Origin of the sequence: Paenibacillus andongensis (genome assembly GCF_025369935.1) — a bacterium.
Classification (GTDB): Bacteria; Bacillota; Bacilli; order Paenibacillales; family NBRC-103111; genus Paenibacillus_E; species Paenibacillus_E andongensis.
The window spans coordinates 6,337,598-6,395,268 of sequence record NZ_CP104467.1 but is presented as its reverse complement, the minus strand read 5'-3'; the positions used below and the strand labels follow the sequence as shown (position 1 = coordinate 6,395,268).

General features: G+C 45.8%; 40 protein-coding genes and 2 riboswitches (2 of these 42 running past the window's edge). Of the genes, 31 read left to right on the top strand and 9 right to left on the bottom strand.

The features are described 5' to 3' along the window. The 3 genes in view from gcvPB to gcvT are tightly spaced (at most 34 nt apart) and all read right to left on the bottom strand, a layout consistent with a single transcriptional unit that may run on beyond the window. Positions 1-215: the 5' portion of an aminomethyl-transferring glycine dehydrogenase subunit GcvPB gene (gene gcvPB, locus NYR53_RS28550; protein WP_290428967.1), read on the bottom strand. It extends 1,267 nt beyond the left edge of the window; only the first 215 of its 1,482 coding nucleotides appear in the window; its start codon is at positions 213-215; the stop codon falls past the left edge of the window. Continuing rightward, the gene (gene gcvPA / locus NYR53_RS28545; RefSeq protein WP_261302448.1) at positions 212-1,567 is read right to left on the bottom strand and encodes an aminomethyl-transferring glycine dehydrogenase subunit GcvPA; all 1,356 of its coding nucleotides are present in this window, start codon (positions 1,565-1,567) and stop codon (positions 212-214) included. The genes gcvPB and gcvPA overlap by 4 nt, the downstream gene beginning before the upstream one ends. 34 nt (positions 1,568-1,601) lie before the next feature. Continuing rightward, positions 1,602-2,696 (bottom strand): glycine cleavage system aminomethyltransferase GcvT, encoded by a 1,095-nt coding sequence (gene gcvT, locus NYR53_RS28540; protein WP_261302447.1) that lies wholly within the window; start codon positions 2,694-2,696, stop codon positions 1,602-1,604. 104 nt (positions 2,697-2,800) lie between these two features. After that, positions 2,801-2,907: riboswitch (glycine riboswitch) on the bottom strand. A 3-nt stretch (positions 2,908-2,910) separates the two neighbouring features. Beyond that, a riboswitch (glycine riboswitch) is annotated at positions 2,911-3,007 on the bottom strand. A 196-nt stretch (positions 3,008-3,203) separates the two neighbouring features. Here gcvT and gcvH point away from each other — a divergent pair. Beyond that, entirely contained in the window at positions 3,204-3,593 is a 390-nt protein-coding gene (gene gcvH, locus NYR53_RS28535; RefSeq protein ID WP_029199263.1) for a glycine cleavage system protein GcvH, read from the top strand. A gap of 93 nt (positions 3,594-3,686) precedes the next feature. Beyond that, positions 3,687-4,280: a sulfite oxidase-like oxidoreductase gene (locus NYR53_RS28530; RefSeq protein ID WP_261302446.1), complete on the top strand. Its 594-nt coding sequence runs from the start codon at positions 3,687-3,689 to the stop codon at positions 4,278-4,280. A gap of 154 nt (positions 4,281-4,434) precedes the next feature. Here the strand turns inward: NYR53_RS28530 and NYR53_RS28525 are convergent, their stop codons facing one another. After that, on the bottom strand, positions 4,435-4,521 hold the full coding sequence (locus NYR53_RS28525; protein WP_171646552.1) for a putative holin-like toxin: 87 nt from the start codon (positions 4,519-4,521) through the stop codon (positions 4,435-4,437). Between the two features lie 117 nt (positions 4,522-4,638). Here NYR53_RS28525 and NYR53_RS28520 point away from each other — a divergent pair, with 117 nt between their 5' ends. The 7 genes from NYR53_RS28520 to NYR53_RS28495 all read left to right on the top strand — a co-directional run bounded on the left by NYR53_RS28520 (position 4,639) and on the right by NYR53_RS28495 (position 8,191). Next, a complete protein-coding gene (locus NYR53_RS28520; RefSeq protein WP_261302445.1) occupies positions 4,639-4,809 on the top strand; it encodes a response regulator in 171 nt (56 codons plus the stop codon). A gap of 99 nt (positions 4,810-4,908) precedes the next feature. Further along, a complete protein-coding gene (locus NYR53_RS28515; protein WP_261302444.1) occupies positions 4,909-5,265 on the top strand; it encodes a YmaF family protein in 357 nt (118 codons plus the stop codon). Positions 5,266-5,637: 372 nt separating this feature from the next. Next, positions 5,638-6,186 (top strand): CBO0543 family protein, encoded by a 549-nt coding sequence (locus NYR53_RS34550; RefSeq protein WP_367618587.1) that lies wholly within the window; start codon positions 5,638-5,640, stop codon positions 6,184-6,186. Positions 6,187-6,302: 116 nt separating this feature from the next. Next, positions 6,303-6,830 (top strand): TetR/AcrR family transcriptional regulator, encoded by a 528-nt coding sequence (locus NYR53_RS28510; protein ID WP_261306554.1) that lies wholly within the window; start codon positions 6,303-6,305, stop codon positions 6,828-6,830. A gap of 151 nt (positions 6,831-6,981) precedes the next feature. Continuing rightward, positions 6,982-7,209, top strand: coding sequence for a spore germination protein (locus NYR53_RS28505; protein ID WP_261302443.1), 228 nt, complete (start codon positions 6,982-6,984; stop codon positions 7,207-7,209). Between the two features lie 129 nt (positions 7,210-7,338). Further along, positions 7,339-7,548: a hypothetical protein gene (locus tag NYR53_RS28500; RefSeq protein WP_261302442.1), complete on the top strand. Its 210-nt coding sequence runs from the start codon at positions 7,339-7,341 to the stop codon at positions 7,546-7,548. Between the two features lie 142 nt (positions 7,549-7,690). Beyond that, entirely contained in the window at positions 7,691-8,191 is a 501-nt protein-coding gene (locus NYR53_RS28495; RefSeq protein ID WP_261302441.1) for a DinB family protein, read from the top strand. Positions 8,192-8,246: 55 nt separating this feature from the next. Here the strand turns inward: NYR53_RS28495 and NYR53_RS28490 are convergent, their stop codons facing one another. After that, entirely contained in the window at positions 8,247-8,678 is a 432-nt protein-coding gene (locus tag NYR53_RS28490; protein ID WP_261302440.1) for a VOC family protein, read from the bottom strand. A gap of 157 nt (positions 8,679-8,835) precedes the next feature. Between NYR53_RS28490 and NYR53_RS28485 the strand changes: the two genes are divergently transcribed. The 18 genes from NYR53_RS28485 to NYR53_RS28400 all read left to right on the top strand — a co-directional run bounded on the left by NYR53_RS28485 (position 8,836) and on the right by NYR53_RS28400 (position 49,732). After that, entirely contained in the window at positions 8,836-10,743 is a 1,908-nt protein-coding gene (locus NYR53_RS28485) for a cache domain-containing sensor histidine kinase (protein WP_261302439.1), read from the top strand. Further along, complete coding sequence (locus NYR53_RS28480; protein ID WP_261302438.1) at positions 10,721-12,352, top strand: response regulator; 1,632 nt, start codon at positions 10,721-10,723, stop codon at positions 12,350-12,352. The genes NYR53_RS28485 and NYR53_RS28480 overlap by 23 nt, the downstream gene beginning before the upstream one ends. Positions 12,353-12,551: 199 nt before the next feature. Continuing rightward, complete coding sequence (locus NYR53_RS28475) at positions 12,552-13,943, top strand: ABC transporter substrate-binding protein (RefSeq protein WP_261302437.1); 1,392 nt, start codon at positions 12,552-12,554, stop codon at positions 13,941-13,943. Between the two features lie 75 nt (positions 13,944-14,018). Then, positions 14,019-14,915 carry a carbohydrate ABC transporter permease gene (locus NYR53_RS28470; RefSeq protein WP_261302436.1) on the top strand — a complete coding sequence of 299 codons (897 nt, stop codon included), beginning with the start codon at positions 14,019-14,021 and terminating at the stop codon, positions 14,913-14,915. A gap of 17 nt (positions 14,916-14,932) precedes the next feature. After that, positions 14,933-15,823, top strand: a complete 891-nt coding sequence (locus NYR53_RS28465) for a carbohydrate ABC transporter permease (RefSeq protein WP_261302435.1) — start codon at positions 14,933-14,935, stop codon at positions 15,821-15,823. A 30-nt stretch (positions 15,824-15,853) separates the two neighbouring features. Then, complete coding sequence (locus NYR53_RS28460) at positions 15,854-16,855, top strand: glycoside hydrolase family 130 protein (RefSeq protein WP_261302434.1); 1,002 nt, start codon at positions 15,854-15,856, stop codon at positions 16,853-16,855. A gap of 10 nt (positions 16,856-16,865) precedes the next feature. Then, the gene (locus tag NYR53_RS28455; RefSeq protein ID WP_261302433.1) at positions 16,866-19,916 is read left to right on the top strand and encodes a glycosyl hydrolase; all 3,051 of its coding nucleotides are present in this window, start codon (positions 16,866-16,868) and stop codon (positions 19,914-19,916) included. A 139-nt stretch (positions 19,917-20,055) separates the two neighbouring features. After that, positions 20,056-21,411 carry a redoxin domain-containing protein gene (locus NYR53_RS28450; RefSeq protein WP_261302432.1) on the top strand — a complete coding sequence of 452 codons (1,356 nt, stop codon included), beginning with the start codon at positions 20,056-20,058 and terminating at the stop codon, positions 21,409-21,411. Positions 21,412-21,619: 208 nt separating this feature from the next. Beyond that, positions 21,620-26,713, top strand: coding sequence for an Ig-like domain repeat protein (locus NYR53_RS28445; protein ID WP_261302431.1), 5,094 nt, complete (start codon positions 21,620-21,622; stop codon positions 26,711-26,713). Between the two features lie 65 nt (positions 26,714-26,778). Further along, positions 26,779-33,153, top strand: coding sequence for an S-layer homology domain-containing protein (locus tag NYR53_RS28440; protein ID WP_261302430.1), 6,375 nt, complete (start codon positions 26,779-26,781; stop codon positions 33,151-33,153). Positions 33,154-33,360: 207 nt separating this feature from the next. Then, the gene (locus tag NYR53_RS28435; protein WP_261302429.1) at positions 33,361-34,308 is read left to right on the top strand and encodes an ABC transporter permease; all 948 of its coding nucleotides are present in this window, start codon (positions 33,361-33,363) and stop codon (positions 34,306-34,308) included. 13 nt (positions 34,309-34,321) lie between these two features. After that, complete coding sequence (locus NYR53_RS28430) at positions 34,322-35,191, top strand: carbohydrate ABC transporter permease (RefSeq protein WP_261302428.1); 870 nt, start codon at positions 34,322-34,324, stop codon at positions 35,189-35,191. Between the two features lie 70 nt (positions 35,192-35,261). Then, positions 35,262-36,848 carry an extracellular solute-binding protein gene (locus NYR53_RS28425; RefSeq protein ID WP_261302427.1) on the top strand — a complete coding sequence of 529 codons (1,587 nt, stop codon included), beginning with the start codon at positions 35,262-35,264 and terminating at the stop codon, positions 36,846-36,848. Between the two features lie 88 nt (positions 36,849-36,936). Further along, entirely contained in the window at positions 36,937-38,676 is a 1,740-nt protein-coding gene (locus tag NYR53_RS28420; RefSeq protein WP_261302426.1) for a sensor histidine kinase, read from the top strand. Continuing rightward, a complete protein-coding gene (locus NYR53_RS28415; protein ID WP_261302425.1) occupies positions 38,676-40,298 on the top strand; it encodes a response regulator transcription factor in 1,623 nt (540 codons plus the stop codon). The genes NYR53_RS28420 and NYR53_RS28415 overlap by 1 nt, the downstream gene beginning before the upstream one ends. A gap of 99 nt (positions 40,299-40,397) precedes the next feature. After that, positions 40,398-42,614, top strand: a complete 2,217-nt coding sequence (locus NYR53_RS28410; RefSeq protein ID WP_261302424.1) for an FAD-dependent oxidoreductase — start codon at positions 40,398-40,400, stop codon at positions 42,612-42,614. Between the two features lie 17 nt (positions 42,615-42,631). Further along, positions 42,632-43,852 (top strand): SGNH/GDSL hydrolase family protein, encoded by a 1,221-nt coding sequence (locus NYR53_RS28405; protein ID WP_261302423.1) that lies wholly within the window; start codon positions 42,632-42,634, stop codon positions 43,850-43,852. 273 nt (positions 43,853-44,125) lie between these two features. After that, the gene (locus tag NYR53_RS28400) at positions 44,126-49,732 is read left to right on the top strand and encodes a golvesin C-terminal-like domain-containing protein (RefSeq protein ID WP_261302422.1); all 5,607 of its coding nucleotides are present in this window, start codon (positions 44,126-44,128) and stop codon (positions 49,730-49,732) included. Between the two features lie 174 nt (positions 49,733-49,906). Here the strand turns inward: NYR53_RS28400 and NYR53_RS28395 are convergent, their stop codons facing one another. After that, positions 49,907-50,893: a Gfo/Idh/MocA family protein gene (locus NYR53_RS28395; RefSeq protein ID WP_261302421.1), complete on the bottom strand. Its 987-nt coding sequence runs from the start codon at positions 50,891-50,893 to the stop codon at positions 49,907-49,909. Then, on the bottom strand, positions 50,890-51,900 hold the full coding sequence (locus tag NYR53_RS28390; RefSeq protein WP_261302420.1) for a Gfo/Idh/MocA family protein: 1,011 nt from the start codon (positions 51,898-51,900) through the stop codon (positions 50,890-50,892). The genes NYR53_RS28395 and NYR53_RS28390 overlap by 4 nt, the downstream gene beginning before the upstream one ends. Before the next feature lie 141 nt (positions 51,901-52,041). On the opposite strand from NYR53_RS28390, the gene NYR53_RS28385 reads away from it, so the two are divergent. The 4 genes from NYR53_RS28385 (at position 52,042) to sdaAA (ending at position 56,431) form a co-directional block, all read left to right on the top strand. After that, on the top strand, positions 52,042-52,932 hold the full coding sequence (locus NYR53_RS28385; RefSeq protein ID WP_261302419.1) for a helix-turn-helix domain-containing protein: 891 nt from the start codon (positions 52,042-52,044) through the stop codon (positions 52,930-52,932). Between the two features lie 82 nt (positions 52,933-53,014). Then, positions 53,015-54,757 (top strand): protein kinase domain-containing protein, encoded by a 1,743-nt coding sequence (locus tag NYR53_RS28380; protein ID WP_261302418.1) that lies wholly within the window; start codon positions 53,015-53,017, stop codon positions 54,755-54,757. A 108-nt stretch (positions 54,758-54,865) separates the two neighbouring features. After that, a complete protein-coding gene (sdaAB, locus tag NYR53_RS28375; RefSeq protein WP_261306553.1) occupies positions 54,866-55,543 on the top strand; it encodes an L-serine ammonia-lyase, iron-sulfur-dependent subunit beta in 678 nt (225 codons plus the stop codon). Then, positions 55,544-56,431, top strand: coding sequence for an L-serine ammonia-lyase, iron-sulfur-dependent, subunit alpha (sdaAA, locus tag NYR53_RS28370; protein WP_261302417.1), 888 nt, complete (start codon positions 55,544-55,546; stop codon positions 56,429-56,431). Positions 56,432-56,516: 85 nt separating this feature from the next. Here the strand turns inward: sdaAA and NYR53_RS28365 are convergent, their stop codons facing one another. Further along, a complete protein-coding gene (locus NYR53_RS28365) occupies positions 56,517-57,449 on the bottom strand; it encodes a TauD/TfdA dioxygenase family protein (RefSeq protein WP_261302416.1) in 933 nt (310 codons plus the stop codon). 25 nt (positions 57,450-57,474) lie between these two features. Next, a protein-coding gene (locus tag NYR53_RS28360; protein WP_261302415.1) for an LLM class flavin-dependent oxidoreductase crosses the window boundary here: on the bottom strand, positions 57,475-57,671 show its end. Its footprint extends 1,147 nt past the window's final position; the window shows 197 of its 1,344 coding nt (coding positions 1,148-1,344); the start codon falls outside the window, past its right edge — the gene reads right to left on this strand; its stop codon occupies positions 57,475-57,477.

Sequence of the window (57,671 nt, the reverse complement as noted above, 5' to 3'; positions counted from 1 at the left end):
CGTGAAAGCGCCGTATAGTGACGGATGACGTCTACTTCATATACTTCTGGCAGGTCAGGTTCGTTCTGGCGCCTAAACTTGGCTGGCAGGAGGTCATTCAAATTAACTTCTGGCACATCGGATTCAGGCAGTGAATAGGCGACACGGCCTGGGTGGCTCATTTCAAAGATGAGCGCTTTGCCGTCTGATTTCACGTTCACGTTGTTTTCGCTCATACGAGTTCCTCCAGATCAGCTGCGAAGGTATCGATATCTTCGCGCGTTCTTTGCTCGGTGACGGCAATCAGCATATGACCGGCGAGCTCGGGATAGTCGCGGCCGAGGTCGTAGCCGCCGATGATGTTCTTCTGCAGGAGCTTACTGTTCAGCTCCTGCACGTTCGTGCCGTCCGGCAGTTTGACGGCAAATTCATTGAAGAAGCTGCCTGCGAATGGCAGCGAGATTTTCGTAGACGCGGCTAGGCGGTTTGCCGCGTAATGGGCTTTTTGGACGTTGAGCTTGCCAACGTCCTGAATGCCTTGCTTGCCCATCGTGGACAAGTACACGGATGCGCAAAGCGCGAGAAGCGCTTGGTTGGAGCAAATATTAGACGTGGCTTTCTCACGTCTAATGTGCTGCTCCCGCGCTTGGAGCGTAAGGACGAAACCGCGTTTGCCATCGCGGTCAACGGTTTGGCCCACGATGCGCCCAGGCATGCGGCGCATCCAGCTCTCGGCGACGGCGAAGTAGCCGCACGTCGGCCCGCCCAGCGCAGCTGGGATGCCGAGCGGCTGGCAGTCGCCGACGACAATGTCAGCGCCGAGCTTGCCCGGCGCCTCGAGCAGCCCGAGCGTGAGCGGATTCGCGCTCACGACGAGCAGTGCGCCCGCGCCGTGCGCGAGGGGCTCAGCGGCCCCGATATTCTCCAAGCAGCCGAAGAAATTCGGCGATTGGAGGATGACGGCGGCCGCGTCATCGCTGAGCTTGGAAGTGAGGTCCTCGAAGTCGGTCACGCCCTCTGGCGTGAGACCGATCTCGACCACTTCCAAGTTCAGCCCGCGGGCGGTCGTGCGCAGGATCGCGCGCGCCTCCGGGTGCACCGCTCTTGAGACGAGCAGTCGGCTGCGCTTCGTCGCTCCGCTAGCCAAGGCGCCGGCTTCCGCCAGCGCCGTTGCGCCATCGTACATCGAGGCGTTCGCTACGGCCATGCCGGTGAGCTCACAGATGTATGACTGAAACTCAAAAATCGCCTGCAGCTCGCCTTGGCTGATTTCCGGTTGATAGGGCGTATACGCTGTGTAGAACTCTGAGCGCGAGATGACATGATTGATCACCACCGGAAGGTGATGATCGTAGATGCCAGCGCCGAGGAAGCTGGCATACCGGTCAAAGTCGGCGTTGCGACCCGCCAGACCGCGCATATAGCGCAGCAGTCCTTGCTCATCCAGCGCCTTCGACACGTTCAGTTCGCCTTGAAAGCGAACCTTCTGAGGTATATCTTGAAACATCTCCTCCATGGATGAGATGCCGATGGTTTCCAGCATTTCTTTCTGATCCTGTTCCGTAATTGGCAAATAGCGGTGCTTCATGATGGCGGCTTGCTCCTCTCTAGAGACGAATGGCTTAAGGTTTTCTTTTGTAAAAAGGGGTAGCAACAACTTTGGCTTTGACCTGTGCCCCTCTAATCTCAACATTCAATTCCGTGCCCAGTGTACTGTAAGCGGAATCGATTAAAGCTAAGCCCACATTCGTTTTGAAAGTAGGAGATTGTGTCCCTGTCGTGACTTCACCGATCTGTTGACCATCCGTATTGAAAACGGCATAATGCGGACGCGGAATGCCGCGTTCGACCATTTCGATGCCAACGAGCTTGCGAGGTGTACCGTTTGCCTTTTGATCAGCGATCACGTCACGACCTATGAAATCTCCCTTATCCAGCTTCACAAAAAATGAAAGTCCAGCCTCTAGCGGTGTAATATCCTTGGAAAGCTCTTGCCCGTAAAGGGGGAGACGAGCTTCAAAACGCAAGGTATCACGAGCGCCTAAGCCTGCTGGTACGAGTCCCTGCTCTTGACCTGCTTCAAGAAGCAGCTTCCACAGCTTTACAGCGTCCTTTTGATCTACATAGAGCTCGAAGCCATCTTCCCCTGTGTATCCGGTACGAGATAGGAGTGCTTTAATCCCGGCAACATCCGCTTCAGGAAGGAAGCGAAACGTTTTCAAGGATTGAATTGGCGCTTCTGTAAGTTTAGCTAAAATCAGTTCCGCTTGCGGTCCCTGCAGCGCGAGCATCGCCGTTTCATCTGAAATGTTGACTAATTCCACACGGCCCGTGAGGTTTTGCTTCATCCATTCCACATCTTTATCGATATTAGATGCATTGATGACCAGCATGTAGTTGTTTTCACCAAGTTTGTAAACGAGTAGATCGTCTACAACGCCACCAGTCGGATAACACATAAGGCTATATTGGCATTGGCCAGCTTCCAGCTTGGATACATCATTCGTTGTTATTTTTTGCAGAAAAGGAAGGGCGTCTTCTCCGTTTACTCGGACTTCTCCCATATGGGACACGTCAAAAAGCCCGGCCTGCTGCCTGACGGCGTCGTGCTCTTTTTGAATACCAGCGAACTGCACGGGCAGCTCCCAGCCTCCAAAATCAATGACTCGCGCTCCATGCTCCGCATAAATCGGGAAGAGCGGTGTTCGTTTTAGCATGCTCGTAACCTCACCTTCGATTGTTGACATTGCTATTTTGCCCGAAATATAAGCCGGAAAATGCAAAAAAGAGCAAAAAGTATGCAACACAAACATACCTTTTGCCCTGTCCTTTATACCTGAGAGTTACCTCGCTGGACCAAACGTCCGTCAAGTTTCCCCTTGGGTGTCCGTTTTCCCGCTGTTCGCGGAAATTCGAAGCTCTCCAGAGTTGCGTCCGATACAGGTCCTTTTGCCTGAGAGATTCACCGCTTTGGGCTTACTCCTTCGGCGCCGCGAGCTTGCCCTGCGGTCTCTCCCTATACCATCATTCGCCAATATTCAATTTAATTTATAATATTATTATGTGCCCAAATTGGTGTGAATTGTCAACTGCAACTTTTGAAAAGTGAGACTTGCCGCCTTAGTCCGGCCGTGTTGGCAAAATTTACTGCGACCACCTTGACTTTGATGTTCCCATTAGATTAAGCTAAAAGCAAAATTTGCTGGTAAGCGAGGCGTTTAACGATGAGTGAAGTACAAGCCAATTTATTTTACACCAAAGAGCATGAGTGGGTAGAGAAGCTTTCGGATACAGTAGTTCGCGTAGGCATTACTGATTTTGCCCAAGATCAATTGGGGGATATTGTGTTTGTGGAGCTTCCTAAAGTCGGAACATCCGTTACCGCGAATGAAAGCATAGGCAGTGTGGAATCGGTTAAAACGGTTTCGGATATTTTCTCGCCTGTTTCGGGCAAAGTAACAGCAGTAAATAGTTCCTTGGAAGGTTCACCTGAGTTGGTAAACAGTGCACCATTCAGTGAAGGTTGGATGGTTGAAGTCGAAGTTACAGGTGCTGAAGCTTTGGAAGGCTTACTAACGCCAGCTGAATATGCATCTTACATCGGTAACGACTAGTAAAGTGTGACTTTGGTCTCCAACCAAACGTTCCGAATAAGGAGAGACTTTGGTCCCAACCAAAGGTCCCTATATTAGGATGGAGGTTATCTCATGTTATTTGGGCAAAAGCCGCAGGAACAGAATGACCGTGTTCCCCCTGGCCAAACGCTGACACAAGGCTGGCCTGTGCTTCATTACGGATCCGTGCCTTACTATAATGATATGAGCAAATGGAATCTGCGTCTTTTTGGCTTAGTTGAGGAGGAGTTCCAGATCTCGTACAAAGACTTCATGGCTCTTCCGCGCAAAGAGTTCGCAAACGACATTCACTGCGTAACTACATGGTCCAAGCTGGACAATGTATGGGAAGGCATTGCTGTTTCTGAGCTTATGAGCAAAGTGAAGCTGAAGCCGGAAGCAACCCATGTCATGCTGCATGCGGAGCATGGCTGGACGACGAATCTTCCGCTCGAGGACTTCCTTCGTGAGACATCTTTTCTGGGCATCAGACACAATGGTGAGCTGCTGACACCTGACCATGGGGCTCCGGTTCGCATGGTCGTGCCGCATCTGTACTTCTGGAAAAGCGCGAAGTGGCTGCGCGGCATCGAGTTTATGCCGAAGGATAAGCCGGGGTTTTGGGAGCGGAATGGGTACCATATGTATGGAGATCCCTTCAAGGAGCAAAGATACGATTTTGATTAGAACATTTATTTCATGAATATAAGGGATATGTTACAGTAAAATATAGTTAGAGACGGATTCGCGGTCCGTCGTAAGTAACAGACTGGGTGAGATTCTCCTGAGTAACTGAATACGTGCAGAAGTGACCCACTAAGGCGACCAACCTAGAAGTGGGTCACTTTCTTTTATCGATATATGTTAGCAGCGCCAGAATGAACATTCCGAACGCAAACATAATCATAATCGCTTGGAAAGTTTCCATGGCATCCTCCTCCTTTCTGGAGAAATGCCGCACCCAAGGTCGTGCTGTACGAGTCTAGTGTAGCATATTTTACTAGTATAGCTTAGATTATCATGAACTTTTGTACACTTTTAATCCATGAACAAAGATATTCTCGTAAACTTGAATTATGAGGTAATGGCAGAAGGCAGAAGCGATCATGAAGTCGTAGAAATTATTCGATTTATTCGCCACGCAAAGGTGATTATGTGTTCCGCTATGGGGCAGCAAAAACTGGTTGTCGATTCGATTCATGCGGGCGCAATCTAAAAGATAAAGGTCCGTAAATTAATTTTTACCTAGCACTCATTTCTGGTTTCCTTAATAGGATGTTGTGAAGCGACATCATCTTAAGGAGGCATGCAACGGATGCAGAAGAAAAAGCTAACAATAAAGAGAAGAACAGCATTAGTCGTACAGAGGCACGTACATGAATTTGAAGGTAGTACGAAACTAGCTGAAGAAGGCGCTGATCGACATAACCATCGCTTTGCTGGTGTTACAGGGCAAGCGATTCGGGTAGGAACAAGTCATGTCCACGAAATTGATCTCACGCATACGGATTTCTTAAACCATTTTCATAATCTGAAAAAGATTAGAACGGGACCTGCTATTTCAGTCGGGAAGGGCAAACACGTACATTTTGTTACAGGCCAAACTACGCTAAATGATGGTCATGTGCACCAATTTAATTTCGCTACATTGATTAATGCACCTCTTGTCTAAGGAACGATTTTTTAAGTGAGAAGATATGATTTTGATTCATATTTTAAAGGGTTAGAGGCAAGTTGCTATTGCAAACTTGTCTCTTTGTCCATTCAAATGGATCTGTTGATTAGTGGATGTGCATTCATTGCGAATCACAAGTATCAACGGACTCAAGACGGTTGTTTCAAAGGAGTACTGTTTATAGAACGAAGTGTTATGTTATATTATGGATGTTGAAGAATATGCAACAATCGTTAGGATTACCATTAAAATGGGGAACCAACTCAGGTTGGCTCTTCATTTTTACTTAAGAAGAAAACTTATTTTTTTTCTACTTGTGGAAATCATATATAAATAATCGTTTGTATCTTTTTGAAATGGAGTTATTAGATGGGTAAAGCAGTGGCTGTTGTTGCTCCGTATATGCCTTTAGTTCTTTCGTTTTTCTGCCTTATTGCTGCTTGGCGTTTCGGGGATTGGAGAAATTGGAGGAAATATTACTCGTCCCTCATTTTTACCATATGTGTTGATTTTATGATTAGTATTTTATTGTATAATCACTCTTTATGGTATTTTCATAAGGCTTTTTTAGCGCCTAACCATACAATAGCTGATTTTTTGATTGCGTTTACAAACTTCCCAGCAATCGTATTACTTTATCTTTCACACTATCCATACCATTCGCGATTGCTTAAGCAAATCGTTTATATGATCGTTTGGGCCGGTTCTTTCGTGTTAATTGAAAGTATATTTCTGTATGTAAAGCTGTTGTCTTACCATAATGGATGGAATTTGGGTTGGTCTATTCTCGTCTGGATTTTCATGTTTTTTGGGTTAAGGTTGCATGATACGAAACCATTATGGGCATGGCTGTTCTGTTTTGTGACTAGTATATTTTTGATCATATATTTTCAGATCCCGATTTCTACTTTGAAATAAGTAGTAAGGAGCCTATTTCCGAATTGTATTATTTGCAAATTACATTCCGATAAGTTAATATTAGTTTAGTAATTGATCAATAACTAGTGAATGTAACTTTAAAGGTGGAATGAATGATGACAAAGAATTCTCCAACTTCGGTCAATCGACGAGCAGATATTGTATCCGCGGCAATCGAAGTATTTGCTGAAATAGGCTATTACCGTGCAACGACAGCAAAAGTTGCGGAACGCGCACAAATTTCACAGCCTTATGTTTTTCGGTTTTTTTCAACGAAAGAAGCACTGCTGCAAGAAGCGCTTGAAGTGTCTTGGACACGAATTCTTGAGGCTTTCCGCGCGGTTATTGAGACCGTTGCTCCTGATCAGCTCGAGAAAGAACTGGTTGATGCTTATATTCATATTATGAAATCTTATCAAAATGAAACACTGCTGCAAATGCAAGCTCAAACGATTAAAGAGGATATGATCGCAGAGGTCATGCAGAAGGGATTTCGGGATGTTCACCAGGTGGTGCTAGAAGCTTTTAAGCGGTCAGGTTTCGAAAAACCTTATGAGAGAACTTTGATTTTTCTTGCTAGAGGGATGTTGTGCAATATTTCAATGGCGCTGTCTGTACCCGAATTAATGCTTGTGGATGAATAAGCTGATTCTGGTTCATGCAATCCAAATACCCACGCTCTTCCTTTGCGGGCGTTATGTTTTTTGCGTAAAATGGAGTGAGATGCCAGCTTGAGGTGACAATTAGGCAGAAGTGTACATACAATGTCTAAGGGTTGAGAGGGGTGTCTGAAGAATGCCTTCAATTGTAAATGGTGGTATCAAGATCAACAGTGTCGCCTCGGGGTCAAATGTCCAGATTGGTGATACTTTTGTTATTTATCTCTCCAGTAGTTCGAAAATCTTCTCGGGAGCTAACTCATTTTCCCCTGGTGATAGTTTTGGAAGTGTCCAGAGTGTTCTGAATGGCAGCACCAATACGATTGATCCAGATGTTGTTGATACGCCGAACACGAATATATAAATGAGATGAGATTACTTCCACATATTGGATGACTGTACTGATTAAGAGGACGGTCCTAAAGAGTTATATGGGTTCGAAAGTTATACGAGGATCAAACCATATGACTTACCATATAGGGGATAGTGCATCTTGCTTAGACTAAAGACGATTCGTTTAAAGAAGAGAAATCTAGTATGGCTCATACCAGTATTGATTCTTGGAACTGGTGCTTTTCCAGACATTCTGGACAGCGGTTGGTGGAATGCGTTAGGCATTATTCTTTTTTTGATTATCATTTTTGTATGTGGCTGGGATTGGTTTCAAGTGGTTCAGGAACAACGCGAACGCGAACAAATGTGAACCGGCGCTTCAATTGTATGAGAAAACCCCTACATGGGGTTTTTATTATTTTTACCCTGACATAAGGCTGTCAGGGTATTTGCCGTATGATAAAGGTAACACTTGAAATGTCGCAAGAACAGTGAAAAGGGAGATGATATCTATGACTCATCCTGCACTAGAAATGTACGATTACCACGTATGGGCGAACCAAACTATGCTAAATCGATTAAAAGAACTTCCTCAGGACGTATACAATAAGGAGATTCAAAGTGTTTTTTCTACGATATCCAAGGCGATCGCTCATATTTACTTGGTGGATGCGTGCTGGTTGGACATTATTTCCGGTAAAAGTATGAGGGAAGCAATGGCTGATTCAGCCCAATTAACGGCTGACGTGGAGTCGAAAGACATTGAGGAAATGGAAAAGATGTACGTTCAGATATCAGAGCGTTTTAAGACGTTTTTGAACCAACAGGAAAATATGGAACAAAGGATCATGCTCGATAATCCTTATACGAGACCGCGTGATACCAGTTTATCTGAAATGGTTCTGCAGGTCGTCAATCACGCGACCTATCACCGCGGTAATATTACGGCTATGCTGCGCCAAATGGGGTATGCATCCGTGATGACCGAGTATGCACTTTATTGGTACTCCTGAACAACAAACGGCTCTGTCGCAGTAGATGCGAACAGGGCCGTTTGTGGCTTATATCTTAATTCATGGATGCGCCTTCAGTGAATATTTGGAAGGTAACACCGAACTTGTCTTTTACCTGTCCATATGCGGGGCTAAAATGAGTCTCTTGGAGCTCCATAATGACTTGGCCGCCTTCCTTCAAGGCATTATAGAACTGTTGTGATTTTTCCTTATCATCCGATGTAATACAGACAGTCACGTTATCGCCCTTTTGAACAGTCTGACCTGGAAATGTATCGGAAAACATCAAACTAGACTCGCCAACTTGCAACATAGCATGTCCAATACGCTCCTTAGCATCCTCTGGTAAAGGAAAATCGGGGTTAGCCGGCATCTCGCCGAAAGATTGCGAGAAAAGAACTTGGGCATCCAATGCCTTTTCATAGAATTGAATAGCTTCACCTGCATTGCCGTCCATCACTAAATAAGCTGTTAATTTTACTGACATTTTAATTTCCTCCTTGGTGTTTGCTTCACGCAAATAGGTTACCTCTTATTATTACCATAAATTCATCAAAAAATAAAGAACATTTGTTCGTATTCATAAAATCTTAATCATTTCGTCCGCATATTGAAAAAGCTGCCCTCCTTCATGATTTTCCCTCATGTCGAAAGTAGACATCCTATACTATAATAAAATAGATGAAGTCCGTATTTTCACAACACGAAAGGTGATGGAGACACCCATGAACAAGTCTCGGATGTGGTCGCCAATTCAACAACTATTCCATTCCTTTTCTTTAAAACAAAGAATATGGCTTACTTTTGTCGTTCTGATCACCTTAGGTCTTATGGCAACGGGCAGTATTGCTTATTTGATAGCTTCCAAGGAGATTCAGCGTAATGCTATGCAGTCTAGTCAAGATACCGTTAACCAATCAGCGCAAATCGTGAATGAAAGGTTGAAGAACATTGGTATTGCCATAAGAGCGCTGATGTTCAGCGATGCCTTCAAACAATTAATGAAGGATGTACAAACGAATGATAGATCTAGTTACTACAAGTCATTGACCTCGCTGCAGTATGTTTTTTCCCAGGTGAAATTCAATGATTCAATGATTGATAGCATTCTGATCGCCACGCCGATCGGGGATTTTTATCCGACCTCCAGTGTGCGGAACACGGCGAATTCATTTTACAAATCGGAGATGTATGAGCACTTCAAGCAACTGAATCGTGGATTCTGGAGTCAAGGGCATGTCGATCCCTTTTTTACAGGCAAGCAAAGGGTGATATCACTCGTCACAGAAGGCGTTGGAGAAGACTCTTTCATGGTTTATGAACCAACCAATGTATACGTCGTAATCAATGTGAAAGAAGATGACCTGCGGGATCTTTTTATGGGAAACTTGACCAAAACGAATAAACAATATTATTTCATCGATGCCAAAGGAGAAGATGTGAATTACGCGGATAGGACGAGTAAGGACCATTTTATTCAAAAGCCCGCTTTTTTTGAGCAATTGAGTGATCAAATGAAAGGCTCTTTTTTCTACACGAATGATAAAAAGGACTATTTAGTTAATTACTCGCGTTTGGAAGTCAAGGACGATTGGATGATTGTCAGTGTTCAAGCGAAGGATGACTTGTTGGCCAAATTAAATGGGATTAAAAGAGCAACGACTTATGTGATTATTGGTTTTATAATTTTATCGCTTTTTATAACGAATAATTTAACCTATCTGCTTTTAAAACCCTTGTACAGACTGCAAAGACTGATGAAGCGAGTGGAAGAGAACGATCTTTCTGTTCGTTTTGAAAGCGTTTATAAGGACGAAGTATCCCAGGTCGGATTCCGTTTTAACCGGATGCTGGATGAAATTAAGCAGTTGATTGAAGACGTGAAGAATCGTGAACGCGATAAACGGAAGGCTGAAATTAAGGCGCTATCGGCACAGATGGACCCTCATTTTTTCTATAATACGTTGAATACGATTTACTGCAAATCGGTTTTGGGTGAAAACGACGACGTGAACGAAATGATCCTGGCTCTGTCGCAAATGTTCCAATTAAGCCTTAGCGGCGGGCGCGATCTGATTACACTGGGTGATGAATTAGAGCATGTTCGTCAATATTTGGCCATTCAGCAAAGGTCCTATGAGAATTTGTTCGTTTGCCATTTCGAGGTGGAACCGGAGCTGCTCGCATGCTTGGTACCTAAGATTATGATTCAACCACTCGTTGAAAACTGTATTTTACACGGATTTAAAGATATGACTTCAGGTGGAGAGATTCAGATTAGCGCTCAGGCCGAAGGGGACTGGCTGCATATAACGGTGGAAGACAACGGGCGTGGACTAGTGCCTGAGAAGCTCCTTCAAGGTATTGTTCACCCGACAACATCCAAGCATGGCTACGCGCTGCGCAATATTTATACCCGTTTACAGCTGTATTTTGGCGATCAACAGCGCATGGAGATCACGAATAACGACTTAGGCGGAGCACGCATTGAACTATGGATCCCTAGCTATGAAGGAGAGGAGGACTTCCATGAACATGAACCGACTAGTTAAATTATGTGTCGTTGATGATATTCGAAGCGTTGTGGACATGATTACGAAGAAGATCCCTTGGCACGAGCACGGCATCGAAATTGTGGGAAGCGCAACGAATGGGGAGGAGGGTTTGGCTATCATTCGTGAAAGCTTGCCTGATCTTATTTTAACAGATATTCGGATGCCTAAAATGGACGGATTAGAGATGACACGCCGTATATTCGAGGTGCTGCCGAACAGTAAGGTCATTATTTTAAGTGCTTATACGGATTTTGATTATGCACAAAAGGCCATTCAATATGGTGCACTTGATTATGTGAAAAAACCGTTCTCCGTTGAACAAATCGTGAAAGCCGTCGTGAAAGCCAAGGAAGTGTGGGAGCAGGAAAATCTTAGCCGCACGCACGTGCTCGGGCTTCAGAAGAAAATCAAAGAAAGTATGCCAGCCCTGCGGCAGGAATATTTATCTCTGCTCGTCCATCATCAAACCAGTGAAGCGGAATTGGCTAGATTATCGGATTTCCTGGATATTAATGAATTGAATCCTCCGTTCGCGGTGATGACGATCCAGATCGATCAGTTCACGGATAAGTACGCAGAAGTCCCTGTTAAGGAGCTTGAGCTTGCACGGTTTTCTCTGCAAAATATCGTGGAGGAAACGATTTCCTTCTATACGACGGCTGTCGTGTTTAGGGAAGCTTTTAATCGATATATATGCATTTTGAATATGGCGTCGGACGAGCCTCTGGTTGAAATTGCGGATCACTGCTGTGCCAATATCGCGAGGCACACCAAGTTCACGATTTCCATCGGCATTGGCCAAAGAGTTGGCACGGTGCAGGAGCTTCCGAAGAGTTATCAGCAGTCGCTGAGCGCTTTGTCTTATCATTTCTATACAGGGGGCAATGGTGCTTTCAGCTATAACGGGGACTCGCCGGATCTTCCTGTAGCGTGGATTTATACCGAAGATAGCGAGAATGAGTTTCTGTTCGCTTTCCGTTCAGGTAATCTGGATAAATGTGTGGAATGGGCGAAGGGCATTTTCAACGAGATGGGCAAAGCGTCTGTCTTACCTGAGCCCGGCGTCGTTGAACGTTTGCTGCAAGGACTGGTGCTACGGATGCTGCGAGTACTTTTGGAGAAATTTCCTCGGGCGAGCATGGTCGATTTCGAGTCGAAAGTCCATGAGATTAGAGGCGAGAGCGGCGCGGATCTCCAAGAGTATCGAGAATGGTTTGTTCAATTGTGCGATATCGGCTGCCGTATGATTAATCAAGAGCGAGCAAGCGAGTCGCAGAAAATCATCTATCGCTCTGCGGAGTACATCAAATCGAATCTTCATTTGGATTTGACCTTGGAGCATTGCGCGAAACAGGCGAATCTAAGTTGGGGCTATTATTCCAATTTGTTTAAAAAGGTGACGGGAACTGCGTTTCAGCAATTCGTTACTATAGCGAAGATAGAACGGGCGAAATCCATGCTGATTGAAGATTTCCAAGTGCAGGAGATCGCGCAGCAGCTCGGCTATGAGCACAGGCGGTATTTCAGTGAAGTTTTCAAGAAACAAACAGGCCTGACGCCGACTGAATTTAAAGATATGTCTCTGGGCAAGTCCTCGAAACCATGAGGGTTTGTCTTTTTTTTATGCTCACAAATAAGCGCGTTTTTAGCGCTTTTCACTGGATGGTGTAAAATGTAGAAATATCTGCCCTTGTTCATGAGTTGACCACATTATCAGAATGAACGAATTCTTTTAGTATAAAAGTGTAAACAAAAGCATTTCCAGAACGATACAAAGTGTTCGCAAACAAAAGGGAGGCTTACAAATGGTAAACAGAATTGGGACGGTCACTTTAAGCGTTTTACTGGCAGGCAGTTTGGCAGCGTGCGGCAGCAACAATACGGCAACTAGCCCGGCAGCATCTGCCAAGCCATCTGAACAATCCGCTAGCACAGTTCCTGTGAAGAAAGAGAAGACCAAACTCTCTTATTGGACGGGGGACCGTCATGATATGGATTACATTAAAGGTGTTGTGCAGAAATTTAACGAGACGAACGGCGAGAACATTGAAGTCGAAATGGTTGTGAAGACGGAAGATTTCAACCAAGCGATAGACTTGGCCTTCGCTTCCGGACAGGCACCTGATATTATCCGCGTGAAGGAAAATACGATCCAGCCTTTTGCGCAAAAAGGGTATTTGAAGCCAATTGATTCCTACCTTACGGATGCGATCAAGAAAAAATTCCCAATCATTGATGATTTCAACCGGATTGATGGGAAAATGTACAGCCTTCCGAACTATGGTTCAACACTCAGACTTGTTTACAATAAAGAGCTTTTCGCCAAAGCGGGGATTGCTGCTCCTCCGAAAACATTGAAAGAAATGGTCGAAGATGCGAAGAAAATTACAGCTGTAGGTAAAGCTTCCGGCTCTTATGGTTTTGCTCAAAACTTCAAAAGCCCAGAAAGCGCCCTTGGTAGATCGGCAAGGGTTATCGCTGAAGCTAGCGGTTACGGCGGATTTGGCTTTGATTTCAAAACCGCGAAGTTTGATTTCACAGGATTCAAAGAGATCATTTCATCGTTCAAACAAATGGTAGATGACGGCAGTACGCTGCCAGGTATGGAATCGCTGGATATTGACCCGCTGCGTGCACAATTCGCAGAAGGCAAAATCGGGATGTACATCTCCTTCTCATCGGAACCAGGTGTGTACGCGAATCAGTTTCCGGCCAAAATCGAATGGGCATCCGCACCGGTTCCAACGATCGATGGCACGGTTAAAGGCGCTACCTCCTTCTTGGGTGGTCAATGGTTAGCCATCAGCAACACAACCAAAAATGCAGACCAAGCATGGAAATTCATGCAGTTTATGTATACGGACGAAGTCTTGAAAACGTACCATGAAAAAGGTTTCGGTCTATCCATGGTGCCATCGGTTTCTTCCGTAGCGAAAAAACCGGAAATCAAAGGCATTGACGGCTTCCTTCCAGTAGGAAACGATGGCACGTGGCCGCTGCAGCCTACAGTAACAGTTGAAGGTATGAAAAAAGATGATGCATTTTTCAAATACATGATCAGCGGCGGGAATTTGGATCAAATTATTCTAGATCTGAACAAGCGCTACAATGATGCTCTCGATAAAGCGGTAGCTAAAGGTGCAGTGAAAGTGCAGCCGAACCCAAGCTTCGATCCGATGAAGTTAATGATGAAATAATAGCCATAACTGCGAGAGTGGAGTGAATAGCTCCACTCTCGCTCTCTAAGTATAGATGTAACAGGAGGGAACGGGATGAACAGGACACGCCAGATCGGGTTTTCATATTTATTTTTATTTCCAAGTTTTCTACTGACCATGGTGCTGGGCGTCTATCCGATTGCTTGGGCTATTCGATATATGTTTTATGATTACAAGGGGTTCGGAGATGCGTCATTTATTGGGTTTGATAATTTCAGGAGGCTTTGGCAGGACACGGAGTATTGGCATTCTGTCTTGAATACATTCATTTATGCAGGCGGTAAGTTAATCATTACATTGCCATTATGCTTGGTGCTAGCTGTTATTCTGAATCAAAAGCTGCGCGGCCGCAATTGGCTGAGAGCCATCTACTTTATGCCGACGATTATAAGTTCTGCTGTCATGGCTGTCGTATTTTTCATTATTTTCAACTCCTATAACGGCATTCTCAATCAATATTTGTTGAAGTTTCATATCATCTCCGAAAGAATCGATTGGCTCGGTCCCAAACACGCCATGCTTACGACGATCATCATCGCTGTATGGAGTGCGGTAGGCAACTATATGCTGCTGTTCCTTGCCGGTCTTCAAAATATCCCGAACGATGTGTATGAAAGCTCGTCGCTGGACGGAGCCAATAAATGGCAGCAATTCTGGTACTTAACCATTCCTATGCTAGGGCCTGTGCTGCAGATCGTAATCATGCTGGCGATCATTAATTCGCTTAAAGGGTACGAGAGCATTATGGTGTTGACCGAAGGCGGTCCGGTTGGAAAGACGGAAGTGATGTATTTGTACGTGTATAAGCTCTTCTTCCCGACACCATCAGGGGTACTTGCGGACCAACAATTCGGCTACGGAAGTGCCGTTGGATTCGTTACAGCCGTCATTGTAGGCATCATCACACTAACTTACCATGCGATGTCTAGACGTCTGAACAAACTTCAATGAGGGAGGATGCTGGGAAAATGGAAGTTACTGAAGCGTTATCGAATGCACGGATAAATAAACAAACCCGGCCATTTTCGTTTGCGAAAACAGGAGGAAGAGTACTGCTCTGGATCTTTTTACTGATAACAGCCTTACTGATTGTGTTTCCGATTGTTGTGACTTTTCTTGGCTCTTTCATGTCCAATATCGAGATAACAAAAGGTGGCAAGATTTTCCCGTCCTCTTGGAATTTTGTGAATTACAAAGAAGCATGGGTGCAAGCCAATTTCGCTCGGTTTACATGGAACAGCCTCTTTCTAAGCGGAGCAACAACGATCGGAACGCTGATCGTAGCATCGATGGCCGCTTATGTGGTTGACCGGATTAAATTCCCGGGGAAAGCCATCTTCGTCGCGATTCAGGCATCTACCATGTTCATATCGATTGGAGCCGTTGTGATTCGGCCGCAATTCGAGCTTATGGTCAAGCTTCACTTGCATACAAATTTATGGGGTGTCGTCCTTATTTTGGTGAGTGGCCACGCGTATATTTTCTTTATTTTACTAAGCTTTTTACAAGGTATTTCCCGGGAATTAGATGAAGCCGCGCGTATTGACGGCTGCTCGAACGGCGGGATATTTTGGCGAATTATTTTACCTTTGATGCGCCCAGGATTGGGTGTAGGAGCATTGTTTACATTTTGCGGAGCTTGGAATGAATATTTACGCCCGTTAGTGTTTACGATGACCAATCCCAAACTCCAAACACTGACCGTCGGACTATCCTATCTTCGCTATGGGGCATCGGCTGCGGTTCAAACGCATTATATGCTGGCAGGAGCTTGTTTATCGATTTTGCCGCTGCTCGTTGCGTATATGATCGCGAATAAATCGTTCATGCAAATGACAGCTGGCTCTTTGAAAGGCTAGAATACAAATATCATTTGGAGGTTGTCTACTATGGTTCTACCTGTACCTGGAATTTTAAAGTCGAGTTCATTGATTCATCGTCATCCTGCTAATCCAATTTTGGATGCGGATAGGGTTCCATATCCTACTGCGCTTGTATTTAACGCGGGCGTTACCAAATTTAACTGTCAATATGTCATGGTATTCCGCAATGACTATGGTTCCAGAAGCGAACATACACTAGAGCCTCATTCCACAACGGATCTTGGGATTGCTTACAGTCGTGATGGGATCCATTGGGAAGCTGGACCGAAGCCTTGCTTCAAGATGAATGATGGAGAAATTATTCGGGCTTATGACCCTCGATTGACGGTTATGGACGGTCGATGCTACATGTGCTTTGCTGTGGATACGCAGCATGGAATTCGAGGCGGTATCGCCGTTACTGATGATTTTGAAAACTTCGAAGTGTTGAGCTTATCAACGCCGGATCTTCGCAATATGGTGCTGTTCCCTGAGAAAATAGGCGGTAAATACGTTCGTTTGGAAAGACCCTTTACCGTATACAGCCGAGGGGGGGCAGATCGATTTGACACATGGATTTCCGAATCTCCGGATTTGAAATATTGGGGTAATTCCGATCTCCTGCTGGCAGTTGAGCACGTTCCCTTCGCGAATGATAAAATCGGGCCTGCCGCTCCTCCTATAAAGACAGACAAAGGCTGGCTGACCACGTTTCATGCCGTGGATATCGATCCTGCAAGAGGGAAGAACGGCTGGGAACCGACTTGGAAAAAAAGGTATACAGCAGGTCTCATGCTGCTTGATCTCGACAATCCGAAAAAGGTAATCGGCATGTATCAAGAGCCCTTGCTTGCGCCGGAAGCCAGCTATGAGATCGACGGCGGATTCCGCAACGATGTCATTTTCCCTGGAGGCATGATTTTGGAGCCATCGGGTGAAGTGAAAATCTATTATGGTGCTGCAGATGCGGTGGTCTGTTTGGCTACAGCGCATGTGGATGATCTTGTTCAGTTATGCTTGAAAGCATGAGGTGAAGGTGATGAGTATTTGGGATCAGCTTCAGAATCCTCCAGTCCAATATCGCTCAGTGCCGCTGTGGTCATGGAATGATAAATTGGAAACGGAGGAGTTGGAGCGGCAGATCGAGGAGATGCATAAAGCCGGGATAGGTGGATTTTTTATGCATGCCAGAGGAGGACTCCTTACTCCTTATATGGGCAAGGAGTGGATGTCGGCTGTACGGACTTGTATCGAGAAAAGCAAAGAGCTCGGTATGACCCCATGGTTATATGATGAAAATGGCTGGCCGAGCGGCTTCGCTGATGGTAAAGTTCCAGCACTGGGGATCGCTTACCAACAAAAAAGACTTGCCTATGAGCAAGCCCCTTTTCAGAATCCAGCTGAGAGAACGATTGGTTTCTATGCCAAATCAGAACATGGCTATCGTTTATTGTCAGCAGCAGATGAGAGCGGCGCAGATTTAAGGTTTTTCTATGAAGTAAATCCCTATTATATTGATACACTAAGTGTGGAAACCGTACGGGCTTTCATTGAAACGACCTACGAGGCCTATTGGGAACGCTTCGGCGAAGAGTTCGGAGACGATCTGAAAGGCGTGTTTACGGACGAACCGCAGTTTGCTCGCGGACATTTGCCTTGGTCGTTTGATCTGGAGCATGCTTTTGAGTCTAGATATGGCTATGACCTGAAGGAAGCTCTTCCCGCTTTGTTTATGAATGTGGAGGGCGCGAGTAAAGCAAGATATGACTACTGGGAATGCGTAACCGCGATGTTCACTCAGAGCTATGCGAAACAAATCGGGGATTGGTGTGATAGCAAGGGATGGTCGGCAACAGGTCACGTTGTAGATGAACAAGTGCTCATGCAACAAGTGACTTCGGTTGGGGATCCCATGGCATTTTATGAGTATTTGCAAATTCCGGGCTGTGATTGGTTGGGCCGGTTTATTAGCGAAGAGCCTATTGTTCCTAAACAGGTAGGCTCAGTGGCTCATCAACTTGGGAAAAAGATGACCATTACGGAAAGCTTCGGGTGTTCAGGCTGGAATGTCAGCTTTGAGGATCTTAAGCGGATTGGCGAGTGGCAATTTGTCCATGGGATTAATTTGATGTGTCAGCATTTGCAAGGATATACCTTGAGAGGCTTGCGAAAACGCGACTATCCGCCATCCCTATTTTATCAGCAGCCTTGGTGGGAGGATTATAAAGCTTTTAATGATTACTTCGCGAGGCTGTCGATGTTGCTTTCCGAAGGAACCCGTCAACCCGAAGTATTGCTTCTGCACCCGATCCGTTCTGCTTGGGTTCATCAATGCGGTGAGGATTCTTCTGGAATCGAACCTTACCATCAGGCCTTTTCCCAACTTTCCCGCCTAATGTGCCAAACATTTGTAGAGCACGATTACGGCAGTGAAAGCATTATTGAACGTCACGGTAGTGTCAGTAACAGCACCTTTATTATCGGCGAAGCGGCCTACCGAGTTGTGATCATTCCGCCAAGTACAACTTTGAACCGCGTTACGGTTGATTTGTTGAAGCAATTCGTCCTTCAAGGCGGCAGTCTTGTTGCATTTGCGCCATTTCCGACGCTTATTAATGGTCAACTGGACAAGGAATTAGATCAGCTAGTGGAGAGCGCGCTCAAACCCGAATGGAAGTCTAGTGCGCTGTTAAACGCCTTGTCCAGCACCGTATCTCCATCCAGCCGTATGTTGGATCATGCCGGGGAAGCAATAACGGAGGATACAATGAATGTTCAGACATTAGCTTTGGATGGCGCGATGATGTACTACTTCGTAAATTCCGGTAAGGAACGCTATGAGTCCGTACAGGTAGAGTTGTTCCGAAAAGGAAAAGTTTCTTTAATTGACTTGGAAACAGGCGGGGTTACACCTATCGAACAGGAAGATACCGATCGCGGCGTACGCATTCGATTGACCATTCATCCGGGGCAGTCCTATGTCGTGAAGATCGTACCTGAGGAAGCAGCACAAAGCGAAGAGATGTTTGATATTCATAGAACGACTTCTCGGCAACCAGAATCGAAAATCTTTTTAGATCATACTTGGAAGATTTCTAAAAGTGAGGAAAACAGTTTGACGCTAGATACATGCCGTTTACGTGTTGAAGGCGGCGCTTGGTCAGAACCTCAGCCCGTGGTGTTTATTCAAGAACTGCTTTTAGCTTTTGGTCGGCCTGTTCATATCGAACTGGAGTTCGAATTCCAAGTTGCGTTTGATGTGGATCTTTCACGCGAATTATATGTGGTCTTAGAGAAGCCGGAAGATATTAAAATCGAATTGAACGGGCGACAAGTGGAATCGATAAGCGCTGGCTGGTGGCGAGATATTTCTTTCCAAAAAGTTGATATTCGTGGAATGATCGTGCCAGGAGCAAATCGAATTCGACTGAAGTCTTATTTCTACAACTCTTCTAAGACATACGAAGCAATTGAACATGCGCGACAGTTTGAGTCTGAAGGAAATAAGCTGACGTTTGAAACAGAAATTGAAAATATCTACATCATTGGGTCATTCGGTGTAGAGTCAAGTTCGCCTTACCTGAACGGAGAGCGTCATGCGGTTCATACGATGGGTCCGTTTGTCCTTATGGAACTACCTGTTTCCGTGCATACTGGGGATCTCGTTAGCCAAGGATTTCCTTTCTACAGCGGAAAAATGCATCTGCAGCAAAAGGTATATGTCGATAGAAACGATTGGCTGGAGGCGAAATGGAGCTTTTCCACACCGCCAGATACCATCGTCAGCCGGTTGTATATAAACGGACAAGAGGTTCGAACGTTCCTCTGGGAGCCCTATGAGGCAGACATCACTTCGTTTCTGCGTAAAGGCGATAATTTGATCGAGGTAGAAATGGCAAACAGCTGCCGAAATCTGTTAGGTCCACATCATCATATAAAAGGCGAGCTCTATAAGGTAGGACCTGACAGCTTTACAGATAAACCCGGTTGGACGGATAAAAATATCGACAAGAATACGTGTATTTACACGGATCGATACACGTTCGTTCGATTCGGTTTAGATGTTTCACCGTATATTGAAATGAAATAAAAAAAAGGTGAAATGACCCGCTAAGGCTGCTGGCCTAGAAGCGGGTCATTTTTTGTCGAATAGTTCAACTTTTTATCCGAAATATGGTAGCATTCCCGCTGGTTTTCGGCTAGACTGAAGGAAGCTATTTACGAATATCATGTTAAATTGGGGTGGCGGCATGGCTAAAAAAGGTTTATCTATAGGGAAAAAGGCAGCACCATTTCGACTAGATTCTACACAAGGTATGAAGGGACTGGAAGATTTCAAGGGCAAGCCGCTAGTTATTATTTTCTTACGTGGAACATGGTGCCATAATTGCCAGAAACAGATGCCGGAGTTAAATGAGTATTATGAACGATTTTTGGAAAAGGGCGTAAATCTCATTGCGATTGCTGGACAAAAGCTAGCCAACATCAAAGATTATGTAAACGCGAATGGCATCAAATTCCCCATTCTTTCGGACGAAACGAGAGAAGTCATAAAGTCTTACGAGGTTTTCACGCCAATTAAATGGGACTCATTCCGAATTGCGATTCCAAGCACGTATATTATTGATGAACAACAAACGATTCGCTATTCCTATATTGGTGAGAACCAAGCGGACAGACCGTCAGCGAAGGAAATTTTAGAAGTGATAGATACCCTTTCTATTGTTTCTGATCAGGATAGCTCGATTCAAGAGGAGCTTCCGGTTTTCTTAGCGAATATGAAATCCACCCTTCAGCACGTGAATACTTCTGCTGCTTATGTGACGAAGAGTATAGAGAACAATCTACATAATATTGAAGGACTGAAGAAAGCTTCTCTAGGCAACTATGAGCAGTTAGAGGAGTTTGTGAGCGTATATGAGAAAAAGTCTGAGGAATTAAACCAATATAGTCATCAGCTGAACGCCACATCCGATGAATTCACGGATATTCAGCAGTTGAACCAACAACTAAGTCATAACATTCAAACGACACGCGGGTTGATGGATGAGTTAATTAGTATGACCCTTGTCGTAAATGAGATGAGTGAGGTCATCTCCAAAATTTCCCGACAAACCAAAATCCTAGCGCTCAATGCATCCATTGAAGCTGCTCGTGCTGGCGAGCATGGCAAAGGCTTCGCCGTTGTCGCACAGGAAGTGAGTAAGCTGGCTCATGGCACGGAGGAGTCGGCGGGCAACATCACAGCGCAGCTGCAAGCGATTGATGAGAAAATCAATGAAAGCTTCTCGTCTTTCTCTACGTTTGAAGATACGATGAATACGGTTAGAGAACGAATTTCCGTAAACACAGCCAACATCCTGACGATTTCGGATGGTGTCAAGGTGATTGCCAACGACACGCTGCAGCTAGGTGCCGAACTGAACAACATCAAGGATAGCCAGCACCAAGCGCAAATTGATCTGAGTAAAATTGGGGAAGTTGAAACTACAATCAATAGTGAAGTAAGTGAAATCCTACAGGATATGCAGTATCATGTGGATCAACTGAACGCTTTGGATGAGAGAACGAAAAAGACGAAATAATGAACTCTCCAGAATAACCGAAACACCATTTCATGTACGCATTATAGCGTATGTGGGAATGGTGTTTTTTCTTTTTTATGACAAATACCCCATTTGGGGTATGGTGCTTTGGTTGCATTTACAGGTATTTTTAGTATGTGAAATGAAGCTAATTGTCGTATTTTGTTACTTTTTCATAGAGAATTGAAGATCGTAATCAGGAGGTAGTATGAAAAGAATAAGTTCAATGATACTCGCTGTCATCCTCTTAATTGGAGGCGTTGTACCCTATGCAAGTGAGGTAAGTGCTGCTGTATTATTACCAGCATCTGTGAAGCAGCCAACGGGGATATCGGTTATTGCTGGCGGCCTTGATCCATTCACGGGGAAATACTTTTTAAAACCGGGTGACATGATCACGTTAGTGGTGGATTTCGAGAGCAGCTCACCTTCGGTCCTTTGCCACCAAGATAGTATGATTACAGCTGAAGTTGCGGGCAGCAAGACGACACCGGCTATTTTTAGAATTCCTGTGTCACCGCCGAAATATATGGACTATCCTTCCTTATTTCAGTACACGGTGGGAGCCTCTGATGCTTCCGGTCGGCTGGTTATGAAGCAGGGGCCAGAATTATGTTATTACAAAAAGTTGGATAACGCTTGGCACTCCTACTCGAATTACAGAACGAACTTTAGCGATGGAACCTCTATGGATAACGTCACGTATTTCAAAAGCTTGTTTAAGACCGAGGTTTATATTGATAACACCGCACCAACGATCACATTTGGACAAACATCCAATTCAGACTATAAGAATAGCCATGGTGTAACGGTAACAACTACCGATCTGCCGGTCGAAGGAAGTGTGTCACTCTTTTACACGTGGACGCAAAGCGCTGCGCCGCCCGCAGCTGCGGAGATTAACACCAGCATAGTGAGCGGCACGGTGGCTGCTGATCCAACAGGTAATGGTGCTTATTATCTTCACGCCCGTGCAGTTGACAAAGTAGGGCACGAAACGATTAATACGGCAGGACCCTTCAATTATGATCACGTGGCGCCTACAATTACCTTCGGGCCATATGCCGCCGATATTATTAAGAAAAGTCACGGCGTAACGGTAACTGCAAATGACACGCCAGTGAATGAGAATGTCAACCTTTACTATACATGGACTCAGAGTTTTTGGCCGCCACAAGACGAGGAGATTGCAACGGGCATTCTGAGTGGAGCGGCCGCATTAGATCCGCCAGGCTCAGGCGTCTATTATTTACACGCCAAAGCAGTGGACGCTGCCGGCAATACGACCATCAGGTCATCAGGTGCGATTATGTTTGATAATGAACCGCCCAAAATCACTCTCGGACCTATATCAAGTACCGCTCAAAGGAGCCAAAATGTGACGTACACGGTCATCGACTCTTTCTCGGGCTTGAAACAATGGAGCTACGAATGGTTCAAGGATGGGGTTTCCTACTCGACAGGTACTGCAAGCAGTTCTGTAGGAATGTTAAGCGTACCGAACAGCTTGGAAGGCAATTATAGGCTAAAAATCACGGCAACGGACTTTGCGACGAATGTGAGGACAATGGGAAGTCTCGATTATGTCATCGATAAAACGGCACCTGCGGTATCCTTTTCCGAACAAGGGAATAGCACGCCTGCCAATGCGCGACAAGTGAATGTATCCTTGCTGGAAGCTAGAGGAACGCTAGGTCAGGCAAGCTATTTGTGGTCCAGCAGTGTAACAGTCCCAAGTCCTAGCTCTCAGGAATGGAAACTATTTTATGATGGAGCAGGCTCCAAAACGTCTCACAGCGCAACGCTATCTTCCCCTGTGAATGCGAATAATACGCAATATTTACATATCAAGACCACGGACAGCGCGGGTAACATCGGTTATGCGAGTACAACACAGGGCTTTGTGCTGGATAATACGAAACCAACGGTTGCCTTTAGCAATCCAAGCACGAGCACGTACAGTAAGTCAGTTACGACAAGTCTTAGCTTGTCAGATAACATCACAACAACGCTTGGGAATTATGTCATCAAGTATGTCGTTACGGATCAAGCAACAACCGATGGAAACGACGTGACATGGAGCAGATCGACAAATGGAGCTTTTACCGTTGCCAATAAATCTGGCACTTACTATATTCATGTCAAAGTCTATGATCAAGCAGGCAACTGGCAGCTTGCCCGGGGCGGTCCGTATTTGCTCGATGACTCTGCTCCCACCGGAACGATACATATCCCTGTGGAACAAACGAACAACAAGTCCGTAGAGGTAGAGCTCACAGCGGCAGATTTGCATGGACCCATCGACATGCGATTATCGGCTAATGGAGGGACAACTTGGGGGAGCTGGGAAGCATTTGCTACCACTAAACTCGTCACCATCCCGGAAACGGAAGGCGTAAGGACGATCTCTGTCCAGTACCGTGATGCGGCTGGCAACATCAGTACGACTTATTCGGATACGGTTATCTATGATGTAACGAAACCGACCGCAGTTAAAATAAGCTACAACACAACACAAACCACGAATCAGTCTGTTACGGCGACATTGACAGCAGTAGATAACATCACGGCTTCAGGTGATATCGACGTGGTTAATCTCAGCGGGTTCAGTTATGTGTTTCAAGCAAACGGAACGTACACGTTCGTTTTTCGTGATAAAGCGGGCAATGAGAATACGGCAGTCGCAACCGTAACCTGGATCGATAAGACGAAGCCACAGATTCAGTTCAGTGCAGAGGGAGTTTCGGACAAAAGGAAAGCGGCTAGCTCCGTTATTTCAGCGACGGATAATGTGACCGCGTCAAACCAGCTTACTTATGCCTATGCCTGGTCGATGAATGCAAGTACGGCTCCGACAACATGGACCGCGCTAGGTGCAGATCATACGGCCGAATTGAGCGGGGCGAATGGCCTCTGGTATTTGTGGGCGAAGGTAACGGATAAAGCAGGGAATGAAGCTATCCGCCGCACAAACTCGCTTTTCCAGCTCGACAATACGAACCCGGTAGGCGTAGTTACTTATAGTCCTGCTGGACGCACCGCTAGCGATGTGAAAGCAACCTTAGCTACCAATGAATCGGTAAGGGTGATGAAACCTAGCAATGGGAGCAAGGAGAACCTATTTACAGATAACGGTTCTTTTGAGTTTGAGTTTGTAGATGATGCAGGTAATGTCGGTAAAGCTATGGCGACGGTGAATGGAATTGACCGAAGCTTACCTTATGCAGCGGTGACCTTATCCCCTAGCGGTTGGACGAACGGCCCTGTTCGTGTGACTGTTGATGCGTCAGGCAATCCGGCGCTGTCCATAAGCCATATTGTTGTTCCGGAAGATGCGGTTCCAGTCTCGCAAACGGTTCAGCAAGCGGTCTATGATTTTAAAACGAATGGGATTCTTCAATATACGCTGCTTGATGGGGGAACTCCGCTGACAAGCGAGGGAGAAGTCGTGATCCACAATATCGATCTCGTGCCTCCGACAGCAGATTTGATGTATAGCACGCTGAGTAAAACGAACGAAGATGTGACCGTAACGTTAATTACCTATGATGACAATCACGGCGTAGTCACGATAGCTGGTAGCGATACGTATACCTTTACGGAAAACGGCTCACATACGTTTATTTTTCAAGACGAGGCGGGGAATGTCTCGCAAAAGACGGCAACGGTCAACTTTATTGATAAACAAGCACCCGTGCCAGTGCTTACGTATAGCGAGAGCACGTGGACGAAGCAAAATGTGACGGTCTCCCTTACCTTTATGGGTGAAGATGATCCGGTAACGATCACCAATAATGAAGGAAGTGCGCAATATACGTTCAAAGAAAATGGAACTTTCGTGTTCTACTATCGAGATGCAGCCGGAAATGAAGGTCAAGTAACAGCAGAGGTAACCGTAATTGACCGAGATGCCCCAACAGCGATCGTGAGTTATAGCGAAGCGGGATGGACGAATCATGATGTGGTCGCTACGTTAGTGGCTCAGGATAATTCCGGGGTACTTCCAACGGTTGTCAATAACGGGGGACTAACGACATACACATTTACACAGAATGGTACATTTAAGTTTGTTTACCAAGATGCAGCGGGCAATCAGCGCGAGATTAATGCGAATGTGGATCGGATTGATAAGACGCCACCTGTGGCTAGTGTTCAATATTCAACGGCCATGACGACGAAGACCAATGCGGATGTTCGCGCAAGCGTTGAAGCCAATGAACCGATCACTGTCATGGGCAATAATGGCAGTACTACTCGTGATTTCACAGCAAATGGGAACTATGCATTCCGCGTAGCAGACCGTGCAGGAAATGAATCAACAATAACGGCGAATGTGTACAACATCGATCGTACACGCCCCGTTTTGAACGTAACCTACAGTAAGACAGCACCAACGAAGGATGATGTTATTGTAACAGTAGAAGCGAATGAACCCATTCAAGTGCTGAATAATAACAGATCCAATCAGGTTGTTTTCAAAGAGAACGGGAGCTTTACTTTCCTCGTACAAGATTTAGCCGGTAACACGGCTGAAGCCGTAGCGACGGTTAGCAACATCACAAAAGCAACAGCGAAGGTTACTTATGCTTACAGTGAAACAGTGCCTACGAAAAACACCGTATCGGTCACACTAACAGCTGATAGGCCACTTACGTATGCAGGTATTTCAGGAAATGTCGTAACCTTCACGGAGAATGGTACGCGCTGGGTAGAAGCGACAGATGCTTTGAATAACAAATATGTTCTGCGGATCGATGTGAACAATATCGATCGAGAAGCGCCGAAGATTCGATTCTTAAGCGGAGAGCAGCTGCTAATTGATGTTGGAACAACCTCGATCGATCCTGCTTCCGATGTTGATGTATCGGATAACCTCGATGGTAATTTGAAAGAAAAGCTTAGTGTGTTCCACAATATTCATGCCGGAGTGCCTGGGGAATATGAGATTACCTACAAGGCGACAGATCGTGCCGGTAATCAAATGGTTGTTGTACGCAAAGCGATTGTTATCGCGCCAACGACATTCACGCTGTATGTCAATTCGAAGCAGCTTCAGGATACGGAAGCAGTGGTCTATGGCGATGCGATTCAGTTGAAGCTGTTCGGACAACAAGGGTCTAGTCAGATGAAATGGGCGCGAGGATATAAAAATAAAGGCGATTTTAAGACTTTTGGGCAAGAAGTAGCCAACGGCAATTTACCGGTTAAGGAATATGGCCTATATACATTCTTTATCCAAGACCAAGAACGTCAGACGAAGCTCGTTCATGTCTACATTTTACCAACGAAATCTTCAGAATAACGAGGAAGCATCAACTTTTCCTTTGGTGGTTGATGCTTTTCCTCATTTGTAAAGGAGAGTGAATCATGAAGGCGGTACAAGTAAGGATTTGGAAGAAGTTTGCACTCATTATGATGACCATTGTGTTATGTCTGCCTATCGGTGGAGAACTGGCGCTTGCCATTGATGCGGAGATTAAGCCGATCACGGTTGCGAACGATTTCATGGATGTAAGTGTCAATAAACAAACCGGAAGGTTCAGTGTGATGACGAAGATGGGGTCTCCGCTCAAAACGAGCGACGACAACAAACCGCTGCTGTTCCGCGATAAGCTGCCAGAAACATCGTTTACGACATTTCGTATTAATGGCAAAGATTTTATTTATGGAAATGGGTACGGATTTCTAGGGACGAATGGTTATTTTACATTTTCGCCTGAGAATAAAGGTCTCGCGAATCAATCCGTTTGGCATGTTGAGGGGCTTGAGATTATTCAGACGCTAACCTTAGTAGATGACCAAACGAATCCGAATGCGGGTAACATAAAAATCTCTTATAAGGTTAAAAACACAACCAAGCATGATCAAAATGTCGGGTCTCGCATTCTGCTCGATACGATGCTTGGACCGCAGGATGCTTCTCCCGTCTCCCTATCGGGCGGCAATACGTATATTCGAGATGAAACGAAAGTTGAAGGCTCACTTCCGTATTATTGGAGAGCGACAGACAACCCTTTGAATCCAAAGGTGATGTCCTACGGTTTCCTGCAGGGCTGGGGAAATAAATCGCCGAATCGGATGATTATTGCCCATTGGAATGGTATTTCCGAAACTAAATGGGATTACACGGTGAATCCTCAGTTGGATTTTACAAGTACCCAAAATGCTTATGGTTCAGCGGATAGTGCTGTGGCCATGTATTGGGACCCTTCGAATCTTGCTCCTGGTCAGGAAGCTGTGTTTGAAACTTACTACGGGTTAGGCAACTTTTTTACCTCTCAAAAGGAAGCGACCTATGGGCTGCAAATTGCGGCTCCGAAACAATTAAAGGTCAATGATAATGGGACTGGTTATAAGGAAGCGGAGTTCGAGGTTCGTGTGGATATCGACAATTCGATCGACCGTTCCGTAGAGCAGCAAAATGTTCAAGCCGTTCTTGGATTGCCTGCTGAGCTTGAGCTCGTGCAAGGTGAACGATCAACGAAAGCGTTAGGAAACATGAAGGTCGGCGAGGTCAAGACGGTTACTTGGAAAGTGAAGCCAAAGCCGCAAAAGGTATACAAAGCTGCACAATTTCAAGTGATTGTTCAAGCAGCCGGCAGCGAAGAAAACATGCAAGCTTCCTTTGTAGTCCTGCCAGCGTTATCAGGCAAAATTCCTGAAGTGCAGGTTCTAGAGGCGCTTCCTAAGAAGCTGTATATGCTGGATGAAAATCCTTCGATTGCACTGCAAGGCAAAGGGTTTGAGGTGTTAAAGGGTTCATCCGACTGGCAAGTACAGATGATCAGAGAACGCGATGGTGCGCAGGTACTCGTTCCGAGTACGGTTGTCAATGTGGTGGACGATAAACAAATCACGATTCGGCTGAACGATACGCTGTGGCCTCCGCTCAAGGAAGAGCCTGGCACTTACATCATTCGAATTACGGCCGGTGTGATCGGTACGTTCGAGAAGAAGATCGAATTCACCTCAGATAAAAAATATAAAACAAGAGACTATGGGATACTGCTCGTCGTTGGCGAGAACATGAAAGATGAGGGAAATGAGACTTACAATCTGGTTCCGGTTGAAAATGAGTCCAAGTTAGCTGACTTGAAGCGTCAATATGCAAGTGCCTCGAAAGAAGCTTTGCTTGAGTTCAGAGGGCCGATTCGATCACTAGCTGGAGACAATTCTTACTTTGAAATCGGAGCGGGAGCGACCATTAATTCGGTCATCCGCCACGATACATCGAAGGAATTGAGCGCGATTTTCGGGCAAGCCTCGCAAAAAATGGCGATTCAAAAAAATGATCAGGACCTTTCTCACGAAGGGAACTACATTGAGTTGAAAGGGAACGGTGTGCTGTCCATTCCTGGATTTCCGTTCTCGTTCGGTCCATTTAGTATCGAATTGGTTGATGGAAGCCACTATTCCTTGGAGGCGAACGAAGATGATGGGCAGAAACCGATTGAAATTAACTGGGAAGTGCTGAAAGGTTTGTCGGTCTTGCAGCATATGTCCTTCTTCCAAGTGGAGATTAAGAATGCAGTCATTGGGAATGAGAGTGTTTCTTTCGGCGGGTCGGTGTCGATGGATTTCAATCCAGGTCATAAAAAGGAAGAGGAAAAAGATCCGAACGGGAATAACAATCAGAATCCACCGCCACCGAATAATAATGGTGGGCAGCAGGGAGATGGGGCTGAGAAAGACCAAACCGATGACCTCCTTAAGGTGGGCTTATCATTGGATGAAGCTAAGTTCGGGATGAGAAAAGAGACGAACATGTTCGGGCGGGCGAACACCTTCGGCTTCATGGGACTCCGCGCGGAAGGCTATGCGGGACTACCGAAAGGCATGGTGCCTGGACTTGATTTTGGCGCAAGCGGCAGGGTCATGCTGGATACCTTTGATAGGAAATTCGAAATCGAAGGGCATGTTCAATTCCAGGTTGTTGAATTGGATGGCTTGCTGACACTGCGCTTTACGGAAAGTGGTGTGCCAATCCCCGATAATTTCGTTTTCGTCGTAGGCGGGGAACCGGGAATTCCGCTAATCCCGATAGCGCCTGTGGCGTTTATTACCAAAGGTGGCGGCGGGTTCCGCAATCTGTATGACACGGTTACAGGCAATTTTAATATTTTGCCTCCTCTGAAAGTTGTGATGGTTGGCGGACTAAGTGTTGCCAAGGTTATAACGGCAGATAATGTGACGCTGGGCTTATCCATGCAGGGCATTGAGTTTTCCGGTGAATTTGAAATTCTGAAGTTTCCGATTCTCAAAGAAGTGTATGGAAGCGTTGATTTTAAAGATTCATTATCCAGCTACGGAATTGCACTTAAGGCTGGTGCAAGGCTTGAAGTTTTTGACGCGATCATTGGCGAAGTACATGTTGTTTTTGAATATGATTCGTCTAAACATGGACTATTAGGTCCCGTCTATATGGCAGGTGGAGGCTCATTAACGCTCAGAATACCTAGAGCAGTGCCGATTGTCGGTGGTAAAGAAATCGCGCATGCATCCGGAGAGATCAGCTCCGAGAAGGTTTGGGGGAAGGTCAGAATTATAGGCATTCCTTTTGGCTATCAATATGTTTGGGGGAGCCGCAGGCCGACACTCGCATCGTCGCGGTTAACGGCAGACATGTTGCCGGAAGCGGAAGGGTTGATGGAAAAAGAGTACATCGATGATTCCGGTAACGTGTCAGCGATGACCTTCGGGACGAACATCAAACGAGTCGCAAGCTCGAAGCATGCTGCCGCATCGATGAAAAGTGCTGATCGCGTAAGTATTTTATCAAACACCAACGAGTATGAAATTCCGGTTACAGCTGATCAAGAAGCAGCGTTGTTTGAACTTAAGTACACGGGGGAAGCGCCGCCAACTCTTCAAGTTACAGATCCTAGTGGCCATGACTATCCGCTCACGATCGACGAAAACTACTTGGTACAGGAAATTTCACCGGAGGATTCTGGGGCGGGAACGCTGGAGAAACGTGTGTATGTTTCAATCCAAAAGCAGCTTGTAAATAACATGGCGGGGACTTGGAAAGTGAAGTCCGACCAACCACTAGAATGGTCCTTGATGGATGTCACCGTACCTGCAACCTTATCAAATGTGACGGCAGCGGTTGATCCCGAGGGTGGGAATAAAGTCAGAGTGAACTGGCAAGGGGATCATACGACGAACGAAAAAGTGTCTCTTTTCCTAAGCAACAATAACGAAAATGATCCAGGTCGTCTGTTAGTCAAAGATATTTCTGTTCAGGATGGAACTACGGAGATTACACTGCCTGAGACGATAGCTAGCGGATCTTACTACGTTAAAGCCGTCTTATCGCAAGGCGATACGAATCTGGACAGTAAATATAGCGGTGCAGCCCTCACAATTGTAAACCCTCATCAGCCTGTACAACCGCAAGAGGTTAAAGCGGTACCCGCAGGCAGCGGTTTGTTAGGTGTTTCTTGGAAAATGCCTCAGACGGTTGACGGTTACACCATCCAACTGCTGGATGAAAATAATAAACCGGTAACAGGCATAGGCACCGTAGATGTGACAGGAGATACGAAGGAAACAACCCTTGGCGGGATGATTAAAGATGAGTCAGGCGCAACTGTGGGTCTCGTTCCAGGCTCTACCTACAAGGTATCTATCGGTGCGTACAAGAAGGTCGAAGGCGGCAAGGTTTATAGTGAACCGGCAATCTCTACTGGGACTCACTTACCGGTGCCTAACCCAGCCAAGGTTGAGCTAACTCAACTGAATATGAATAACGAACCTATTACAAATTCGTATGGAGAGAATGGTCAAAGTGAGCAGAAAACCTATGTCGTGAACGAGAAATCTTTCCAACTGCAGCTGCATGCAGATCAAACGATTTCCACAGTCGTTCGTGTGAATGATAAAAACGTAGGCACATTCTCAGGTGCTGATTGGAAGCAAGCTATTCCCTTAGAGGAAGGGACCAATTTGATCGAACTGCAATCCACCAATGCGAGCGGAGACCAAACACGCAGCGGTACAAGGGTATTCTCAGATACAACAGCACCTGACCTCAAAATTGAGCGGCTAGGCTCTATATCTTCCGATAAAACGGTATTGGTCAAAGGGGTTGCGGAACCGGGAAGTAAAGTGATCATCAATGACCAGCCTATTACAGTTGAAACGGATGGGACTTTCGAACATGCCTTGCCGATTGAAGGATACTTGTCGAAGTCTATTGTCATCACCGCAAAGGATGATGCTGATAATGAGACGACTTACAGCTCTGAGGTTATGAATCAAGCTGTGGATGCATTCGTGAAGGTGGAGCTCCGACCTGTCGCTGAAGTTTCAGGAAAGCTATCGGCTGATGAAGAAGAGCTCAGCCTTCCGGCAGGCAGCAAGCAATCATTAGAGCTAGTAGGTGTAGATAAGAACGGCGTATCTACAGTTATTGATCCTAATCAGGTAGGCTGGAGTGTGATTCTTGGTGATGCCAACGGCTCCGTTTCGGAGCAGGGGCAGGTTGCAGCAGACAATGAGGGCGAGCTGGTTGTCAAAGCATCCTATGCCGTGACGACGGAATACGCATTTGAAGATACGCTCATCGTTAAAGTCGGCAAGAAGACAGATGCACCTCCGCTTCCGAAGCCTAACTATGACGACTGGTATATTCCGCCGACTCCTCCGGATCCGAATCCTGACGGTGAGGGTACTTCCGCGGATCCGCAGCAGCAAGCGGATAAAGTAGTGGAGGAAACCTTACAGAACATACTGAAAAGACTCATCGAGTTAGAGCAAGATGTGGAGTTTGTCACCTCGGCTAAGCTTGTTCCGAATCAAGAAACGATTGTGAAAATTCGCGATCGAGCGGCGCTTCGTTTTGCGGCGCAGCCTATACCAGAGAACGTGGGTCTTGGGATTGGCACAGTGCGGAACCCGAAAGCCTATGAAGGTGAGGGCTTGAAGGTCATAGGTGATATCTATGAATTTAAGTTTGATAAACCGATTAAGCTGAAGGAGCCAGCGGAGCTTACGATCCGCTTTCGTTTAGAAGAGATTCAGGACCCAAGTAAAGCCGGTATCTACTGGTATAACGAGCGAACGAAGAAGTGGGAATATATCGGTGGCGTGATGAATCCGTTAACAGGCACGATAACTGCCAAGCTGCCTCATTTCAGCAAATACGCCCTTCTGTATAATGCTGATATGAAGGATTTCAAAGATATGAACAATCGCTGGTCTCGCGATATGGTCTATCGCCTCGCATCGATGGGTGCGGTGAACGGCATTGATCAGGGAGATAGCCTCGTCTTTGAACCAACGCGATCCATTACAAGGCAAGAGTTTGCCAAGATCGTCGTTGGCGCATGGGGGACAGTGCTTTCAACCAGCAATCTGCCGGCGGAGTACGTGGATCGGGATGATGTGGCTCCATGGGCTGTACCTTACATGTCCACGGCACTTATGAACCAATGGCTGGGGGGGACTTCCAGTCAAAATGAGCTTTATCTCGCGCCTTCCGTGCCCATTTCAAGAGCTGAAGCGATCGCTATGATCGGTCGCATCTTGAAAGCTGGAGACAGCAAGGCAACCGGAGCGGGTAGTTCATTCCTCGATGGAAGCATGATCCCGGCTTGGGCGAACGAATATGTCTCAATGCTCGTAGAGCAAGGGATTATTAGCGGATATCCAGATGGTACGTTAAGGCCGAATAATGAGATTACGCGTGAGGAAGCTGTGGCGATGATTAGCCGAATGATCGATACGAAGTTAAATTAAAACAAAGGCCTTTCCTGATGACGAAGTCATCAAGAAAGGCCTTTGTTTATAAAGTAGGTGAAGCTTAAGGGAAATTGAATGCCTAGTGTATTGGAATTCTCGAAGGCTTCACGTACTTAATATCTTGTAAGAAATTCTAGAAATCACAGAAATTTATCCGATAGACGAATGCTATTATACAAATATAAATAAAGACGAGGTGATGATATGCAAGCAAAATTGGCAGCGGACGCCATTCCCACCCCCAAAAAGCGGAATTCATGGATAAGAACGATACAAAGATATAAGGTGATGTATGCTCTCTTATTTCCGGCATTAGTTTACTTTGCCGTATTCAAATATATTCCTATGGCGGGAATCATCATTGCTTTTAAAAACTATAACCTGGCTTTGGGACTATGGGATAGCCCATGGGTGGGATTGAAAAATTTTAAAGATTTTATCAATGGCGTTTATTTCTGGGATATTATGCGAAATACAATTATCATATCGCTGTATAAGCTATTGTTCGGTTTCTCCGCCCCGATCGTTCTAGCTTTGCTGCTCAATGAAGTGTATACCCAATGGTTTAAGAAAATCGTACAAACGATCACTTATTTACCCCATTTTCTGTCATGGGTCATTGTTTATGGACTGATGGTGGCGTTATTAGCTCCAGGAGATGGGCTTTTTAACTTGATTTTTAAGCAAAATGGTATTCAGCCGATCTCCTTTCTAACGGAACCAGCTTGGGGTAGACTGCTGATCATCTTATCTGAAATATGGAAGGATATTGGCTGGGGAGCGATATTGTACCTTGCCGCATTAGCAGGCATTGATCCAAGTTTATATGAAGCGGCACGGATTGATGGCGCTTCCAAGTGGAGACAGCTATGGCATGTCACATTACCCGGCATTCGAGGCGTCATTATTCTGATGCTGATCCTTAAATTAAGCCATATTCTGGACGCTGGATTTGACCAAATATTCATGTTTGCCAACAGCTTTAACCAGGAGAAAATCGACATTATCGACACTTGGGTATATAGGGAAGGCTTGGAGCGTCTTAAGATTGGTTTAGCTACTGCGGTGGGATTGTTTAAAGCTGTCATCGGATTTATTTTAGTTTTGGCTGCGAACAAGCTCGCCAAAAAATTCGATGGGCAAATTTGGTGAGGTGGTTTTATAAATGGTCAATTTGACAGTCGGGGAAAAAATATGGCAAGCAGTCGTATATTTTATTCTTATTATACTAGCACTACTTTGCTTACTCCCCTTTTTGTATGTGGTTGCTGTTTCAGTGACGCCAGAATCGGAAGTGTTAAGAAAAGGAATTGTGATTATACCAGAATCCATTACCTTGGTAGCCTATAAAGAGGTATTCATATCTCATGGTATAGGGCAAGCGTATAAAATTACGTTGTTTCGAACGATTGTAGGCACTGCGCTTAATGTGTTTTTTACGATCATAGCTGCTTATCCGTTATCCAAAAAATATTTGCCGGGGCGCGGCACATTTTTAATATTCATTGTATTTACCATGATGTTCAGCGGAGGATTAATTCCGACGTATTTGTTAATCCGCTCACTGGGATTGTTAGACAGTCCATGGGTATTAATTATTCCGCATCTCATTAGTGCTTTTAATCTGGTCATTATTAAAGGCTTTTTCGAGCAATTGCCTGCTGAAATTGAGGAATCAGCGAGGGTAGACGGCGCAAGTGAGCTTCAGTCGCTTTGGAGAATCATTTTACCCCTTTCCTTGCCCGTGCTTGCTACGATTTCCCTGTTTTACGCCGTGGGGCATTGGAACAGTTATTTCGATGCCATTGTTTATTTGAATGATTCGAACTTAATGCCGCTTCAAGTTGTCTTGCGCAACATTCTACTTAACGTCGCAACACAAAGCGCAGATTCGATTGCCAATTCCGGAACGGTTAGCAAGTTCGCAGTGCAAATGGCTGCTGTCGTCGTGACAACGGTTCCGATTTTAATCGTTTATCCCTTTATGCAAAAGCATTTTACGAAAGGTGTTCTCATGGGATCGATTAAAGGTTAAAAGCAATTCCTACCTAGGTTGTTACGGGGACACCGTGATAATATATATACAAGCAAAAGGAGAGGTCAATATGCAACGTAAAAAGGTTTCATTTACTGTTCTGGCTGCTATAGTAGGGCTGGGAACGCTATTGTCAGCATGCGGGAACCAAGAAGAAGTTATGCAGACAGCTTCGAGCAGCCCTCAATCCGAGGCTAGCAAGTTTGCGAACAAACTGAAGATCTCGATGTTTAACCAAGGTACTTTCAACGCTGCCGCTCCGTTACCTCCACGTGAGGAAGATATTCAACGCCAAATGTTGGAAAAGGCGATGAACATCGACTTGGAAATGACGATTCCTCAAGCTGGGCAAGCAACAACCAAACTGAATACGCTCATTGCAGGCGGAGATATTCCAGATTTGCTCTTCTTGAAGAGTCGGTCCGATCTCGCGCAATATTATGACCAAGGCGTTCTTGCAGATTTGACCCCGTATTTGGATCAATTTCCCGAATTGAAGAAGCGTTTTGGTAAAGACTCATGGGAGGCAACGTCGTATCAGGGAAAAACCATTGGAGTTCCTGGTTATGATAATGTAAATGGTATTAGTCGAAGCTTCTTCATCCGCAACGATTGGTTGAAAAAGCTGAATATGAAAGTACCGACAACCCCTGACGAGCTGTTCGAAGTGATGAAAGCCTTTACGGAGAAAGACCCAGACGGAAACGGTAAAAACGATACGTACGGATTCATAGGCGGTATGAATAAAGAAGGCAATCTACAAACCTACGGCTTCGATAGCTTGATGTGGATGTTTGGCGTCAATCCTCCCTCAGCCATTGAAGTGAAAGACAATAAACCAGTATTCCTATTTATCGATCCCAAAATGAAAGAGGCACTCGCTTACATCAATAAAATGATGACAGCGAAAGTTGTAGACCCGGATTGGGTGACGATGAATACGCCAGATTTGTTGGACCAAAAGTTATTTAAAGGCAAAGTTGGCTTCATGATCAGAGATGCCCGCAGACTGGAACCGGATTATCAGCAAAAAATGAAAGAAATCGGCGGAGAGGTACCGGAATGGATCGTCATTCCTCCAATGAAAGGGCCATACGGCGATCAAATCGTAGAGAGAAAATCGTTCCAAGGCAATTCATGGGCCATTTCCAAGAAAGCGGATAAGGACAAAATCATTCGAATCCTATCTATGCTGGAATATCTCTTTACTGACAAAGAAGCCTATCCGAATTTCGCATACGGAATTAAAGGGATTCATTGGGATGTCGTAGACGGCAAGATCAAAAATAAAACCTCTGAATTATCCAAGGATATGAAAGAAAAGTACTTATGGGTAGATCACTATAGAATGCCGCGCCGTGGCGATGATGCCGAATACTTCAGCTTCCAAAATCCGAAGACGGCAGAAGCCTTCACGAACAATCAGCAATATGTGGGTCCTACTTTACCTGGGAATTTGTTGACTGCAGACCCGAGCGATACCTTGGCAGCTGACCGCACTCGTTTCATTAATGAAAGCTTAGTCAAATTTATGTCTGGCAAAGACCCTCTTACCAACTGGGACAATTTCCTCAAAACATTGGATACCAAGTTCGACATGCAAAAATATAAGGATACAGCCGTTAAACAATTTAAAGAGGCAGGCCTAATCAAGTAATAGACGAAGAGAGTGGCGATAAATAGCCCCTCTCTTTGTTGTCCTATGCTATGCTTAGTTTAATACAGATGTAAAAGGAAGATGACCGATGCGAAGAAGAATCAGCTTGCCTATAAAACTATTTTTGATTGTTTTTGCGTTTGTATTAAGCTGCATCATCTTGATAAGCCAATTGTCCTATCGCTATGTCCAGAAGGAAATCAGAACCAACGATATTTATTACACAAACCAAATACTAGACAAAGTGGACCAGTATTTAACGGTTAATTTTTCCTCCTTCCAGACGATCTTGTTCTCGGTCGAAACATCGGTGAAAGCAAACATTACCAATACGGAAGTGATTAAAAAGCAGTTAAGAGAGCTTTATGAACTCAACAGTAATTACGTGAGTAACATTTACTTGATCAATAGTGATTTATCTATTTTAGGCGGAAGTACGCCTACGCGAATTTTCGATGAACCTTTATCTGACAGAAAACCTTTATTTGATGCGGCTGACAAGAACAAACGAACTACATTTGTCAGTGATCCTTATAAATCGAAGTATTCCGGCTGGACAGTTACGATGGTGCGATATCTGAACGGTTCTCCGACTCCTATGGCCATTGCAGTAGATTTGGATCTTAATGCTATTGAAGAAACCTTGTTTAAGATCAATAAAAAAGAACAAATGAATCTAGCTCTGATTACCACATCGGGTAAAATCATTGCCGGATTTTCGGAAAATAGAGGACCCCTAAGTATTCAAGATCATACGTTTTCAATTGGGGAAACGTCGGCAGAACAAATTTTGGATATGTCAGGAACAAGCCTTCAACTGCATACAAAAGATGGCTTACCCGTCTCCATTCTGAAGAAACCGACGGAGAAATTTAATTGGTTCCTCATTTCGATGAACGATGAATCTCGCATGGAAGCTGCGTTGTCCAGATTGGAAAACTATTACCTAGGACTTCTAGTTGCAGGCCTGCTCTTAAGTTTGTTCATTTCCTTTTTTATTGCCAAATATATAAGGAATCCGCTCTATGCGCTCAAAACTAAAATGAAGCGGGTAGAGCAAGGCGATCTGACAACAACAGTTACGATTAAGCGAAACGATGAGTTCGGTGACCTTTCGCTAGCATTCGACCGTATGCTGCAGCAAATTATAGGATTGATTCGGCGAGGAGAGCTCCATAATGAACTAGAGCGGAAACTGGAAATCCAAGTGCTGCAATCTCAAATAAACCCTCACTTTCTGTATAATACGCTCGGATCTATCAGCAATGTCATACGTTTGGGACAAATAGAGAAAGTAGATGTGGTGATCGGGTCTCTCATTTCATTATTGGAATACGGGATCGCCGATGCTTCGGAGAAGGTTTCACTACGTCACGAATTGCAAAATGTATCAGACTATATCGCGATCCAGAACATCCGTTATAACAGGCACTTCCACTTGATTGAGCATATCGAAGATGGGTTAATGGATTTTCCGGTTTTTCGCATGCTGCTGCAGCCCATTGTGGAGAATAGTATCTTCCATGGCTATAACGGAGGGGAGATCGAAGGCCCTATCACTATTCATGCGTACAGGGAGGGCGGCATCGTCATAATAGAAGTCATTGATCAAGGCGATGGAATTCCAACGGATCGAATCAAGCATATTTTAATGTCAGAACCGAGTGATTTGGAAGTAAAAAGGAAAAGAATCGGGCTAAATAATATTCATGGTCGAATAAGGCTTCACTACGGGGAACAGTTCGGGCTCCAAATCATAAGCATACCGAAGGAAATAACCCGTGTCCGCGCCGTATTCCCGGCAGGTTTGTTGAAAGGAGATGCATGATGATGAGAGACTACACCTGCTTCATCGTTGACGATGAAGATCTAATCATTCAAAGATTGGAACTATTTTTTAGCGAGCTCTCTCATAAGGAAAGGCGATTCCATTTGATAGGAAAAGCGAATAATGGGCTGAAGGGGATAGAGGAGATCTTAAAGCTTAAACCGGATATTGTCATCTCCGATATCGTCATGCCGCGGATGGATGGAATTTCCATGATTGAGCAACTAAAGCCGCAGCTGCCCCATACCCAATACATTCTTTTGACTGCTTATTCGTCCTTTGAGTACGCGCAGAGAGCTATTCATGCCAACGTATTGGAGTACATTGTTAAGGTTCCGCTCAGGGAAGCTGATTTGGATCGAGCTTTGGATAAGGCAGCCGGAATTTGGGATGAGATTAAGAAAAAAGAAGAGGAATTTCAAACTTTAAACGTATCCGTTCTTGAGAATAAATATAGAGTCCGTAAGCAATTTTTTAACGAGCTGATCAGAGGCGAAATCCCTTCACATCGGGCATCGGATTTCGCCAATCGTATGCAGTTCCATTTTTTTCAAGCCAATTATTGCTGCTTTATTGTTGAAATGAATTTGTATGAGAGTTTCCGAAATGAATATTCAGCGGTTGACCAAAACATCTTGAAATATGCGATTACGAATGTCATTGAAGAAACTGTGATGAATTGTGGCAGGGGTGTAGCTACGGATCTATCCGATAATCGTTTTATTGGCTTTCTTTCCTGGGAAAATAATCGCAGTGAGATGGATACGGAATACGCTTGCCAAACATTGGGGAGTCAGATCGTGTCCCATTTGCATCAATATTTGAATCAAAGGGTATCCGTAGCTTTTGGCGGTCCGCACCGAGGCTGGGAATCCATCAAACAAGCTTACACAGAAGCTAATAATGTGAGTGAGGATTTCTATTATCATACAGAGAAAGTAGTCAAAACACCCGCTCATCGGTTCCAATACCGTAATGACAGAAAGGAGGACTTTCAGCAGAAGCTGGCTGATTTTCTTGCCTGGCTGCATAGAAAGGTTTCCAAGGAAGAGCTGGAGAAAGAATTTGCTGATTTAAACCAATTTGTTACGGATCATAAAATCCATAAGTCCATCATGACGCCTATGCTTCGTGACTTGTACAGAGACATTACTGTGAAATTTAAATCGGGGAACACGCCAACCACAGATGTAGCTGAGTTTCCCCTAGAATTTATGACATTTCGGGAGCAGCTAGCGTATATTGGCGACTTCACTTTCGAATATGTACATGCTGGCCAACTTTTACATCGTGCAGAAATCATGAGTGCCATGCGGTTTATAGAGAAAAATCTGAAACAGCGTTTAACGTTGGAGGCTATTGCTGAGGAAGTGAATCTAGCCCCATCGTATTTTAGCAGTCTATTCAAAAAAACAATGAACGAAGGCGTTATCAGCTACATCAACCGTAAAAAAATTCAATTGGCTCTCGAGCTGTTAAATGTTCAGGATTATTCTTTATTGGAATTGTGCGAGGAAGTCGGAATTGTAAATGAAGGCTATTTTTGCAAATTATTCAAAGAACATACAGGTGATACACCCAAGCAATATCGGATAAAAATGACACGGTATGAATCCAAATAAGGTTGCAAAAAATGTATGAATTTTTCGCGAAATCATGTAAAAAAATGGGGTTCAAAAGGATTACCATGATAGATGTATCTAATCATGGAGGTTATCAAAATGGAGCTTATTAAAGCGGATGTAACCGTCGTAGGCGGAGGTATTGCTGGGCTATGCGCCGCCATTGCTGCCGCACGTCAAGGGCTGCAAGTTTCACTTATTAATGATCGACCGGTTCTTGGGGGGAATGCCAGCAGCGAGGTCAGGGTTCATATCAACGGGTCGGCCTATCTTGGAAACAGCCCATCCTATTATGCGCGTGAGGGCGGATTGGTGGAAGAACTCAAGATGAAAATTTTCCACTATAATCCGTTATATAACAAGAAGCTTATGCTTTCGCTTTCGGATACGGTCTTGTTGGATATGGTCTATGATGAGCCTAACATTGCTCTATTTCTGAATACATGCGTGCATGAAACGGGCATGGAGAACGGCAGAATCAAATGGGTGGAGGGCCTTCAATTGGCTTCCGAAAGAAAATTCCGTTTTGAAAGCCGAACCTACATCGATTGCTCGGGAGACGGGGTTGTCGGATATCAGGCAGGTGCTCTCTTCCGATGGGGGAGAGAAGCGAAGCATGAATACAAGGAAGATTTGGCTCCTGAAGTGGCGGACCATTACACCATGGGAGACACGATCCTTTTTCAAGCGCGTGACGTAGGATATCCCGTTCCTTACAAGAGGCCTGGCTTTGCGTATGATATTACGAAGTTGAGCTTTTTCGATAGTATCAAAAAAGGCTTGAACTATCGGGCTTTTCCTAGAAAAATCAACGGACTTGGCGGATTGTGGTGGCTGGAATACGGCGGGCATATGGATGTTATCAAAAACAATGAAGACATCGCATTGGAGCTGCGGAAATTGGTTTACGGGATTTGGGATTATATCAAAAATAGCGGCGAATTTGATGATGTGGACAATCTCATCTTGGATTATGTCTGCCCGATTCCGGGAAAGCGGGAGTCGAGGCGGTTTATAGGGGATCACATGTTGTCTCAGAACGATCTTACAGCAAAGCCGCATTTCGAAGATGCTGTATCCGTCGGGGGATGGTATATGGATTTACATGCTGCTAAGGGCATCTACGATGAGGGGCCAGCTACAGCCTGGAATTTCGTGCCTGGATTGTACAATATTCCGTTCCGTAGCTTGTTTTCCTGCAATATTCCTAATCTCATGTTCGCTGGTCGCAATATAAGTGCTACCCATGTTGCTTTCGGATCTACAAGAGTAATGGCTACCTGCGGTTGTATGGGGCAGGCGGTTGGAACGGCTGCTTCGTTATGCTTGAAATATGAGATAGACCCAGCAGACATCGCCCGAGCTCATATGGGGGAGCTGCAAGCACTGCTGCTTCGAGACGGACAAACGATTGTAGGGCTTCAAGAGGAATTGGATCCTTACTTCGCTGACGGATTACATATTCGTGCCTCGTCTCAGCGCAGCTATGCGAATCCTCATCCAACCGAAGCGATTCCCTTGGAGAAAGGGTTATGTTTGGTCTTGCCGTTTCAGACATCCGTGGCGGAAAGTGTACGGATCAAAATTAGAAATATCTCCGAGCATTCGGAAACTCTGCATGTGAAGCTGTTTGGCGGGGAACGGAAGGAAAACTACATTCCCTCCTGCGAGTTGAAAGACTACCGCTTGGCTATTGCAGCCGGTTATGACGACTGGATTACGCTGGATTTGGGCTGCACGAAGCCGGCGGACGACAAAATTTACATCGTACTGGAAGGTACAGAGAGGCTTGCCGTATACGGTAATGAAGAGAAAATAACAGGAGCGGTCAGCTTCCACTATAGGCCGGAAGAGCCGTCGAAGCTAAAGAAATTCAATAAGAGCATTTGCTTTAAAGACCTGCTGCCATCACAGAATATGTATAACCCCGAGAATGTCGTCAACGGCTACTCCAGACCGTATGGTCTGCCGAACGGCTGGATTTCCGAACGTACGGAAGGACAGGAATGGTTGGAACTCTGTTTTGCAAGTCCTAAAAATCTGGATGAAATCCATCTTGTTTTCAATTCGCAGTTGGATTTGGAGCATTTTGACGATCCAATTGAGTCCCTTATCCAAGATTATGATGTGACCTTGGCCTTAGAAGACGGAACCGAGAGGGAAATCATAATCCGTGGGAATTATCTCACGTTGAATAAACATAAGGTGGATGCGCAAGGTGTAACCCGAATACGGTTTGATTTCTGTGCAACTTACGGTTCGCCTTATCATGAAGTGTTTGCTGTAAAATTGTTTGCTCATAAAAACGATAAGTGAGGACAGGTGAAGTCGCGATGCAGGAATTATTCCCTCGAAGAGGGTTACCTAATGTCATTCAGAAGTTAGAAAACGGGGAAACGGTGACAATTGTCTATTTCGGTGGTAGTAATACACGTTCTAAAGGATACCGGGTAATGACGGCGGATTGGCTTCGTGAGCAATATCCCACAGCGGATATCCGCTGTGTGAATGCAGGCATTGATGGAACTGGATCGGATTTAGGGTGCGCCCGCTTGGAGACAGATGTACTGCGCCATCAGCCTGATCTGGTGTTTGTTGAATTTGTCGGTAACGATGGCGGAGTCCCCGAGTCCAAGGCGCGGATCGAAGGGATCGTCCGTCAAATCCGTAAGCGGAGCCGGTTTACCGATATCTTGTTCGTTTATACGCTGAAAGAGCGAGATGTGGCAGGATTTCAGTCCGGGGAATACCAGAAGGGAGCTCTTATGCAGGAGGAAGTGGCCGATTATTATGGTATTCCTTCGATTCATCTGGGTGTGGCGGTCAGTCAATTGGTGTCGGAGGGGAAGCTTATATTTACCTCAGGGGGCTCAAGGGCAGACAAGTCCATTCCCGGGGCCGTTGTTTTTACGCATGATTCGATCCATCCAATAATTCCTGAGGGACACCAGATTTACACGGATACGATTACCCGATCGTTTGAGAAAATTCGTGAACTTGGGGTTAGTTCGGGAAGAGTCGAACATAACTTGCCTCAGACTCCTTTGGTCCCGGCCAATCCTTGGGAGTACGCGACTATGCTGCCGCTGGATGGCCATGCCCATTTATCGGCAGGATGGTCCTACGTGACTCCCGAAGATTCAGCTTTGGCCCGCGAGTACGATTGGTTGTTCTCCGGCCTATGGCGAGCGGTCGATCCGGGTGAGTCTATCACGGTGCAATTCGAAGGCACACACATCGGGCTGTTCGATATCGGGGGGCCAGATTCCGGCAGATTGAAGGTGACGGTGGATGGCGGGGAGCCTTTTCTCGTCGATCGATTCACACTGTACAATGATCATAATCGGAATCAGTATGTTTTCTTGCCGGAGCTCCCGAATGGGAAACATACGGTTCGCTTCGAAGTCGATAACGAGAAGACAGACAAAGCGGCCGTGTTTGAGGCGTGCGGCAATGAACGAAGCATTGAGCATGTTCGGCAGCATCCGGATTGGTACGAACAAACCGTGATCCAGCTTGGCAAGTTGTTGTTAGTACAGCCGCCATTAGTGTAGTTTAAAGTCGTTTGGTGCTTAATGTAAAACTTGCAACGTATCTGACTGCTGTTGAGCAGACGAATACGTTGCAGGTTTATTTTTTACTTAAAATCTTATAAGAAATTCTAGAAATTAAAGAAATTTCACGGTTAAGCGACATGCTATGATATCAAAGACGAAGGGGGGATTTGCCAGTAGGGTACGGATAATTGCTTCTTTGCGATCATTCGAACAAAGGAGGTTTTTATTGATTTGAAAGCGTTGTCAAAATAGGGAGAGGATGTGAGTTGTATGATAAAAAGGAAGCTGTTTTTCTTAATCGTTTTCAGCATGACGATGATAGTTCCTTTAAGCCTATTCGGAATAAGGACCGCTAATGCGGAGACCTTACCGTATAAGACGATCATCATCGATGACGGGAGCATCACGATCGATGGTGTTATTACCCCTGATGCGGTTAACGCGAATAACGGATACTCGGCACCGAATTGGACCACAAGTACAGGGGTGAAGGGGTATAATAATTCCAGTTCCAAATATACGAGTACAGTAGGAAATACCATATCGTGGAATCCGCACTTGGAAGCTGGAACGGCGAGAATATCGTTCTACAAGCTTAATTGGGAGGATAAAGCGGATAGTAATGTGAAAATCGAAATCGTTCATAACGGAACGACGGATGTTCTATTTATGGATCTGAGACCTTCATTCGGGGCGCCTGCGGGATGGGTTGATTTGGGAGAGTACTACTTTTCCGGGGTTGGTGAAGAATTCGTTAAATTGACCCGGTCTGCCAACAGCACTAGCACGATACTTACGCGCGCTGATGCGGTCAAGTTCGAAGGGAATATTCAGCAGAAAGAGCCTCATAAGACAATCATTATTGATGATGGAAGCCTCACGGTTGATGGTGTCGTCACCACTGATGTGGATAACAAGAATAACGGATACTCGGCTCCTTATTGGAGCACTAGTACAGGAGTGAAGGGGTATAATAATTCCAGTTCCAATTATACAGATGCGGTGGGAAGAAGCATCACATGGAATCCGCGCTTGGAAGCAGGAACGGCGAGAATATCGTTCAACAAGCTTAATTGGGCGGATAAAGCAGATAGTAATGTAAAAATCGAAATTGTGCACAATGGGATTACGGATGTCATGTTTATGGATCTCAGGCCCTCGTCGGGACCATCTGTCGGATGGGTTGATTTGGGAGCGTATTATTTCAGCGGCAATGATACCGAATTTGTCAGGCTGACTCGAACGCAGCCAACGACGGGCACCATCATTACGCGGGCCGACGCGGTCAAGTTCGAGGGAAATATCCGACAGCAGGCTCCACCGCTGCCTCCGCTGCGCAGCCGCACATTGACGAATCTCAGTTATACGGAAAAAGGCAGCATCGAAAACGCAAACTATAAGGCGACCTTCTATGAAGCAGCTTGGGACGGCGGCAAATCCATCGTTCGAGATATGTTCTACAAGGACACAGATACAGGGAACTGGGTGCCTGTCAATAATGTGGCGGAAAGACTTGAAGAGCAGTGGGTCTTGTTGGATGGGAATGCGGGAAGTCGAACCAATTACTACGATACGATGAACAAACGCTGGATTACATTCGACGGGATCAGTTTCCCTGATAGCCACACGGCGGTATTAACCGATTCTTCGCATGGAAGCGATTACGATTTACAAGTGAACTGGTCTTTATCAGGGGATAAACCGGATGTTTCCTTCGCCTTTACACCTCGCCGGGATGGCAATTATGTGATAGGGTATCAGTCATTCACCACAGAGCAAATCTCTGGCATCAATGAAGTGTTAAATGGTTTCAGATCGCATGCCAAAATGGTAGGTTCGGTGGAATCAACAAGCTTAAGAGAGCTGAGCGCTCCGATGAGTCTGGTTGAAAAGAATGACGGCGCGGGGAACGCTTTGACATATGGCGTATTTGTACCGTCGGAAGAGCTTCCGGTTGAATTTGAACCGACGGGAGGCGTTACCAAACAACGGCTGGGCATGAGTCTTGTCAACAACGAAGGCAGCGTGCAGCCGATCCTGTATGCTCCTCAACTAGGAACTTATTCGCAAATGACTGCGGAAAGCACGTATCAATTTCATATGGGGCTAATCGCTCAAAGCAGCAGTCTATATAAGGCTTACGGGGATATTCTCCGCAGTGAATACGGTTATTCGGCCTACCGGGAAAATGTCGCTGAACAGTCGCTTACGGATGCGATGTTCAATATGATCGATCTGATGAAGATTGAGCCGCAGGGGGACGATTCTGTTAATTATGTTCCTTCGCCCAGCGGCTGGTGGAATCGAGCCAAAGGCTTCATTGATATCGAGAACGAGGATAGCGTTCGAACAACATCAAGTGCGGCTCTTCTGGGGGCTTATTATTTGACCGGGGACGACCAGCTTTACGATAAGAGGGCGTTGCCGTCCATTCAGTACGGGGTATCGCGAAATGGTATCGGCTGGTCGCCGACACAGAAGCCCGTATACAGCGTACCCTCGTTGTGGAAAATGGCAACCTTGCCGTTCGATGTTTCAAGCGTTACCGCTGTCAATCAAATGATGGGCACATCGGCTGGAATTGGGGCGCTGGGGCAGGAAGAGTACCTTGTACGGGATCCTGATCAGAAAGATCGGGGGCCAGTCATTCAACCCCTTATGATGTATCGCATGACTGGTGATGCGCAGTATTTACAGGCTGCTAAGGATGCAGCCGACAGCTATATCGCTCAAAATATTGATACGCCTGCATCCGTGAATGTGAGCAAGAATGAGTTTATCTATTACTATAGCAAACTCTGGATGGAGATCTTGGAGCTGTATGAGGAAACGAAGGATCCCAAATATTTGAATGCCGCGTACAAGGAAGCCAAACAGTACGCCACCATGTTCGTTGCACGTCCGGTTCCTGGAGGAACCGTTACGATTCCCCAACCGGAGACGTATAATTACGCGGAGTCGTTCCATTGGCCGGCAAGCGGTAAATACGATTATCCTAGGAGCAAGCTCCCTGAAGATGTAGCCGGGGGCGTACAAGCGGACAGTTGGCTTGTTTCACCCAATGGGCTGACGTTTGAAGCGGGAAGTACAACCGGCTATTATCGGATGAATGCGCAGGAGGCTCCTTTCATGCTGAGATTGTCGCTCTATACAGGCGATAAACTGCTGCAGGATATCGCTCATAATGCGGTCATCGGACGATATTCCAGCTATCCAGGTTATTACTATAAGGGCTTCGCCGTTAGTCAACTGGAACCGGATTTTGCTTTGGAAGGCCCCAGCGGGGCTACATCCATCTATTATCACCATATGCCGGCGCAGCTCGGGCAAACGATGGATTATCTAATCAGCGAACAATCGCTGAAATCGAATGGGAGTATTACATTCCCTTCTGTTTTCGAAACTAATTTTCTATGGTTCAAATATCACCTCTATGGTAATAAACCAGGTCAATTCTACGGTAATTCGAACGTATGGCTCTGGATGCCCAAAGGCATTATTCAGACCAACCATCCGCAATTGAACTGGATAACGGGGGAGAGTGGAAGTAAGTTCTACATTGGATTAAGCAATGAATCGACTGCTGAAGTACAAACTCCAATCAAATTGAATGCACAACTCATTGGGTTCGACCCAGCACAAGATTATAACGTAACCATCATCCGTGATAATGGTACACCAGAGCAGGCGGTCATGAGTGGCGGAATCATTCAGGCAACGGTTTCAAGTAAGGGAATGACAGCAATCATTGTGGAAGGACTTAACATTGATGTGCCGCTGCATCAGATTAGAACTGCTGAAACATCGGATGCAAGCTATTTTTTCGATGTTCACAGTCCCATTGATGCAGTTAAAGGCATGCTCATCGTCAAGCCCGACAAAACGTCCTACGATGCTTACGTAGAGGCCAAAACGACGAAACCGGCGACGATCCATTACTCATTGGACGGCGGGGCCACGTACACAACCGTTCCAGATACGATCTATCCGATGGAATGGTCGATACGGGTAAACGATTTATCCCAAACCTTCACTTATTATGTGGAATCGGATGGGAAACAGACCCGCAAGCGTACGCTATATTTGCCTGATCAGGTAACGGCGACGCCGGTCCAACCCAATTGGCAGGCGGGGTCATCCATTATTGTGGATAATACGGAAGCGGAGACAGAAGGTGTGTGGATACGGGATACTACAGCTAATGACTATTACTACGATAACTATGTGTATGCCAAGTCGACTTCTGGTACAGCAACGAGCACAATGAAATGGCGACCAGAACTTCCAGAAAGTGTCACATATAATGTGTATTACAAGCTGCCGCAAATAACCGCTACAAGTGAAAACTGGGCAACTAGTGCCTCATTTACTATTCATTATAGCGGTGGCACCGAGACGGTTACCGTTGATCAGTCCATAGCCAATGGGACATGGGTGTTCCTGGGAGCTTACCCTTTTGCAGCTGGCGATAGTGGATATGTTGAAATAACCAACAAGGCCAATAAGTCACGGGTAGTTGCCGACGCCATGATGTGGGTGGACCCGAATCGGACGCTGCAATTGGAATCGGTGGTCATCAAGTCAGATCGGGATGAATTGCAGATGACGCAAGAGGCTCAACTGAGCGTAACAGGCCATATGGACAACGGATTGATTGCTGATTTGAGTCATGCCAATGTGCAGTATTTTGTTGATAGAACCGATCTGGCTGAAGTGGACAGCAGCGGTTTGTTGACCCTTCAAGACCTCGATGGAGCCACGGACCACATCACGGTGTGGGCTACGGTAACGATGGACGGAGTGACCTCAACAACACCGCCTTTGACCATAGCCATCAGGGATCTGACGGTTATTGTCGACAGCACGAATACGACCGGGTTATACACTACGGAAGGGTCTTGGAGTCAAAGCAATTTAGCCGGCTACAAAATTGGTGTTAAGTCTCGGTACTCTACCGTACAAGGATCATCGGCGACGTGGAAGGCTCAATTTCCTGAGGGAAGATACACGGTCTCCATCTACAAGCTCGTTCACACGACAGCAAACGATAATCATGTCAAAGTGGAAGTGAAGCATCAGTCGGTTACCGAGACCACATATATCGACGCGACTGTCGGCTCGTCAGGTTGGGTTAATCTGGGAACGTTCGACTTTACAGGAGACGGCAGCGAGTATGTTCGCTTAACCAGAGAGACTCAGACAACGATAGATCCGCCAACACTCCCTGCCGATATGATCTATACGAGGGCTGATGCCGTCAAGTTCGAACGGCATTCCGTCAGTCCTGCATTGCTTGCGAACGGGGTGCCAGGTAAACCGATACTTTCGAATAATAGTGGTGTTGCGACAGGGTTACATGATGGCAATTATGAGGTTACGATGAATATGTGGTGGGGAAACAATGGCTCACTGTATAAGTTGTACGAGAATGGCCAATTGATTCAAACGAAGTCACTGGCCGATGCATCGCCAGCAGCCCAGACTTCCATTATTCCAATTCAAGGTAAGCCAAACGGAACCTATATGTATACATGTGTGTTATCGAATTTGTATGGAGCGACTTCATGTGATCCACACACCGTCACCGTGGCTGATGCGAATCCGGGCAAACCTGTGTTGTCCAGCGATAACTGGGATCAAGATGGGAACTATACCATTACTGCTAATATGTGGTGGGGCACGAACGCAACACAATACCGATTATTTGAAAATGGCGAACTTATTGAAACACAATCTTTATCTTCACAAACACCAAGTGCCCAATCGGCCATTACACAAATTTCGGGAAAAGCTCCTGGCATTTATCAATATTACGGCGAGTTTATGAATGGAAGGGGAACAACGGTAAGTGATGTTATACAAATTATTGTAAAATAACCCTAAGAGCCGAGTGGATGAGAACGATCCATTCGGCTCTTTTGTTTCTTGGAATATAGTATTGAACTATGCAAAATGTTTGTAAAACGATGATGTAAGAAGACAGCGCATATTTGGAACAAATGCCGGAGCATCCGACCGTGTGTAATCTATTCTTTCAAGGCTCACAACTGGTTATAACAAAACGGGCTGCCCCAGTTCTACGGATTTGTAACCTGCTAAGGCGACAACGGTTGAACGCAATCCATCTTCCCCGGTGATCGGCACCTGTTCGTCATGAAGCAGGGCATGAACAAAGGCCTTCACCAAGTAATCATCCATGGAGTCACCCCAGAAATTCCATACGCCTTTTCCATTTTCCAAACTATATAGCTCATTTTTTTGAGCAAAACCATCTATGGAAAGGGTGCCTTTCGTACCGATGATCGTCATCGTCACATCTCCCCAAGTAGGGAATGCCGAGTTCCGCGACCAGCTTGTGTCTAAGACGCCAAACACGCCATTCTCGAACTTGACGTGGATCATACCAGTATCATCGATATCTAGGTTTTCATTAAATAAAGTAGCTGAATAGGCGTAAACTTCTTTCACCTCAGATTGGGTAATCCAATTCATTAAGTCCATGACGTGAACGGTATGATCCAACAAGGCTCCGCCGCCGGATAACTCCGATTGGAGGAACCAACCGGAAGGAAGCGAACCGCGATTGGTTCCCTTAATGGCGATAATATCACCGATCTCGCCAAGCTCGACCGCTTCCTTCGCTTTAATCACAGAAGCCAAATACCGGCATGGAAAAGCAGTCATAAGCTGAACACTGTTTTCTTTACAGGCGGAAATCATGGCTTCCATTTCGGAAACGGAAATGCCAAGCGGCTTTTCACAGAGCACGTGCTTGCCTGATTTCGCCGCTGCTATCGTGATCTCTGCGTGACGGGCGTTTTCCGAGCAAATGACGACTGCGTCAAAATCAGTAGCGAGTAAATCCTGATAATTTTCATAGTATGGCAAGCCATAATTGGTTGTTACTTCCTCAACTCGGTCTTTGATTTCGTCTGCGATACCAACGATTTCGACATTCGGCATGGCTCTGAGTGAATTCAAATAAGAGTATGCATGGCCGTGTGCGAAACTGATCATACCTACTTCTAATTTCTTCATGCTGTCTCCTCCTCGAGCTTTGAGCTCGTCTGCAGCTGAACAGACTTTCCTGTCCGTACTGATTCCAGCGCAGCCATGGTAATTTCGAGCGCTTTATAAGCATCGTTAGCCGTTACAATGGGTTCGCTTCCTTCTCTAATGCATTGAATGAAATGGGATAATTCCAATGCATAGGGGCTGTTAAATCCCGGACTTTGCGGAACTTCGGCGAAGCGTCTGTCCTCTGAATCGGAAGGGGCTTTGCAGATTTGCAGAGAACTGCTTTTCTGGCTGTCGCTGCGTATGATGCCTTTGCTGCCCGCAATTTCCACGGCGGTTTGGAAAGGTCCGTGATACCCCCAAAATGCTTCCAGGTTGGCCACTGCCCCGTTTTCAAAAAGAAGTGTAACCAAAGCATAGTCGATATCATTGACGCGTTGATTCAAGCCATATACCGACTTGACTTCACCGATCGCTGAGCGAAAAAAGTCAATATCGTGTATCATGAGATCGGCAATGACGCCGCCGCTTTTATCCGCTTCGTAGAACCAAGGTCTGAGATTCCCGGGATGTGAGCCTATCCGTTTGGCATGAGCTACGCCGACCCGGCCTAACTTCCCTTCATCGATGGCTTGCTTCATCTGCGCATATTCGGGGAAAAAACGAACAACGTGTCCGACAAAAAGACGAACGCCATTTTGTTCGCAGCTGCGGATCATCGCTTCTGCATCCTCTAAGTTCAGTGCGAGCGGTTTTTCACAAATCACATGTTTTCCGGCTTCTGCCGCTTTCAACGTATATTCTTTATGTAAGAAGCTTGGCAATGTCACGCTAACGACATCGAAATCTATCTCTTTCAGCATGGCTTCAAAGGAAGTAAAAGCGGGTGCCCCCGTTTTCTGGGATAGTTCTTGCGCTAGCTCGAAATCCGTATCGCAGACGCCAACTAGCGTCACATCCGGCATGTTCGTGTAGCTGAAGGCATGTACATTTCCCATTCCCCCGCAACCGAGTATGGCTACTTTCATGCAAAATTCACTCCTTACATTATTGTATAAATATGTTTAACTAAGTTATATGATATACGTATTGCTGTATACCGTATATGCGGACATTTATTCTTTTTATATCCATATTAGTGCTGATTGAAAGTGCGGTGATTGTAATCTATGGAAATTTTTAAAGAGCCGATTCCCTATCAAAACCCGTCGTTATGTATGAAGGTGTGGCGATTTACCCAGTCGGGAAAAGAACAGAAAGACGCGAACCCCTGGCATTATCATAAAGAGGTTGAGTTCATTTTGGTTGAAGAAGGGACTCACGAAATTCAGACACCCAATCATGTCTATTCGCTTAATGCCGGGGATTTGGTGGTTATCGGTTCTTCTCAATTGCATAGAGGACGAAAGATCGGCGATAAGGATCTCGTCTACATCGTGCTGCATATCGACCTGCAGCCTTATTTCGATCCGGCTATGATGATGTATTACCGGCATTTTTTAGAAATACTTCATCCACTAGAAGAGCTGAATTACATTTTCCGGGAAAACGAAAAGGCGAAAAAGGAAATTGGCATGATTATCACAGATACACATCATGAGGTTATGGGGAAAAATAAAGGCTATGAAATCGCAGTCAGCATGCATATTAAGCATCTGCTCTTGCAGCTGCTTCGCCATGACAACCGGGAGTTGTTGATGACGCATGTCAATGTTGATGCGGATGCAGATATTATTCGGTCGCTTGTTGCTTTTGTGGACGAACATTTGACTGAGAAAATAGACATGGGAGCGGCGAGCCAACTCGCAGGCATGAGTTACTCTTACTTCTCCAAATTTTTCAAAAAAAAGATGGGATCCTCGTTTACGGATTACGTTAATCAAAAACGTATTTCCAAAGCTGAGCGAATGCTCGTTACCGAAGCCCGTAGTGTCGGAGAAATTGCCGAGTCTGTGGGTATAGAGAATATGGCCCATTTCTACGAGTTGTTCAAACGATTCAACGGGTGTACTCCTAAGCAATATCTTCGCAAAATGAGTGCGGATAGCCAAATCAAATAAGTCCTCGGTTGTAAAGGCGAATTGTCGTCGAATATGTTACTATGATGAAGACTCTACCTTTTTAGATAAAGGAGCCGACAGCATGATTACCGTGACTGGTTATGAAATTCATCAAGTCATTTTTGAAGACCCAACGATTATCGTTTGCCACGCTACCTCGGAGGAACATGCTTGCGAGGTGCTTTTGAAGATCGTTAAAGAAGGCCATAGAGCGATTATTGAAAATGCGAAGGTTATTAATGAATATGAAATAGCCGGAAGTTTACATATTCAAGGTGTTATCAAACCGATCGCCTTATTAAGACAAGGAAATGTCCTGGTCCTGGCTAGTGAATGGGTACATGGATTGACACTGCGTCATTTTGCTCAGTCTGGTCAGATTTCCATTCCTGTTTTTCTTAAGATTGCGATTCAAATAGCGCGTGTGCTGGAGCAGCTGCATAAACTGCATATTGTACACATGAATATCAGACCGGATACGATTGTCGTGGTGCCTTCCTCTCTACGAGTTAGTTTGACGGGCATGGGACACTCTGTGCTGTCGATGGACGGGGGCAGACAAGCAAGGAACATGCCGCTTATTGAGGGCTCTCCCCCTTATATGGCACCTGAGCGTACAGGGCAATTGAACCGCGTTGTAGATGGAAGTACCGATCTTTACTCATTAGGAGTAACTTTCTATGAAATGCTGGCAGGTCAACTTCCTTTTCATGCGAAGGATCCGCTAGAATGGGCCCATGCTCACTTAGCCAAAACGCCTCTTCCACTATTAACATTCAATTCGCAAGTACCTGCTATTATCGATGAAATCATAATGAAACTTCTTGAGAAAACAATCGATCGCAGATATAAGAGTGCGTATGGTTTGCGAATGGATTTAGAGAATTGCCTGCAGCAGTGGGAGGCAAACGGTGTTTGTGAGCGATTTATGATTGCCGGGCAAGATGGGCCGCTGCTGTTAGAGATAAATAGTGATACTTCGGATCAGCCTGTCCTGTTATCGGAGAAAATAGAATTTGAGACAAGCGAGTCAAGCAGCGGATACTCCCAGGTGCTAGAACTAGCTGCCGTCATGCGAGCCTCTCAAGCTTTTTCAGAAGAGACGGATTCCTATCATCTCCTCTCTAAATTAATGAGTATAATAATCGAGGTTGCGGGGGCGCAAAGAGGCTGTTTCGTAGCCACACGTGCAGCGGAACTATATGTGGAGCAGATTGTGGAAGCTGACAGTAGAGAACAGCCCTTAAGGGGAGGTATTCCGCTAAGTCGGTATGAGAACGTTTGCCAGAACTTAATCAGTTATGTGGCTTTTAAGCGTCAATTTGTTATCCTGGAAGAAGCGGTACGGGAAGGACTATTTACACAAGACCCTTATGTCCAGCTGCATAAACCCAAATCCGTATTAGGGCTGCCTATCATAGCTCAAGGGGAGCTGCAAGGAGTCCTTTATCTGGAAAATAATTTGACGTCTGGCGTTTTTGCTGCAGAGCGGTTAGGTGTCTTACATATGCTGGCTTCGCAAATCAATTATGTGCAAAGATTGCTGGGCTATTACGGCAGTTCACAGAGCATTCAAGAGCCTAAATTCGAAGGAGCGCTTTCGTCTCCCATGCCCTCTTTAACTGAACGGGAGATTGAAGTCTTGCAGTGGATGGCGGCAGGATTATCCAATAAAGAAATCGCAATGCGGTTAGTGATGTCCGCGGGGACAGTCAAGGTGCATATGAGAAATCTGTTTAGTAAATTGCACGTTAATAACCGAGTGAAAGCCGTCACCGTGGCCACTCAATTAAATTTGCTCCAAGCAACCTCAATTGCTGAATGAGATTGTGATAATATGGGAATATAAGGACGCATTGAAGACTTGTCTTTATTGTAATGGCTTCATACAATGGGAGTAAAGGAACAAACTATATGTTAGGAGAGCTGCATGATGCGTTTTAAAGATGTGTTTTCGATCATCGGACCCTCTATGATCGGTCCATCAAGCTCTCATACCGCAGGAGCGGTCAGGCTAGGACGTGTAGCCAGACAACTGCTTGGCGAACAGCCGAAGAAGGTTGAAATCACACTATTCGGTTCTTTCGCCGATACGTACCGGGGGCATGGCACCGATTTGGCGCTCATTGGCGGTCTACTGGATTATGAAACCGATGATCCGCGCATTCCTGTTGCTGCCGAAGAAGCTGAAGCGCTTGGTGTGGAGATTGCCTTCCTTACAAGTAAAGATAAAGCTGATCATCCCAACACCGTTCGATTCCTACTTTCTTCTGATACACGGGAATTGAGTATGACGGGAGCGTCAATCGGCGGAGGCAATGTTGAGATTGTTAATGTGAATCAATTTGATGTGAAATTTACTGCAGTCTACCCCACGTTAGTGATTTCCCATCATGATCGTCCAGGGATGATTGCGGATATTACCGCTTTATTGGGGCGCAACGATATCAATATTGGATTCATGGATTTGGATCGGAAGGGCCGCGATCGGGAAGCGATGACAGTAATAGAAACGGATGTATCGATTCCGGATTCGCTTATACAAGAGCTTAATCATTTAAGTATGATATTCGAAATAAAAAAAGTGGATCTCGCAGAAAGAGGCGAATAAATGAGATTCCGGACATTGAAACAATTAACGGAAGTATGTGCTTCCGAAGGATTAACGATTGCAGAAGTCATGCTGGCTGACCAGAGCCAAGAATCGGGTAAACCACCTGAGTATGTCTTTGAAAAAATGCGCGCTTATTACCAAATCATGAAAGAAGCTGTCGCCAAAGGATTGACGGAGGATACAACATCCCGAAGCGGGTTGACGGGGAAAGACGCGCAGCGTGTTGCGAGTTATATGACAACGACAGAAGCGTCCTTAGGCGAAGAAGCCTGCAAAGCGATGGCTTATGCACTCGCTGTGTCCGAAGTTAACGCATCCATGGGACGTATCATCGCCACGCCGACAGCGGGTTCCTGCGGGATTATCCCAGGTGTTTTCATTAGCAGTCAGCAGCGATTTGGATGGGATGACGACCATATGGTCAATGGCTTGTTGAGCGCTGGTGCCATTGGTTATGTCATTGCTAACAACTCCTTCGTCTCCGGTGCAGAAGGTGGATGCCAGGCTGAAGTTGGGTCCGCCATTGGTATGGCAGCAGGTGCGCTGGTGGAGCTTCGCGGCGGCACGCCTGAACAGGCAATGCACGCAGTAGGCCTTGCGCTGAAGAACACCTTGGGGCTCATATGCGACCCCGTTGGTGGCTTGGTTGAAATTCCTTGTATTGTCCGGAATGGTTTCGGGGCGGTTAATGCTATGGCAGCCGCCGATATGGCTTTGGCCGGTGTCAGATCCGTCATCCCTTCGGATGAAGTCGTTCAAGTGATGTACGAAGTAGGCACGGCTATGCCGGAGAAACACCGGGAGACAGCCAAGGGGGGCTTAGCTCAAACCCCGACAGGCCAACAAATCATGAAAGAGCTGAATCTAGGCAAGAAGCAGCGTTAGTAATCAAGTCCGCGGGTGGGGTACACCTGCAAAAGCCCCACTACAAGGCCAATAACCTTGTAGTGGGGCTTTTGTTTATTTGCAGCTAGGCACTCGTCTTGGCTAATGACTCAGATGGCCGCTTAATGCGAGTTACACTCTGTCGGCCATCGATACCCACAGGAACATCGCCGTCAACAGTGACTCGGCGCACAATTCGATGTTGGTCACCATAATCGTTGATCGCATAGTGCTGCGTTGCACGATTGTCCCAGATCACGACATCACCGGCAGACCAGCGCCAACGAACTGTATTTTCGAGTTTGGTAATATGCCCCTGAAGTAGAGATAAGAGTTGGGCAGAATCTGCGGAAGAAAGGCCCAGGATTTTCTTCACGAAATGGCCAAGCACAAGCGTGCGTTCACCCGTCTCGGGATGCACACGAACGATCGGATGCTCGGTTTCATATACCGTGGAGGCAAACACTTCCCGATGATGGCGCTCTTTCTCGGGAGAAACTTCAGGACGCTGCGCGGCATAATCGTAGTCGTTGCTGTGCAGTGCCCAAAGTTGATCAACGAGAGTACGCAGTTCAGAGGGGAGGTGCTCGTAAGCAGCAGCCGTATTCGCCCAAACCGTGTCTCCGCCGGAAGCGGGAACTACAACGGCACGAAGCACAGAAGCTTGCGGGTAAGCATCGACGAAGGTCACATCGGTATGCCAAGAATCGGCCCGTCCGCCATGAGCGGAATCAAGCTCAAGCACATAATCGGTTCCGCTTTTAATTGGTACCGTCGGATGAGCAACAGGATCACCAAGCAGGCGGGCAAAAGCCTCCTGCCCCGCGTCATCCAGCTGATGCTGATCGCGAATGAAAATGACTTTGTGCTGCAATAACGCTTCGCGGATCGTCCTAACCGTTTGAGTATCCAGATCAGCGCTAAGGCTCACCCCTTTTATTTCTGCGCCAATTCTGCCTGCAATCGGAAGCACCTCAATGTGACCGGGAGTTACCTTAACTTGTTCATTTGTGCTCATACGAATTACCTCCATTAAATTATATTTATGCGCCTCCAACGGCAGCAGTCGCATACTGATTAGCAGGTCGGGACAAGCCCAAATGACCCCGCAGGGTAGTACCTGAATATTCGGTTCGGAACAATCCTCTTCGCTGAAGCTCGGGTATGACGAGCTGCGCGAATTCTTCCAATCCGGCTGGTAAATAAGGTGGCATCACATTAAAGCCGTCACTCCCACCGT

What these genes read in the sequence shown, in the direction of transcription:
- gcvPA (WP_261302448.1), bottom strand. Translation starts at nt 1,567, where the DNA reads ATGAAGCACCGCTATTTGCCAATTACGGAACAGGATCAGAAAGAAATG.
- gcvT (WP_261302447.1), bottom strand. Translation starts at nt 2,696, where the DNA reads ATGCTAAAACGAACACCGCTCTTCCCGATTTATGCGGAGCATGGAGCG.
- gcvH (WP_029199263.1), top strand. Translation starts at nt 3,204, where the DNA reads ATGAGTGAAGTACAAGCCAATTTATTTTACACCAAAGAGCATGAGTGG.
- NYR53_RS28530 (WP_261302446.1), top strand. Translation starts at nt 3,687, where the DNA reads ATGTTATTTGGGCAAAAGCCGCAGGAACAGAATGACCGTGTTCCCCCT.
- NYR53_RS28525 (WP_171646552.1), bottom strand. Translation starts at nt 4,521, where the DNA reads ATGGAAACTTTCCAAGCGATTATGATTATGTTTGCGTTCGGAATGTTC.
- NYR53_RS28520 (WP_261302445.1), top strand. Translation starts at nt 4,639, where the DNA reads ATGAACAAAGATATTCTCGTAAACTTGAATTATGAGGTAATGGCAGAA.
- NYR53_RS28515 (WP_261302444.1), top strand. Translation starts at nt 4,909, where the DNA reads ATGCAGAAGAAAAAGCTAACAATAAAGAGAAGAACAGCATTAGTCGTA.
- NYR53_RS34550 (WP_367618587.1), top strand. Translation starts at nt 5,638, where the DNA reads ATGGGTAAAGCAGTGGCTGTTGTTGCTCCGTATATGCCTTTAGTTCTT.
- NYR53_RS28510 (WP_261306554.1), top strand. Translation starts at nt 6,303, where the DNA reads ATGACAAAGAATTCTCCAACTTCGGTCAATCGACGAGCAGATATTGTA.
- NYR53_RS28505 (WP_261302443.1), top strand. Translation starts at nt 6,982, where the DNA reads ATGCCTTCAATTGTAAATGGTGGTATCAAGATCAACAGTGTCGCCTCG.
- NYR53_RS28495 (WP_261302441.1), top strand. Translation starts at nt 7,691, where the DNA reads ATGACTCATCCTGCACTAGAAATGTACGATTACCACGTATGGGCGAAC.
- NYR53_RS28490 (WP_261302440.1), bottom strand. Translation starts at nt 8,678, where the DNA reads ATGTCAGTAAAATTAACAGCTTATTTAGTGATGGACGGCAATGCAGGT.
- NYR53_RS28485 (WP_261302439.1), top strand. Translation starts at nt 8,836, where the DNA reads ATGTCGAAAGTAGACATCCTATACTATAATAAAATAGATGAAGTCCGT.
- NYR53_RS28480 (WP_261302438.1), top strand. Translation starts at nt 10,721, where the DNA reads ATGAACATGAACCGACTAGTTAAATTATGTGTCGTTGATGATATTCGA.
- NYR53_RS28475 (WP_261302437.1), top strand. Translation starts at nt 12,552, where the DNA reads ATGGTAAACAGAATTGGGACGGTCACTTTAAGCGTTTTACTGGCAGGC.
- NYR53_RS28470 (WP_261302436.1), top strand. Translation starts at nt 14,019, where the DNA reads ATGAACAGGACACGCCAGATCGGGTTTTCATATTTATTTTTATTTCCA.
- NYR53_RS28465 (WP_261302435.1), top strand. Translation starts at nt 14,933, where the DNA reads ATGGAAGTTACTGAAGCGTTATCGAATGCACGGATAAATAAACAAACC.
- NYR53_RS28460 (WP_261302434.1), top strand. Translation starts at nt 15,854, where the DNA reads ATGGTTCTACCTGTACCTGGAATTTTAAAGTCGAGTTCATTGATTCAT.
- NYR53_RS28455 (WP_261302433.1), top strand. Translation starts at nt 16,866, where the DNA reads ATGAGTATTTGGGATCAGCTTCAGAATCCTCCAGTCCAATATCGCTCA.
- NYR53_RS28450 (WP_261302432.1), top strand. Translation starts at nt 20,056, where the DNA reads ATGTTAAATTGGGGTGGCGGCATGGCTAAAAAAGGTTTATCTATAGGG.
- NYR53_RS28445 (WP_261302431.1), top strand. Translation starts at nt 21,620, where the DNA reads ATGAAAAGAATAAGTTCAATGATACTCGCTGTCATCCTCTTAATTGGA.
- NYR53_RS28440 (WP_261302430.1), top strand. Translation starts at nt 26,779, where the DNA reads ATGAAGGCGGTACAAGTAAGGATTTGGAAGAAGTTTGCACTCATTATG.
- NYR53_RS28435 (WP_261302429.1), top strand. Translation starts at nt 33,361, where the DNA reads ATGCAAGCAAAATTGGCAGCGGACGCCATTCCCACCCCCAAAAAGCGG.
- NYR53_RS28430 (WP_261302428.1), top strand. Translation starts at nt 34,322, where the DNA reads ATGGTCAATTTGACAGTCGGGGAAAAAATATGGCAAGCAGTCGTATAT.
- NYR53_RS28425 (WP_261302427.1), top strand. Translation starts at nt 35,262, where the DNA reads ATGCAACGTAAAAAGGTTTCATTTACTGTTCTGGCTGCTATAGTAGGG.
- NYR53_RS28420 (WP_261302426.1), top strand. Translation starts at nt 36,937, where the DNA reads ATGCGAAGAAGAATCAGCTTGCCTATAAAACTATTTTTGATTGTTTTT.
- NYR53_RS28415 (WP_261302425.1), top strand. Translation starts at nt 38,676, where the DNA reads ATGATGAGAGACTACACCTGCTTCATCGTTGACGATGAAGATCTAATC.
- NYR53_RS28410 (WP_261302424.1), top strand. Translation starts at nt 40,398, where the DNA reads ATGGAGCTTATTAAAGCGGATGTAACCGTCGTAGGCGGAGGTATTGCT.
- NYR53_RS28405 (WP_261302423.1), top strand. Translation starts at nt 42,632, where the DNA reads ATGCAGGAATTATTCCCTCGAAGAGGGTTACCTAATGTCATTCAGAAG.
- NYR53_RS28400 (WP_261302422.1), top strand. Translation starts at nt 44,126, where the DNA reads ATGATAAAAAGGAAGCTGTTTTTCTTAATCGTTTTCAGCATGACGATG.
- NYR53_RS28395 (WP_261302421.1), bottom strand. Translation starts at nt 50,893, where the DNA reads ATGAAGAAATTAGAAGTAGGTATGATCAGTTTCGCACACGGCCATGCA.
- NYR53_RS28390 (WP_261302420.1), bottom strand. Translation starts at nt 51,900, where the DNA reads ATGAAAGTAGCCATACTCGGTTGCGGGGGAATGGGAAATGTACATGCC.
- NYR53_RS28385 (WP_261302419.1), top strand. Translation starts at nt 52,042, where the DNA reads ATGGAAATTTTTAAAGAGCCGATTCCCTATCAAAACCCGTCGTTATGT.
- NYR53_RS28380 (WP_261302418.1), top strand. Translation starts at nt 53,015, where the DNA reads ATGATTACCGTGACTGGTTATGAAATTCATCAAGTCATTTTTGAAGAC.
- sdaAB (WP_261306553.1), top strand. Translation starts at nt 54,866, where the DNA reads ATGCGTTTTAAAGATGTGTTTTCGATCATCGGACCCTCTATGATCGGT.
- sdaAA (WP_261302417.1), top strand. Translation starts at nt 55,544, where the DNA reads ATGAGATTCCGGACATTGAAACAATTAACGGAAGTATGTGCTTCCGAA.
- NYR53_RS28365 (WP_261302416.1), bottom strand. Translation starts at nt 57,449, where the DNA reads ATGAGCACAAATGAACAAGTTAAGGTAACTCCCGGTCACATTGAGGTG.